54 protein-coding genes, 1 tRNA gene and 1 pseudogene (2 of these 56 cut by a window edge) are annotated in these 55,719 nt (G+C 71.8%); 15 read left to right on the plus strand and 41 right to left on the minus strand.

Features of this window, described 5'->3' with window-relative positions; genetic code table 11:
* The 4 genes from BLU20_RS00255 to BLU20_RS00270 all read right to left on the minus strand — a co-directional run.
* Positions 1-1,378, minus strand: partial view of a Na+/H+ antiporter subunit A gene (locus tag BLU20_RS00255; protein WP_083371129.1) — the 5' portion only. It extends 1,706 nt beyond the left edge of the window; only the first 1,378 of its 3,084 coding nucleotides appear in the window; its start codon is at positions 1,376-1,378; the stop codon falls past the left edge of the window.
* Positions 1,379-1,447: 69 nt separating this feature from the next.
* Positions 1,448-2,518: a hypothetical protein gene (locus BLU20_RS00260; RefSeq protein WP_083371130.1), complete on the minus strand. Its 1,071-nt coding sequence runs from the start codon at positions 2,516-2,518 to the stop codon at positions 1,448-1,450.
* A gap of 15 nt (positions 2,519-2,533) precedes the next feature.
* Positions 2,534-3,109, minus strand: coding sequence for a dCTP deaminase (gene dcd, locus BLU20_RS00265; protein ID WP_083371131.1), 576 nt, complete (start codon positions 3,107-3,109; stop codon positions 2,534-2,536).
* Between the two features lie 71 nt (positions 3,110-3,180).
* Positions 3,181-3,696: a TM2 domain-containing protein gene (locus BLU20_RS00270; RefSeq protein ID WP_083371132.1), complete on the minus strand. Its 516-nt coding sequence runs from the start codon at positions 3,694-3,696 to the stop codon at positions 3,181-3,183.
* A 129-nt stretch (positions 3,697-3,825) separates the two neighbouring features.
* Here BLU20_RS00270 and BLU20_RS00275 point away from each other — a divergent pair.
* Positions 3,826-3,896, plus strand: a tRNA-Gly gene (locus BLU20_RS00275).
* 87 nt (positions 3,897-3,983) lie between these two features.
* Here BLU20_RS00275 and BLU20_RS00280 read toward each other — a convergent pair.
* From BLU20_RS00280 to BLU20_RS00310, 7 genes are all read right to left on the minus strand, one after another.
* Positions 3,984-6,404, minus strand: a complete 2,421-nt coding sequence (locus BLU20_RS00280; RefSeq protein ID WP_083371133.1) for a hypothetical protein — start codon at positions 6,402-6,404, stop codon at positions 3,984-3,986.
* A gap of 686 nt (positions 6,405-7,090) precedes the next feature.
* Positions 7,091-8,065: a hypothetical protein gene (locus tag BLU20_RS00285; protein ID WP_083371134.1), complete on the minus strand. Its 975-nt coding sequence runs from the start codon at positions 8,063-8,065 to the stop codon at positions 7,091-7,093.
* A 79-nt stretch (positions 8,066-8,144) separates the two neighbouring features.
* On the minus strand, positions 8,145-8,669 hold the full coding sequence (locus BLU20_RS00290; protein ID WP_083371135.1) for a DinB family protein: 525 nt from the start codon (positions 8,667-8,669) through the stop codon (positions 8,145-8,147).
* Between the two features lie 17 nt (positions 8,670-8,686).
* On the minus strand, positions 8,687-9,142 hold the full coding sequence (locus BLU20_RS00295; protein WP_083371136.1) for a DUF779 domain-containing protein: 456 nt from the start codon (positions 9,140-9,142) through the stop codon (positions 8,687-8,689).
* 83 nt (positions 9,143-9,225) lie between these two features.
* On the minus strand, positions 9,226-10,749 hold the full coding sequence (gene adh / locus BLU20_RS00300; RefSeq protein WP_029251872.1) for an aldehyde dehydrogenase: 1,524 nt from the start codon (positions 10,747-10,749) through the stop codon (positions 9,226-9,228).
* A 132-nt stretch (positions 10,750-10,881) separates the two neighbouring features.
* Positions 10,882-12,630: an aldehyde dehydrogenase family protein gene (locus BLU20_RS00305; RefSeq protein ID WP_083371137.1), complete on the minus strand. Its 1,749-nt coding sequence runs from the start codon at positions 12,628-12,630 to the stop codon at positions 10,882-10,884.
* A 39-nt stretch (positions 12,631-12,669) separates the two neighbouring features.
* The gene (locus tag BLU20_RS00310; protein ID WP_083372848.1) at positions 12,670-13,935 is read right to left on the minus strand and encodes a GAF domain-containing protein; all 1,266 of its coding nucleotides are present in this window, start codon (positions 13,933-13,935) and stop codon (positions 12,670-12,672) included.
* 83 nt (positions 13,936-14,018) lie between these two features.
* Here BLU20_RS00310 and BLU20_RS00315 point away from each other — a divergent pair, with 83 nt between their 5' ends.
* Positions 14,019-14,639: a TetR/AcrR family transcriptional regulator gene (locus BLU20_RS00315; RefSeq protein WP_029251869.1), complete on the plus strand. Its 621-nt coding sequence runs from the start codon at positions 14,019-14,021 to the stop codon at positions 14,637-14,639.
* 52 nt (positions 14,640-14,691) lie between these two features.
* On the opposite strand, the gene BLU20_RS00320 is transcribed toward BLU20_RS00315, so the two are convergent.
* Together BLU20_RS00320 and BLU20_RS00325 are read right to left on the minus strand one after the other, a co-directional pair.
* Complete coding sequence (locus BLU20_RS00320) at positions 14,692-15,480, minus strand: MerR family transcriptional regulator (RefSeq protein WP_083371138.1); 789 nt, start codon at positions 15,478-15,480, stop codon at positions 14,692-14,694.
* Between the two features lie 253 nt (positions 15,481-15,733).
* Positions 15,734-16,441 (minus strand): HAD hydrolase-like protein, encoded by a 708-nt coding sequence (locus tag BLU20_RS00325; protein ID WP_172828961.1) that lies wholly within the window; start codon positions 16,439-16,441, stop codon positions 15,734-15,736.
* 107 nt (positions 16,442-16,548) lie between these two features.
* Here BLU20_RS00325 and BLU20_RS00330 point away from each other — a divergent pair, with 107 nt between their 5' ends.
* A complete protein-coding gene (locus BLU20_RS00330) occupies positions 16,549-17,202 on the plus strand; it encodes an HdeD family acid-resistance protein (protein ID WP_083371139.1) in 654 nt (217 codons plus the stop codon).
* A 37-nt stretch (positions 17,203-17,239) separates the two neighbouring features.
* Here BLU20_RS00330 and BLU20_RS00335 read toward each other — a convergent pair whose 3' ends face one another.
* The 5 genes and pseudogenes from BLU20_RS00335 to BLU20_RS14330 form a co-directional block, all read right to left on the minus strand.
* The gene (locus tag BLU20_RS00335; RefSeq protein WP_157270197.1) at positions 17,240-18,151 is read right to left on the minus strand and encodes a hypothetical protein; all 912 of its coding nucleotides are present in this window, start codon (positions 18,149-18,151) and stop codon (positions 17,240-17,242) included.
* Positions 18,152-18,376: 225 nt separating this feature from the next.
* Positions 18,377-19,192 (minus strand): sugar phosphate isomerase/epimerase family protein, encoded by an 816-nt coding sequence (locus BLU20_RS00340; protein ID WP_083371141.1) that lies wholly within the window; start codon positions 19,190-19,192, stop codon positions 18,377-18,379.
* A gap of 81 nt (positions 19,193-19,273) precedes the next feature.
* Positions 19,274-19,438 carry a hypothetical protein gene (locus tag BLU20_RS13585; protein WP_157270199.1) on the minus strand — a complete coding sequence of 55 codons (165 nt, stop codon included), beginning with the start codon at positions 19,436-19,438 and terminating at the stop codon, positions 19,274-19,276.
* A gap of 306 nt (positions 19,439-19,744) precedes the next feature.
* On the minus strand, positions 19,745-21,697 hold the full coding sequence (locus tag BLU20_RS00345) for a redoxin domain-containing protein (RefSeq protein WP_083371142.1): 1,953 nt from the start codon (positions 21,695-21,697) through the stop codon (positions 19,745-19,747).
* A 244-nt stretch (positions 21,698-21,941) separates the two neighbouring features.
* Positions 21,942-22,127 (minus strand): annotated as a pseudogene (locus tag BLU20_RS14330) (integrase core domain-containing protein); the annotation flags it as partial.
* 141 nt (positions 22,128-22,268) lie between these two features.
* On the opposite strand from BLU20_RS14330, the gene BLU20_RS00355 reads away from it, so the two are divergent.
* Positions 22,269-22,874 (plus strand): DUF7007 domain-containing protein, encoded by a 606-nt coding sequence (locus tag BLU20_RS00355; protein WP_157270201.1) that lies wholly within the window; start codon positions 22,269-22,271, stop codon positions 22,872-22,874.
* Between the two features lie 105 nt (positions 22,875-22,979).
* Here the strand turns inward: BLU20_RS00355 and BLU20_RS00360 are convergent, their stop codons facing one another.
* From BLU20_RS00360 to BLU20_RS00375, 4 genes are all read right to left on the minus strand, one after another.
* Positions 22,980-23,270, minus strand: coding sequence for a hypothetical protein (locus BLU20_RS00360; protein WP_083371144.1), 291 nt, complete (start codon positions 23,268-23,270; stop codon positions 22,980-22,982).
* Positions 23,267-23,998: a hypothetical protein gene (locus tag BLU20_RS00365; RefSeq protein ID WP_157270203.1), complete on the minus strand. Its 732-nt coding sequence runs from the start codon at positions 23,996-23,998 to the stop codon at positions 23,267-23,269. Before BLU20_RS00365 ends, BLU20_RS00360 begins: the two co-directional genes overlap by 4 nt.
* Before the next feature lie 451 nt (positions 23,999-24,449).
* Positions 24,450-24,686, minus strand: coding sequence for a hypothetical protein (locus BLU20_RS00370; RefSeq protein ID WP_083371146.1), 237 nt, complete (start codon positions 24,684-24,686; stop codon positions 24,450-24,452).
* A 47-nt stretch (positions 24,687-24,733) separates the two neighbouring features.
* Positions 24,734-25,930: an ATP-binding protein gene (locus BLU20_RS00375; RefSeq protein WP_029251853.1), complete on the minus strand. Its 1,197-nt coding sequence runs from the start codon at positions 25,928-25,930 to the stop codon at positions 24,734-24,736.
* 108 nt (positions 25,931-26,038) lie between these two features.
* On the opposite strand from BLU20_RS00375, the gene BLU20_RS14335 reads away from it, so the two are divergent.
* The gene (locus tag BLU20_RS14335) at positions 26,039-26,398 is read left to right on the plus strand and encodes an Abi family protein (RefSeq protein ID WP_407946475.1); all 360 of its coding nucleotides are present in this window, start codon (positions 26,039-26,041) and stop codon (positions 26,396-26,398) included.
* Between the two features lie 79 nt (positions 26,399-26,477).
* On the opposite strand, the gene BLU20_RS00385 is transcribed toward BLU20_RS14335, so the two are convergent.
* Both BLU20_RS00385 and BLU20_RS00390 read right to left on the minus strand, forming a co-directional pair.
* Positions 26,478-26,999: a GNAT family N-acetyltransferase gene (locus BLU20_RS00385; RefSeq protein ID WP_083371147.1), complete on the minus strand. Its 522-nt coding sequence runs from the start codon at positions 26,997-26,999 to the stop codon at positions 26,478-26,480.
* Positions 26,996-27,802, minus strand: coding sequence for a GNAT family N-acetyltransferase (locus BLU20_RS00390; RefSeq protein WP_083371148.1), 807 nt, complete (start codon positions 27,800-27,802; stop codon positions 26,996-26,998). The genes BLU20_RS00385 and BLU20_RS00390 overlap by 4 nt, the downstream gene beginning before the upstream one ends.
* Positions 27,803-27,921: 119 nt before the next feature.
* Here BLU20_RS00390 and BLU20_RS00395 point away from each other — a divergent pair, with 119 nt between their 5' ends.
* Positions 27,922-30,015 carry a catalase gene (locus tag BLU20_RS00395; protein WP_083371149.1) on the plus strand — a complete coding sequence of 698 codons (2,094 nt, stop codon included), beginning with the start codon at positions 27,922-27,924 and terminating at the stop codon, positions 30,013-30,015.
* 31 nt (positions 30,016-30,046) lie between these two features.
* Here BLU20_RS00395 and BLU20_RS14090 read toward each other — a convergent pair whose 3' ends face one another.
* Genes BLU20_RS14090 through BLU20_RS00415 form a run of 4 tightly spaced genes read right to left on the minus strand, consistent with a single transcriptional unit; the run spans position 30,047 to position 34,534 of the window.
* Positions 30,047-31,366 (minus strand): glycosyltransferase family A protein, encoded by a 1,320-nt coding sequence (locus BLU20_RS14090; RefSeq protein ID WP_083371150.1) that lies wholly within the window; start codon positions 31,364-31,366, stop codon positions 30,047-30,049.
* The gene (locus tag BLU20_RS00405; RefSeq protein ID WP_231959240.1) at positions 31,363-32,061 is read right to left on the minus strand and encodes a glycosyltransferase; all 699 of its coding nucleotides are present in this window, start codon (positions 32,059-32,061) and stop codon (positions 31,363-31,365) included. The genes BLU20_RS14090 and BLU20_RS00405 overlap by 4 nt, the downstream gene beginning before the upstream one ends.
* On the minus strand, positions 32,058-33,443 hold the full coding sequence (locus tag BLU20_RS00410; protein WP_083371151.1) for a PIG-L family deacetylase: 1,386 nt from the start codon (positions 33,441-33,443) through the stop codon (positions 32,058-32,060). Before BLU20_RS00410 ends, BLU20_RS00405 begins: the two co-directional genes overlap by 4 nt.
* Positions 33,437-34,534 carry an acyl-CoA dehydrogenase family protein gene (locus BLU20_RS00415; protein ID WP_231959241.1) on the minus strand — a complete coding sequence of 366 codons (1,098 nt, stop codon included), beginning with the start codon at positions 34,532-34,534 and terminating at the stop codon, positions 33,437-33,439. The genes BLU20_RS00410 and BLU20_RS00415 overlap by 7 nt, the downstream gene beginning before the upstream one ends.
* A gap of 176 nt (positions 34,535-34,710) precedes the next feature.
* Here BLU20_RS00415 and BLU20_RS00420 point away from each other — a divergent pair, with 176 nt between their 5' ends.
* Positions 34,711-35,922: a zinc-dependent alcohol dehydrogenase gene (locus BLU20_RS00420; RefSeq protein ID WP_083371153.1), complete on the plus strand. Its 1,212-nt coding sequence runs from the start codon at positions 34,711-34,713 to the stop codon at positions 35,920-35,922.
* Positions 35,923-35,965: 43 nt separating this feature from the next.
* On the opposite strand, the gene BLU20_RS00425 is transcribed toward BLU20_RS00420, so the two are convergent.
* Together BLU20_RS00425 and BLU20_RS00430 are read right to left on the minus strand one after the other, a co-directional pair.
* The gene (locus BLU20_RS00425; protein WP_231959242.1) at positions 35,966-36,220 is read right to left on the minus strand and encodes a hypothetical protein; all 255 of its coding nucleotides are present in this window, start codon (positions 36,218-36,220) and stop codon (positions 35,966-35,968) included.
* Positions 36,221-36,251: 31 nt separating this feature from the next.
* Positions 36,252-37,268, minus strand: a complete 1,017-nt coding sequence (locus tag BLU20_RS00430; protein ID WP_083371154.1) for a chymotrypsin family serine protease — start codon at positions 37,266-37,268, stop codon at positions 36,252-36,254.
* A gap of 188 nt (positions 37,269-37,456) precedes the next feature.
* On the opposite strand from BLU20_RS00430, the gene BLU20_RS00435 reads away from it, so the two are divergent.
* Genes BLU20_RS00435 through BLU20_RS00450 form a run of 4 tightly spaced genes read left to right on the plus strand, consistent with a single transcriptional unit; the run spans position 37,457 to position 40,458 of the window.
* The gene (locus tag BLU20_RS00435; RefSeq protein ID WP_029251843.1) at positions 37,457-38,299 is read left to right on the plus strand and encodes a DUF4397 domain-containing protein; all 843 of its coding nucleotides are present in this window, start codon (positions 37,457-37,459) and stop codon (positions 38,297-38,299) included.
* Between the two features lie 19 nt (positions 38,300-38,318).
* A complete protein-coding gene (locus BLU20_RS00440; protein WP_083371155.1) occupies positions 38,319-39,047 on the plus strand; it encodes a class F sortase in 729 nt (242 codons plus the stop codon).
* Positions 39,048-39,101: 54 nt separating this feature from the next.
* Complete coding sequence (locus BLU20_RS00445; RefSeq protein ID WP_029251841.1) at positions 39,102-39,689, plus strand: RNA polymerase sigma factor; 588 nt, start codon at positions 39,102-39,104, stop codon at positions 39,687-39,689.
* The gene (locus BLU20_RS00450; protein ID WP_083371156.1) at positions 39,673-40,458 is read left to right on the plus strand and encodes an anti-sigma factor; all 786 of its coding nucleotides are present in this window, start codon (positions 39,673-39,675) and stop codon (positions 40,456-40,458) included. Before BLU20_RS00445 ends, BLU20_RS00450 begins: the two co-directional genes overlap by 17 nt.
* A gap of 235 nt (positions 40,459-40,693) precedes the next feature.
* On the opposite strand, the gene BLU20_RS00455 is transcribed toward BLU20_RS00450, so the two are convergent.
* Genes BLU20_RS00455 through BLU20_RS00465 form a run of 3 tightly spaced genes read right to left on the minus strand, consistent with a single transcriptional unit; the run spans position 40,694 to position 43,957 of the window.
* Complete coding sequence (locus BLU20_RS00455; protein WP_083371157.1) at positions 40,694-42,526, minus strand: carbohydrate-binding domain-containing protein; 1,833 nt, start codon at positions 42,524-42,526, stop codon at positions 40,694-40,696.
* Positions 42,527-42,536: 10 nt separating this feature from the next.
* A complete protein-coding gene (locus BLU20_RS00460) occupies positions 42,537-43,331 on the minus strand; it encodes a polyphosphate polymerase domain-containing protein (RefSeq protein ID WP_083371158.1) in 795 nt (264 codons plus the stop codon).
* Positions 43,328-43,957, minus strand: a complete 630-nt coding sequence (locus tag BLU20_RS00465) for a DUF4956 domain-containing protein (protein ID WP_083371159.1) — start codon at positions 43,955-43,957, stop codon at positions 43,328-43,330. Before BLU20_RS00465 ends, BLU20_RS00460 begins: the two co-directional genes overlap by 4 nt.
* Positions 43,958-44,105: 148 nt before the next feature.
* Between BLU20_RS00465 and BLU20_RS00470 the strand changes: the two genes are divergently transcribed.
* Positions 44,106-44,561, plus strand: coding sequence for a hypothetical protein (locus BLU20_RS00470; RefSeq protein ID WP_083371160.1), 456 nt, complete (start codon positions 44,106-44,108; stop codon positions 44,559-44,561).
* A gap of 34 nt (positions 44,562-44,595) precedes the next feature.
* Here BLU20_RS00470 and BLU20_RS00475 read toward each other — a convergent pair whose 3' ends face one another.
* Positions 44,596-46,731, minus strand: a complete 2,136-nt coding sequence (locus tag BLU20_RS00475; RefSeq protein ID WP_083371161.1) for a cytochrome c oxidase assembly protein — start codon at positions 46,729-46,731, stop codon at positions 44,596-44,598.
* On the minus strand, positions 46,728-47,252 hold the full coding sequence (soxR, locus tag BLU20_RS00480) for a redox-sensitive transcriptional activator SoxR (RefSeq protein ID WP_083371162.1): 525 nt from the start codon (positions 47,250-47,252) through the stop codon (positions 46,728-46,730). Before soxR ends, BLU20_RS00475 begins: the two co-directional genes overlap by 4 nt.
* A 62-nt stretch (positions 47,253-47,314) precedes the next feature.
* On the opposite strand from soxR, the gene BLU20_RS00485 reads away from it, so the two are divergent.
* Entirely contained in the window at positions 47,315-48,733 is a 1,419-nt protein-coding gene (locus BLU20_RS00485) for an MFS transporter (RefSeq protein WP_083371163.1), read from the plus strand.
* Here the strand turns inward: BLU20_RS00485 and BLU20_RS00490 are convergent.
* Entirely contained in the window at positions 48,700-49,458 is a 759-nt protein-coding gene (locus BLU20_RS00490) for a sirohydrochlorin chelatase (protein WP_029251832.1), read from the minus strand. The genes BLU20_RS00485 and BLU20_RS00490 overlap by 34 nt on opposite strands.
* Before the next feature lie 10 nt (positions 49,459-49,468).
* Entirely contained in the window at positions 49,469-50,077 is a 609-nt protein-coding gene (locus BLU20_RS00495) for a TetR/AcrR family transcriptional regulator (protein ID WP_083371164.1), read from the minus strand.
* A 132-nt stretch (positions 50,078-50,209) separates the two neighbouring features.
* Here BLU20_RS00495 and BLU20_RS00500 point away from each other — a divergent pair, with 132 nt between their 5' ends.
* Complete coding sequence (locus BLU20_RS00500; protein WP_083371165.1) at positions 50,210-50,764, plus strand: carboxymuconolactone decarboxylase family protein; 555 nt, start codon at positions 50,210-50,212, stop codon at positions 50,762-50,764.
* Positions 50,765-50,810: 46 nt separating this feature from the next.
* Here the strand turns inward: BLU20_RS00500 and BLU20_RS00505 are convergent, their stop codons facing one another.
* From BLU20_RS00505 to hisC, 4 genes are all read right to left on the minus strand, one after another.
* Positions 50,811-52,220, minus strand: coding sequence for a dihydrolipoamide acetyltransferase family protein (locus BLU20_RS00505; protein WP_083371166.1), 1,410 nt, complete (start codon positions 52,218-52,220; stop codon positions 50,811-50,813).
* 24 nt (positions 52,221-52,244) lie between these two features.
* Positions 52,245-53,228 carry an alpha-ketoacid dehydrogenase subunit beta gene (locus tag BLU20_RS00510; RefSeq protein ID WP_029251828.1) on the minus strand — a complete coding sequence of 328 codons (984 nt, stop codon included), beginning with the start codon at positions 53,226-53,228 and terminating at the stop codon, positions 52,245-52,247.
* Entirely contained in the window at positions 53,225-54,367 is a 1,143-nt protein-coding gene (gene pdhA, locus BLU20_RS00515; protein WP_172828962.1) for a pyruvate dehydrogenase (acetyl-transferring) E1 component subunit alpha, read from the minus strand. The genes BLU20_RS00510 and pdhA overlap by 4 nt, the downstream gene beginning before the upstream one ends.
* A 179-nt stretch (positions 54,368-54,546) precedes the next feature.
* Positions 54,547-55,638: a histidinol-phosphate transaminase gene (gene hisC, locus BLU20_RS00520; protein WP_083371168.1), complete on the minus strand. Its 1,092-nt coding sequence runs from the start codon at positions 55,636-55,638 to the stop codon at positions 54,547-54,549.
* Between the two features lie 68 nt (positions 55,639-55,706).
* Here hisC and BLU20_RS00525 point away from each other — a divergent pair, with 68 nt between their 5' ends.
* On the plus strand, positions 55,707-55,719 hold the start of the coding sequence (locus BLU20_RS00525) for a phage holin family protein (RefSeq protein WP_083371169.1). The gene runs 377 nt beyond the window's last position; only the first 13 of its 390 coding nucleotides appear in the window; it begins with the start codon at positions 55,707-55,709; the stop codon falls past the right edge of the window.

Genomic DNA, 55,719 nt, shown 5'->3' on the forward strand with positions numbered 1-55,719 from the left:
CGCGCCGCGGGTCGCTCTCACGCAGTGCCGCGGCCCCGATGTGCTCGTTGGCCCGCGCCACGGCCCGGGCGGTCGCGCCCTTGGTTCCGAACGCGCCCCACACCCACCGCAGCCCGTAGGCGACGGTCAGCACGGACCCGACGACGATCGCGAACAGGGCGATCGCGTCGCGCCAGACGGGCCCCGTCCCGTGCACGAGGGACTCGAGCGCCGCCTCCTTTGCGACGAACCCCATCAGCGGTGGCAGCCCGATCATGGAGGCCGTGGCGAGGACTCCCGCGGCAGCCGTCAGCGGAAGGCGACGTCCGATCCCGGTCAGGCGTCGGATGTCGCGCGTCCCGGTGGCCGCGTCGACGATTCCCGTCAGGAGGAAGAGCGACGACTTGAAGAGTGCGTGCGCCCCCAGCAGCGCGAGGCCCGCCAGCGCCGCGCCGCGCGTCCCCAGCCCGAGCAGCAGGATGATCAGGCCGAGCTGGCTGACGGTGCCGAAGGCGAGGATGAGCTTGAGGTCGTGCTGCCGCAGCGCGCGGTACCCGCCGACGAGCACGGTCCCGCCGGCGACGGCGACGATCACGACCTGCCAGGCGAGCAGGTCCGAGAACCCGGGGGCGAACCGGGCGACGAGGTAGACGCCGGCCTTCACCATCGCGGCGGCGTGCAGATAGGCGCTCACGGGCGTCGGGGCCGCCATCGCCGCGGGGAGCCAGAAGTGGAACGGGATCAGGGCGGACTTGGTCGCGGCGCCGATCAGGAGGAGCACGACGGCGACGGTCACCGCGGCGCCGCCGGGCGGGTCCGCCACGACCTCGGAGATCCGCCACGACCCGGCGGAGACCCCGAGCGTCACGAGGCCGACGAGCATGGCGAGCCCGCCCGCCGTCGTGATCACGATGGCCTGCATGGCGGCGCGACGGCTCGCCTTGCGGTCGGCGTGGTGGCCGATCAGCAGGTACGAGAAGACGGTCGTGAGCTCCCAGAAGACGAAGAGCAGGAGCAGGTTGTCGGCGGTGACGAGGCCGACCATCGTTCCCGCGAACGCGGTGAGGATCGCGGCGAACCGCCCGAGACCGTGGGCCTCCCGCGAGAAGTACGCGGTGCAGTAGACGAGCACCGCCGCACCGACCCCGCCGACGACGAGCAGCATCAGCCACGAGAGTGTGTCGAGCCGGAACGTCAGGTCGAGGCCGAGGCTCGGGACCCAGGACAGCGTCTGCTCGGGCAGGTTCCCGTCGAGGACGTCACGGGTGTGCGCGAGGGCGTACCCGAACGCGGACGCCGGAGCGAGCGCGAGGACGAGGAACGCCCGCCTGCCCAGCCAGGACACCAGTGCGGGCGCGAGAAGCGCGGCGATCAGGTGCGCGGCGAGGAGTATGAGCACGTCCGGTCCGTCCTGTGGGCGGTTGGGCGATTGTCAGGAGCAGAATATCAAGACGCTCAGGCGCGGAGGTCAGAGGTCGGCGGGCTCCACAAGAAACCCCGCCTCGTCGGCGATCTCGCCTCCCACGACGCCGTGCAGCGTCCGGGCCAGGTCGGCGACGAGCTCGCCGGCCCGCTTGCGGGCGACGCGGTAGTCGATGGTCGGCACCTCGTCCTGCGCCGCGATCAGGTCGACGGGCTCCCACCGGATCCGGTAGGCGACCGCGCCGTCGACCGTCCACGGAAGTCCGCGGAGCAGCAGAGGGATCGCGTCCTCGCCGCCGATCTCGACGGCGACGATCCCGTCCACGCCGAGGTCGAGCATCAGCCCGTAGCCGTCGAGGGGCGGCGGGTTCTCGAGCGACTCGATGTCGCGCTTCTCCGCCTCCGCGTGCAGGCGACGCCGGAACTCGGGGTCCATCTTCTCGCCGGGGTAGAGCGGCTTGTCGGCGATCCCGTCCGGCGGGCCCGGCCACGGGTCGGCGTCCATCGCGAGCCGCACGCGCCGGTCGACGCGCTGCAGGACGGAGAGCGCGGCGTCGGGCTCGAGCCAGACGTCGGTGTACAGCGTCATGTCGACGGTCACCGACTGGTCGGGGGTCAGCACGACGGCGGCACGGCCGGTCTCGTCGGCGTCCATCACCACCGACCCGCCCAGGCGCCGCGCCGCGTCGACGAGCCAGCGCGTCGCGCGACCCTCCTCCTTCTCGGGCAGACCCTGGGGGAAGGCCCGACCGAGCCCGTCGCGGTCGGCACCGCCGGGGAACGGCGGCTCGCCCCGCTCACGCGGACAGACGACCTCGAAGACCTGCGTGGTCCCGGGCGGCAGGCCCGGGCCGGGCGCGTACGGTCCGGTCAGCGTCGTGTGCCGGGACGTGCGCAGCACGCCCGGCTCCCCGGCTCCGGCGGTCCGCGGTGCCGGGGTGAGGGGCTCCGCCCCCCGGGGCGCGACGTCCCACCGGGCTCCGGCGAACCGGGAGACGGCGAGCGTCTCGACCTCGTCCACCAGGACGTCGTCGGGCAGCGCGAGGACGTGGCGCGCCTGGTGACGGGCGATCGCCGTGCGCGGCAGGGCGGGGTACGTGTTCACGAGCGAGGACATCAGGGGCTCCCGGGATCAGACGGAGGACCGGTGGAAGTTCTGCCAGGACCGCGACGCCGTCGGACCCCTCTGACCCTGGTAGCGAGAACCATAGACGCTGGAGCCGTACGGGTGCTCCGACGGCGAGGACAGGCGGAAGAAGCACATCTGGCCGATCTTCATGCCGGGCCAGAGCGTGATCGGCAGCGTTGCGACGTTCGAGAGCTCGAGGGTCACGTGACCCGAGAATCCCGGGTCGATGAAGCCCGCCGTCGAGTGCGTCAGCAGGCCCAGCCGCCCGAGCGACGACTTCCCCTCTAGGCGTGCCGCGACGTCGTCGGGCAGCGTGACCGACTCGTACGTCGACCCCAGGACGAACTCCCCCGGGTGCAGGATGAACGGCTCGTCCGGGTCGACCTCGACGAGGCGGGTGAGCTCCGGCTGGTCCTCGCGCGGGTCGATGAAGGGGTACTTGTGGTTGTCGAACAACCGGAAGAACTTGTCGAGGCGGACGTCGATGCTCGACGGCTGCAGCATCGCCGGCTCGTAGGGGTCCAGCTGGACACGCCCGGCGTCGAGCTCGGCACGGATGTCGCGATCAGAGAGCAGCACGACGCCACGGTAGCCGACACCGTGGGTCGCACGACGGCGCTACCCACGGTGTCGGACGACGTGTCACCGGACTACGCGCGCAGCGGGCGACCCTGGGCGTCCCGGGAGAAGCTCCCCGTCTTGTCCGTCAGGTAGAGGATGCCCTCGACGATGCCCCAGATGGCGACCAGCGGCGACAGGAGCCCGAACGAGAGCACGGAGATCAGCAGCATCGTCAGGCCGATCCCGGTGTACCCCAGGTAGAAGCGGTGGATGCCGAGCGAGCCGATCAGGATGCCGAGCAGACCCGCCGCGATGCGGGACTTCGCGTTGGGGTCCTCGTACGGCTGGCCGGGGTACGGCTGCTGGCCGTACGGCTGCTGCCCCGGGTAGGGCTGCCCCGCGGGAGGCGGCTGCTGCCCCGGGTACGGCTGCTGACCGTAGGGCTGGCCGGCAGGAGCCGGAGGCTGCTGACCGTAGGCCTGACCCGGGTACGGCTGCTGCGGTGCCGTGGGCTGCTCCGAGGAGTACGGCGACGCCGCCGGACCCGCGTAGGGGTCGTACGGGACCTCGTCGGAGTTCTTGCCGTACGGCGTCTGGTCGCTCACGCTTGCTCCTCAATTCGTCGGCCGCGGTTTCGGTCTCACCGCCGGTGCCGCTATGATCTTCCCGTACGCTCGTCGTCGGCGTCACGGTCCAGCCCTCGGGCAGGAGTGCGATACCGCGGCTGACGTCATGCGGATGTAGTTCAATGGTAGAACTTCAGCTTCCCAAGCTGATAGCGCGGGTTCGATTCCCGTCATCCGCTCCGGCACGAAGGCCCCGACCAGCTCTGGTCGGGGCCTTCGTCGTTCTCGGAGCGGTCGCGGCCAGGGGCGCTGCCGACCCGGCCGGATCAGGCGTCGCGGCGACGGCGCACGAGGAGCACCCCGACGCCCACGAGCACGAGCGTGCTCAGCGCCAAGGCGCCCACGGTCGCGCCGGTGGAGGCCAGCGACGTCCCGGACGGGCCGCTCGGCACCTCACCGCCGCCACCGGCTGCCACGGTCGCGTCGGCGTCGACGGGGTCGGTCGTGGCGGCGGCCGTGGGGTCCGTCCACGGGACCGCGCCCGGGTCCACCGACGCGTCGATCGTGGGCTCGGTCGTCGGGTCCGTCGTCGGGTCCGTGGTCGGCTCGGTCGTCGGTTCAGTCGTCGGTTCAGTCGTCGGGTCGGTCGTCGGTTCCGTCGGCGGGTCGGTCGTCGGTTCCGTCGGCGGGTCGGTCGGGTCGACGACGTCCGCCGTCTGCTCCAGCACGCACGACGCCGACTCCCCCGGGGCGAGCGTGAGCGTCGACCCGGCGAGGCTGCCTCCGTCGCAGACCCACTCTCCGGCGGTGTACCCGTCGACGTCGCCGGCGCTCAGCGTGTACACGCCGTCAGTCACGGGCTCGTCGACCACCGCGTCGGCCGGGCCGCTGACGGAGGTCGGCCCGTCGGCGGAGACGGTCCAGTCGCCGGCCTCCGCGTCTCCGCCGGTGACGTCGACCCCGAGCGTGAGTGCTGCGGGCAGTGCGACGACGCTCGCGGAGCACTGCACGGCCTGGCCGAGGACCGTGGTGAGGGTCGAGCCGTCCAGGGTGCCGCCGTCGCACGTCCATGAGTCGAGCGCGTAGCCCGTCGGCGGCTCGGTGGTCAGCTCGTAGGTACCCGTGGGCAACCGCGCCGACGTCACATCGGCGGTTCCGGGTGCCCCGGAGATCGTGCCACCGTCGCCGGTGGCACCGACGACGACGTCCGACGGCGCCGCGGTGCCGCCTTCGACCGTCGCGTCCAGGGTGAGCGCCGGCTCCCCTGCGAGCGTGACGCGCAGGGTGGCCTCGGCCGTGGCGTCCATCGTCTCGGGCTGCGTCGGGTCGTAGTCGGGCGGGTTGCTGAGGTTCGAGGGACTGCACGCGCCCACGGTCTGGTCCAGCACCTCGAGGCCGAAGCCGCCGGAGGCGGCGGCCCAGGTCGCCACCGGGTCGGCCTCCTCCGTCGACGGGTTCCGTTCCGTCTTGAGGTCGGCCTGATAGTTCCAGTACTGGTTGGAGGCCCCGTCCGGGACCACCGGGTCGTAGTACGTCAGGGCCGTCGACTCGACGGACGGCTGCGTGCGCAGCACCCGGACCCCGGTACCGAGACGGTAATAGTTGCTCCAGAGCGCGCACTCGTCCCAGCCCGCGCCGCCGCGGTACTCGACGAAGTACGGCTCGCCGGTGAGGCCGTCGGTGACGCGCAGGGACCGCAGGCCGGTCGAGGTGCCGCTGCCCTGCAAGGTGACCTCCTGCTCGACGATCCCGTCCCCGTCCGGGTCGGCCGCGACGTCGAACGCGAGCTCCTGCTGCTCTCCGTCGTCCAGGATCCCGAGGCGGTACCGCTGGTTCGCGTTGGGGGTCGAGGGACGCGCACTGGTGCGGTACCCGTCGGTCGCGGTGCTGGACGAGATCGAGATCGACTCGCCCATGACGTCGTAATGGTCCTTGTACTCGTCGTCCACGCACGGCCCGTATCGCGTGTCGCCGGCGTCGGGCCCTTCGGTGATCTCGACCGGGTCGTCGAAGGACTCGACGGCGATGGTGTCGTCGCGGCACTCGTGCTTGTTCGCGTGGTCGAGCCCGAGGGTGTGCCCCATCTCGTGCGCGAGCGTGGAGTCGACGCTCCGGGGGTTCACGGCCACGTAGATCGTGCCACCGTTGACCGGGCCCGGCGTGTCCCGGTTGAAGGTCGCGAGGCCGACGTTGTTGCATCCCCGCGGACCGAGCACCACGAGGTAGTCGTTCGCCTCCCCGTACGAGAGCCGGTCCCCCGCGCCCGTCTCGTCGACGTGACCGAAGTGTTCGGCAGCCTCGTCCCAGAGCGGCCGGATCGGGGCGGTCGCGCCGGACGGCCCGCACTCGGTCGTGGTCGTCGTGACCCAGACGTCCGTCTCGTCGGGGAGCTCGAGGTCGCCCGTGGCGCCGTCGGTCATCTCCGACCAGTACGCGAGCATCTGTTCGACGTCGGCGAGCGCCTCCGCCGCACCGTAGGCGTCGAACGTGTCGTCCGTGGCGCCCGCGGGTGTCATCACGGCGATGTCCACGTGGCGCGGCCCGGCCGCACGCGGAGCGATCCGCGAGCGCGGCGAGGGCGGGGCGAGCTCGGTGTCGTCGCCGTACTCCACGACGGCAACGCCCGGATCGTCGGTCGTCACAGGGTCGACCGGGTCGACAGGGTCGGCTGCGGCCGTCGTCGGGAGCACGGCGAGCCCTGCCAGCAGGAGAAGTGCGGCGGACCCCGCAACCGTGCGCAGACGCATACCGCTCAGGTTCAGTCACGGAACGGGATTCGGCAACCGGGGCGCCGGCCTGCGGACCAAGCATCAGCAGGGCCCCGTGCAACTCGTGGTCCCGGGGCCCCGCTGCCGATCCCGTGCTCCGTCAGGCGCCTCGCGGGGAGGCTGCGGAGCACCGCGGTGACGTCGCGGCTCGGTGAGAGCGGGTTGTCGCGCGGCTCTGACGCCGTGTTCCCCGCATCCTGCACCTCTCGTGATCGCGCTTCCGGGTCCGGCAAGACCTGCGTCGTCACACGCAGTCCACAGTCCCCCGTGGGCGTCGGGCCGTTCTCCGGTCGTTCGACGACGCGGCCGTGGTGCAGCCCTGCGTCGTCGCTATCGTCGTTTTTAGTCCTGTCGTGTGGGCTGCGCAACACCTCAGGGACCCCAGAAGTCCACCTAACAGAAACCACAGGTTCATCCACAGCGGGAGCCGCACTCTCACGTCATCACCCACAGCCCTGTGGACAAAATCTGTGGACGGCGAGATCCGCGTCGCGCATCGGGCGCACGACGACGAAGCGCCTGTTTGTCCGTTTTGCCCATCATTCCGCGGGTTCTGGTGGCACCACGACCCGCCCGACGGGCAGTCGAGGGCTGTCCACACGGAATCGTGCCGATGGTGGACCTTCCACACAGCCCTGTGCACACAGGCTGTGGATAACTTGGTGTCAGAGCCACATTCGGCCGGACGGCACCTCGACGCCACGGACCCGCAGAGCCCGGGAGTCGACGACGAACCCGTCCTCGTCGACCACGACGCCCCCGACCCGCCGCTCCAGCGACTCGGTCAGCCGCGCGACGACCGAGCGCATCCGCGTCCGGGCGATCACGTGGGTCCCGGAGGGCGAGTCCACCCCGAGCTCGGCCTCGTCCACGGGCACCCACCGCACTCGGTAGGAGTACGGGCCGTACTCCCGCCACGGCACCGCGTCGAGAGCACGGGGAACCTCGGCGACCTTCGAGAGATCGAGCTGGATCGCGCCGTCGTACTGCGACTCACCCACCAGCTGTGCGGACGGCGTCCCCTCGGCCGAGGTCCACTCGCCGACCACCCGCGCGCCCGGCACCACCTTGCGCAGGAGCGGGAGCAGCTCGGCCGTACGCAGCGGGTGCGCGCTGAAGAGGGTGAGGTCGACCACCGACGAGGGGTCGGGGCGCAGCACCTGGCCCGCCGACGTGACGAGCGCACCGTGCAGCGCACGGGCCACCGCGACGCCCCACCGCAGCATGCCGAGCTCTCGGCCGACGGGAAGCCCCTCGGGGAATACCCGGCCGAGCCCGTCCGCGTCGGCCGTGGTCGCGGGAAGGCCACGCTCGACCGGGGTCCGCAGCGCGTACCCGACCAGGTCGACGCCCCGCAGACTGAGCGCGCTCGCCTGGGCGGCGGTCACCTCGAACGGTCCGACCGCCCGAGCGTCCCCCAGCGCCAGGATCCCGGGCTCGGGCTGGGTCTCGTCGCGAGGCACCCCACGGAACCGCGCTCCGACGAGCGCCGCACCGGTCTGGCGCGCCTTCGCCTCACGCACCCACCGGACGCCGCTGAACCACGCCGCGGCACGTGCCGGGACGTCGTCGGCGGCACGCGGCACCACCAGCACGTGGTCGTCGGTGTACTCCTGCGGGACCAGCCCCTGTGCGTTCATAGACGGAACGTAGGCCCGCCGCAATGCCGGAATGCTGCGGGCACGTATCCGCTACGTAACCGAACCTGCAGGAACCCGCTCAGTCCGCCCCGACGTCGTGGAGGTGATGGACGACGTCGTGCACGAAGTACTGGCCGAGCGTGTGGACGGTGAAGGCCGAGCCGTTGGACCGCAGGCCGGCACGCTCCCACTGGCCGGGCTCGACGGCGTCGAACGCCGCGGCGACCCGCACTCCCGCCCCGGTCAGCTCGGCCCCGACCTGCTGCGGGTCCTGGGCGTCGTACCGTCCGGCGACGGCCGTCGCGTCCTGATCCCAGTTCGGGAAGTGCGGGTTCTCCTCGCCCAGCATCAGCGCCAGCCGTTCCTCGAAGATCCCGAAGACGTCGCGGACGTGCGCGGCGTACTCCAGCACGGACCAGGTGGCCGGGTCCGGCCGCTCCGCGACGTCGTCGGACGCCAGCGCGGCGACGTACCGCGGCACGCTCGCACGCACGGCGGGACCGACAGCCTCCGGCGTGATCTCGCGGGCGTCCAGCCCGCAGTCCGGGCACGGGCGTTCGAGGACCCAGGTCCAGTCCTTGGTGTCAGGCACGATCTCGCTCATGCCGACAGCGTAGGGGGTCAGGGCGTCGCCGTGCGGTCAAGCTGCTCCCACTCCGCGTCCGTGAACAGCCGGGACCGGATGATGAAGCGCACACCCTCCGGCGCCTCCAGGCTGAAGCCCGCACCACGGCCGGGGACGACGTCGATCGTCAGGTGCGTGTGGCTCCAGTACTCGAACTGGTTGCGGCTCATCCACACGGGCACGACGAAGCGGTCGGGGTCCGCGCGACCGTCGGTCGCCTCCCCCGGCTCGACGACGAGGTCGCCGAGGTGGACGTCCGCGTCCCCCGTGAGGAAGTCGCCCAGCGGGTAGCACATCGGCGAGCTGCCGTCGCAGCATCCACCGGACTGGTGGAACATCAGGTCACCGTGCAGCGCGCGCAGCTGCCGGAGCATCGCGGCGGTGGAGTCGGTCAGGGTGACCCGCTCGGATGTCGTCCCGGCTGAGCCGGGTGCGGGTGCGACGTCGGACATGGTGCTCCTCTCGATCGATCCTGAGCAGTACGGTCGTCCCCGCCGCGCGGCCACCGGCGACCGCGCGGCGGGGACGGGACGGTCTAGAAGAAGCCGAGCTTGTTCGGCGAGTACGAGACCAGCAGGTTCTTGGTCTGCTGATAGTGGTCGAGCATCATCTTGTGGTTCTCGCGCCCGACGCCCGAGCCCTTGTACCCGCCGAACGCCGCCGCGGCGGGGTAGGCGTGGTAGCAGTTGGTCCACACACGGCCGGCCTGGATCTCGCGACCCGCCCGGTAGGCGGTGTTGGCCTCCCGGGACCAGACGCCGGCCCCGAGCCCGTAGAGGGTGTCGTTGGCGATCGACATCGCGTCGTCGAAGTCCGAGAACCGGGTCACCGCGACCACGGGCCCGAAGATCTCCTCCTGGAACACCCGCATCGAGTTCTTGCCCTCGAAGATCGTCGGCTGCACGTAGTACCCGCCCGCGAGGTCTCCGCCGAGGTCCGCGCGCGCACCGCCCGTGAGGACCTTGGCGCCCTCCTCCTTGCCGATGTCGAAGTACGACAGGATCTTCTCGAGCTGGTCGTTCGAGGCCTGCGCGCCGATCATCGTGTCCGTGTCGAGCGGGTTGCCCTGCACCACGGCCTCGGTGCGCTCGATCGCGTCGCCGAGGAACTTGTCGTAGATCGAGTCCTGGATCAGCGCACGCGACGGGCACGTGCAGACCTCTCCCTGGTTGAGCGCGAACATCGTGAAGCCCTCGAGCGTCTTGTCGTAGAACGCGTCGTCGGCCTGCGCGATGTCCTCGAAGAAGATGTTCGGCGACTTGCCGCCGAGCTCGAGCGTCACCGGGATGATGTTCTGGCTCGCGTACTGCATGATCAGCCGGCCGGTGGTGGTCTCGCCCGTGAACGCGATCTTCGAGATCCGCTTGTTGGACGCGAGCGGCTTGCCCGCCTCGACACCGAAGCCGTTGACGATGTTGAGCACGCCCGGGGGCAGCAGGTCACCGATGATGTCGATCAGGAACAGGATCGACGCCGGCGTCTGCTCGGCCGGCTTGAGCACCACGCAGTTGCCCGCCGCGAGCGCCGGCGCCAGCTTCCACGTCGCCATGAGGATCGGGAAGTTCCAGGGGATGATCTGCCCGACGACGCCGAGCGGCTCCTGGAAGTGGTAGGCGACGGTGTCCCCGTCGATCTCGGAGATCGACCCCTCCTGCGCGCGGATCGCCCCGGCGAAGTAGCGGAAGTGGTCGATCGCGAGCGGGATGTCGGCGGCGAGCGTCTCGCGGACGGGCTTGCCGTTCTCCCACGACTCCGCGACCGCGATCATCTCGAGGTTCTCTTCCATGCGGTCGGCGATCTTGTTGAGGATGATCGCGCGTTCGGTCGCGGAGGTCTTGCCCCACGCCCCCTTGGCGGCGTGCGCGGCGTCGAGCGCCTTCTCGATGTCGGCGGCGGTGCCGCGGGCGATCTCGGTGAAGGTCTGCCCGGTCACGGGGCTCGGGTTGTCGAAGTAGCGGCCGGAGTCGGGGGCGACGTACTCACCGCCGATCCAGTGGTCGTAGCGGCTCTTGTACTCGACGATGCTGCCGGTGGTACCCGGCGCGGCGTAGACGGTCATGCGGCCTGCCTCCTTGCAGTCGTGTCACCGCGACGTCCGACGACGGCGCGGGGCGGGGTGCGTCGTTGCACCCGCCTACGGCGAGGCTAGGAGGTGAAGGGTTGCAACTGCGTTGCAGCCGGGTGACGCCGTCTACGCCCGGAACGCCGAGAGGAAGATCGCCGGGAACTTCGCCCAGGACGGGTTCCCGGCGAAGTCCGCGAGCAGTCGACCCGTCGTCCGGGCGCTGCGCGCCGTGACGAACCACGGCGGCTTCGGGAAGAGTGCGAGCTCGCCGTTCATTACCGAGCGGGGGAAGGGACGGAACGGCCCCGTGACCACGGTCCGCTCGGCGCGGTCGATCAGAAGCGCGTTGTGCACGACGCCGATCCCGGACTGCACGTCCTGGAGCGTGTGGCCGGGGAACGCCCCCCAGGTGGCCCGCGCCGTCAGGAACCCCAGACCGGTCCAGGCGTTGATCCCGATCGTTCCGTATCGCAGGCGCGCGACCGACTCGTCGAAGGCCGGTCCCATCGCCCGACGCTGCTTCGGCTCCACGATGATGTTGGCCCCGAGCGTGCCGAGCAGGTCCCGGTTGGCGCGGGTCACGGCCTCGTCCAGGAACCGCTGTCCCGTCCCCGGGACGGAGAGCACGCCGAGGATCGGGGCGAAGTACTCGGTGGTCTCGATCACCGACGCGTCCGGGCTGTCCGCGTCGACCTCCACCAGCACGCGCGTCGCGTCCGCGAACCGCTCGAGGTCCGGGTAGGTCTCGGCGGCGGCGGCGAACCGCTCCTCGCTCCTCGGGTACCAGGCGGGCCGCCGCGGGGCACGCTCGAGCGCCGCCCGCAGCTCGTGCAGGAACGCCTCGCGCTGATCCCAGTCCTCGCTGAGCAGCACCACCTGGCCCGCGATGCAGTTGTGCCCGCTGTTGTGCAGCCGCTGGGTGGCGACGTGCTCCGCCTGGTACCGCAGGTCCTCCTCGCTCCACTCCCCCGGCACCACGATGATCGGCGAGACGCCGCCGAGCTCGCTCGTGATCGGCACCGACAGCAGCGGTTCGTTCGCCTCCTTGCGCCGCTCGCGCTCGTCGCCCGTCCCCCACACGATGGCGTCGTGCGTGGCCGCGCTGCCGGTGATGTGCACGTGCTCGATGCCCGGGTGCTGCACCAGGTACGACCCCTCGGCCGCGCCACCCTGCACGATGCGGAGCATCCCGGCGCGGATCAACGGTTCCAGTGCGGCCTCGAACACCGGCTGCATCCCTCCCATGATCGGGTTGAGCTTGAGCACCACGGACCGGTTGAACGCCACGATCTCGTACAGCACGTCCAACGGCGGGATCGCCGTGATGTTCCCGGCGCCGAGCACGACGCCCACGCCGCCGCCCTGGCCCGGCGTCCTCTGCCCCAGGCCCGCCTCCGCGATCGCCTCCTCGGCGCTCACCCCCGGCTGCAGCCACACCTCGGCGCTGAAGCCGGGCAGCAGAAGCGCCTCCTTGGCACCGTGCGGCATCACGGGCACGGTCACGCGGTTGCCCGGCGCACGGCCGAACCTCGCCCCGGAAAGCGGGGAGCGCCCCGCCACGATCCCGGCCATCGACTCCGCCGTCGCGGCGAAGCCCGAGAGGGTGGCGTACGGGCCCGACGTCCACTCCTCGCCGACCAGCGGCGACAGGAGGTCGAGCTGCTTGATCTCGCTCGCCGTCGTCGCCCACTCCTCGGCATGGTCACGCACCACGCGATGCGTGTCCTCGATCAGCCGGGTCCGCTCGCTCAGTGGCATCCGGGCCCAGGCCTCCGCCCCCGCCGCGGCGTCGGCGACCGCCCTGTCGAGGCGGTCGCGGGCGGCCTCCTCGAGGCCGGACGTGCTGGTGGACGACTTGCTGTCTGCAGCGTTCATGGTTCTCCCGTGGTCTCGGTGGAACGGCGAAGGGGTGGGTCAGTTGAGCGAGCCGAGCTCGCGGTCCAGCAGCGCGAGGCGGGCCCGCGCACGGACGCCGAGGGGCGACGTCGCGCTCGTGAGGTCGACGGTGCGCTGCCAGCCGGCGTAGTCGTCGCCTCCCTCGCTGGTGGCGAGCCACCGCAGCACGACGTCCGGGTCCGAGCAGGCGTGCACGGCGGCCCGCAGCTCCGCGGCCAGCTCGTCCCGGATGGCGACGACACCCGGGGCGACCGAGCGCGGCAGGACGGGACCCGGGTACGCGGCCAGCGCCGCGGCGACGTCCCCGGACGCGAGAGCAGCACGCACGTCCGCGACGTCGGTGTGCAGCGGCGCGGCGGCCCGGTAGGGACGTGACCCGGCCAGCAGTGGCCCGACGACGCGGCGGAGCCGGGAGACCTCGGCCCGCACCGCCACCTCGGAGAGACTTCCCGGATGCAGGAGGACGGCCAGCTCGTCGGCGCCCAGGCCGGCCGGGCGCTCGGCGAGGAGCAGCAGGATCTCGGTGTGCCGGGGGCCGAGCCGGGTGGTCCCGTGGCGGGTGCGCAGCCGGCCGCCGTCGCCGAGCACATCCAGGCGGGCGCGCGACGGGTAGGCGTCGACGCCGGACGGATCGGTGGCGAGCTCGCGCTCCACCGCCTCGGCCGTCGCCCGGACCAGGGACATCACGACGCTCGACCCGGCCGGTTCGCCGCCCGTCACGTCCAGGATGCCCACCACACGCCCGTCGGGGCTGTGGATCGGGGCGGCAGCACAGTTGAACGCCTGGACGGGCCGTGTGAAGTGCTCCGCGCCGAGCACCTGGACGGGCCTGCGGGTGGCGAGCGCGGTCCCGGGCGCGTTGGTGCCGACGTACTCCTCGCGCCAGATCGCCCCCTCGACGAACCCCACGTCAGCGACGGCGTCGCGCACCCCGCGGTGACCGTCGACCCACAACAGCTGTCCGCCGTCGTCCATCAGCGCCACCACCATGCCGTCGCTGCGCGCCGCCTCGACGAGCATGCTCCGCACCACCGGCAGCGCCCGGGACAGCGGGTGCGGGCCGACGCTGTCGCGCGTGTCAGATCCCGGGACGAGCCCGGCCGCCGGAGACTCAGGGTTCACCCCGCTGCGCAGGCTCCGCTTCCACGACGCGACGACCCCGGGTCGGAGCCTGCCGGGGACGCGCCCGCCGCTGAGAAACGCCTCGTACGCCGCACGAATGCCCGCCGGGTCGAGTGGCTCGCCCGCGCTCCGCTGCGTCGAATCCCCAGTGATGAGTGTCATCTTCGTCACATCATAGGCCGACTGTGAGTTTCATCGCGCGGATCAATGCCGCGTATCTGACGTGCCGCTCCTATGCTGTCAGTATGCCGAAGATCATCGGAGGGTCCCTCCAGGAGCACCGGGAGCAGACCCGCAACAAGCTTTTCGCGGCACTCTCCACCCTGATGGCCGACCGCGGGTTCGACGCCGTCTCGCTCGCCGACATCGCCTCGGCGGCCAACGTCGGCCGCACGGCCGTCTACAACCACTTCGCCGACAAGGAAGCGCTCCTCATCGGTTTCATCACCCACGAGACCGAGCAGTACGTCGCCACGCTCGAGCGTGCGCTGTCCGAGGTCACCGACCCGGTCGAGCAGCTCCGCACCTACGTGCGCCAGCAGGCCAACCTCAGCACCGTCTTCCACGTCGCCCCCGGGCCGGACCTGCGCACGGTGCTGTCCAAGAGCACCCGCATGCAGCTCCGCGAGCACGCGATCGTCGTCGAGACCATCCTGCGCCGGATCCTGCGCGCCGGGATCATCACGCGGCAGTTCCCCGACCAGAACGTCGACGTCACCGTGCGCCTGATCAACGCGTGCCTCTCCGGCAGCCACCTGCCGAGCGACCCCGCCGAGCGTGCCCGGGCGATCGACGCGACCGAGGCGTTCGTCCTGCGGGCCGTCGGCGTGCCGCCCCGCGTCGCCCGGTTCGGCGTCACGCGGTAGGCGACGACCCCGGGGCGTGCGCGTCACGGCGAACACCCCGGGGCCCACGGACTCAGACCCGGCGCTGCGCCCAGACGGCCAACGCGTCCCGCACGAACGTCGCGCCCTCGACCCCGCCGTAGTTCTTCGCGAACCGCGGGTCCGCGACGTACATCTCCCCCAGGCCCGTGACGTACTCCGGCACCGGCTCTCCTCCGGCGCCCGGCGTGCCCGGCACCGAGCCCAGCCACGCGACGTGCCGCTCCGCGACCGCCTGGGCCTCCCCGCTCGACGGGTCGAAGCCGCCCTCGGCCAGGGAGATCCAGTCCGCCATCAGCCGACGCGACTCGTCCTTGAAGGCGGCGCGCTCGTCGTCCGACTTCGCCGTCCACCAGTCGCTCGAGCGCGCGTAGGCCTCCCTGCCCCAGCGCTCCTCGACCTCGTCCTTGTGCTGCGTGTGGTCGAACCCGTCCAGCATGTCCTCCGCCACGAGCTCACCACCTCCTTCCCTCTCCTCGATCGTGTGCGCGACCGACGCGATCTGCCGCGCCAACCGGTCCTGCTCCGCCCGCAGCCAGCCCAGGTGCGCACGCAGTGCGCGCACCTCGTCGGCCTCACCCGCGAGCGCCTCCGCCAGGGCCGGAAGGCCGAGCCCGAGGTCACGGAGAAGGAGAATCCGCTGCAACCGGACGAGCGCATGGGCGTCGTAGTACCGGTGGCCGTTGCTCGCGACGCGCGACGGCGGCAGCAGCCCCACGTCGTCGTAGTGCCGCAGAGTGCGGCTCGTCGTACCCGCCAGGCGCGCGACCTCCTGGATCGACCAGTCGGCGTGTGCGCCCGACGGCGGCTGTGGCGTGATCATCTCGGTCCCCTCTCCGTGTGCTCACCACGGTAGAAGTTGACGCTGCGTCAACGTCAAGTGTGCTGATCGAGCTCAACCACCGCAGAACGAGCTCGACCACCGCAGATCGAGCCTGTCGAGATCGTGGTTTCGACAGGCTCAACCACCGCAGAACGAGCTCAACCACCGCAGATCGAGCCTGTCGAGATCGTGGTTTCGACAGGCTCAACCACCACCCATCGAGCCCAACCACCGCAGATCGAGCCTGTCGAGATCACGACTCGACAGGCTCGACGAGCAGGAGGTCCATGAGCTCGGCCGGGCTCTGCACGACGGCGACCGCACCTGCCTCCTCGACCTCGCCCGGGTCCGCGTACCCCCACGCGACGGCGACGGTCGGGATGCCGTGGGTCTTGGCCCCGTTCACGTCGTGCTCCCGGTCGCCGACCATGACGATCTCCGTGACGTCGGGGGCGAGGCCACGCTCGGCGAGCGAGGCGAGCGCGTGCGCGATCACGTCGGCCTTGGCGCTGCGGGGCCCGCCGTCGTCGTCGGCCCCGAACACCCCGTCCACGCCGCCGACGAAGTGGCGTGCGAGGCCGAAGTGCTCCGCGATCTCCCGGGCGAAGCGCTGTGGCTTGGACGTCGCGACGGCCATCGGGATCCCCGCCGCGCCCAGCCGGTCGAGCGCCTCGTCGATCCCGTCGAACACGGAGTTCCCGCCGAGCATCCCGTGCTCGCGGAAGTGGCGGCGGTAGGCCGTGATCACCTCGTCCGCGCGGTCGTCGGGCACACCCTGCTCGGCGAGGCTCACCAGCAGGGGCGGACCGACCATCGCACGCAGCCCGGCGTCGTCGGGTGACGGGAGGCCGACCTCCTCGAACGCCGCGCGCATCGAGCCGGTGATGCCCGGGGCGGAGTCGGTCAGGGTGCCGTCGAGGTCGAGGAGGACGAGGGCCGGACGCGGGTCTGGGAGGTTCACCCGATCGATTATCCATCCGGGCCCGGGCGTCCCGACCGATCCCGCGCGCACACGGGGCGCGCTCGCGCTAGGTTGCGACCGTCGGCATCCTGCGGAAAGGCACCACCATGAGCACCGAATCCCTCAGCGCGCACAGCTTCGACGTCGCGCGACGCGTCTGGGCCACGGCCCTCGTGCGCGGCGTGCTGTTCCTCGTCGTGGGTCTCGTCATGTACTTCTGGCCGTCCGTGGGCAACTCGCTCGTCCAGTGGCTCCTGGTCGCGCTCTTCGCCCTGCAGGCCGTGATCCTGTTCATCGAGGCCGCACGGATGCGCCCCTCCGACACCGACGGGTCGAACTGGCGGTACGTGCTCGGTGGCGTCGCCGCCGCCGTCGCCATCGCGACGGCGATCTGGCCCGAGTCGACGTTCACGATCGTCCTGCGCCTCGTGGCGATCTGGGCGCTCGTCGCCGGTGTGATCGGGGTCGTCTCCGCCGTCCGCGGCGCCCGGGCCGGGCGCCCGCAGTGGGACATGGAGCTGACGGTCGGCCTGATGTGGACGCTGTTCGGCATCATGGTGCTGGTCAAGCCGCTCGACGACATCCAGACCGTCACGCTGGCGCTCTCCGTGTTCCTGTCGTTCTCCGGCCTGCTGCTGACCGTCTCCGGCTTCGCGCTCGCGCGGCAGAGCAAGTCTGCGCCGGCTGCCGCGACGGCCGGCGGGCACGAGCCGGTCGGCGACGGCTCGACGCTTGAGCAGGCGCCGGAGCACGACGCCTGAGATCGCTCATGCGCGGGGCCGACGCGGGGCCCGGAGATCAGCCCAGGTCTGATCCAGCGAGAACCTCCTGAGCACGGTCCAGTGCCTCGTCGATCGCCGCTCGATGCGCCGTCAGCTCGTCCTCGTAGCGTTCGACGACCGGTAACTGTGCTCTCGACACCTCGACGACGGCTCGGTGAACAAAGTCCACCTCGTCCTTGCAGTGGACCACCCGCAGGGCGAGCTCGATCTGCTCGGCGGAGATCTGGCTCGGGTCCGCGCCCTCGACCGAGAGACCGTCCGGCTCCAGTCCCTCGTCTCGCAGACAACGATGCAGGTCGTCCGCCAGGTCCTCGTAGGGCGCCGACCGCTCCACCGCGTGCGACGCGTCGGCGATGGGCACCGTCCATGCCTCGCCTCGATAGAACTGGGCCGAGTCCACCGCCTGGAACTCGGCGGAGTCCCGACATTCTGCGAGAACGTTCTCAGCGTCCGGGGACGGGTCGATCAGACCCCAGTCTCGGGCCTGACCTGTCGCACCGGTGTCCGCCACGTCCAAGGGGCTCTCCGTCATCACTCCGTTCGCCCGAAGGTCCGCGTCCGACATCGGCGCGACGAATCCGAACCTTTCCACCAGCGACGACGTCCAGACCCCGTACAGGGTCGACGCCTCGTACTCGGGCACGTACCGCGATTCCCAGGCGAGAAACTCAACACCTCGCGCGCGGGCGCACGTCTCGAGGACGACGGAGCCCGCCGAGCCGAGCACTGCCTCTTCCTGGGCCGTGACGCCGAACCGGTCCACCGGGAAGGTGATCGAACCGGTCTCACGATCAAGCGTGTACGACCCTCGGACGTCCTCGACCGGAGCGAGTTTCGGATCTTCGGCGGCCGCCGAACAGCCGCCGCAGGCGGCCGACACGACGACCAGCCAGGCCATCGGACTGATCCAGCGCGAGCGATCTGGCATCGGCATTTCTCACCCATCAAAGAATGCGTCGTTCGTCAGGTTCGTGTCGACGCTGACAACGGGGTGTCTGCGCGCGCCGCCCGGAGCGGACTGACGACCGAAGATCCTGCCGCGCCGCGTCCGTCACGCTAGTCGCGTCGGACGACGTCGACATCCCCCGGGCGGGGGAAGTGTCGGGGACCGCCGTGTGTGTCCCACGGGCGGGCCGACGCCGGCATGGAGTGACTAGGCGCCGCGCTCCGCGACACCGGCGGCCAGGTGCTCGCGGGTGAACGCCAGCGACTCGGCGACGTCGGCGATGCGCGCCTCGTCCGTCTTGCACTTGCGCGTCGCGATCTCGATCACGACGTCACCCGTCCAGCTCTCGCGCGCCAGGCGTCGCAGCACGTCAGCACAGGGCTGGGTGCCACGCCCGGGCACGAGGTGCTCGTCCATCACCGCGCCCGTCCCGTCCGCCATGTGCACGTGCCGCAGGCGGTCACCGAACTCGTCGACCAGGTCCATGGCGTTCTGGTGCGCGACGGCGCTGTGCGAGAGGTCCAGGGTGACGGCGTCGTACCCGTGCTCGGAGGGGTCCCACCCCGGCAGGTACGCAACGAGCTCGCGCTTGCCGCCACGCCAGGGGTACATGTTCTCGACGGCGAGCGTCACGTCGGTCAGCTGGTTGAGCTCGGCCACCTGCTCCTCGAACCCCCGCGCGTACTTGCGCTGCCACCGGAACGGCGGGTGCACCACGACGACGCCGGCGCCGAGCTCGACGGCCATGTCGACGGTCCGGGTCAGCTTGGGTGCCGGGGACCCGCCCCAGACCCGTTGGCTGACGAGCAGCGTCGGCGCGTGGATCGAGCGGATCGGCATGTCGTGCTTCTCGGAGAGGCGTTCGAGCTTGAGCGCGTCCTGCGTCGTCTCGTCGCCCCAGACCATCACCTCGACCCCGTCGTACCCGAGGTCTGCTGCGACCTCGAAGGCCCGGGTGGTGCGCCACGGGTACACCGATGTCGTCGACAGCGTCACATGCGGTCGGTCGGTGTCTTGGTCCATACCAATCACCCTAGTCGGGTCGGCGACCACTCACCGCCGTGTCGGGCTCGTGACCCATGGAAGTGCCGTGAAGGTTGGCGGTCAGTCCGCACGGACGGCGATGGCGGCGCTGATCCTGCCCGCGCGCACCGCGGGGTAGGTGGCCGACACGACTCCGATCGCACCGCCCAGGGCGGGCCCGACGGCGGCCCCGGCGCCGGTGCCGGTCCGGACTAGCCTGGTGGAGTCCGCGTCCGAGCCAAGCATTGACAGCGCACGCTGGTACGGGATGACGACGATCGCCGCCCCGCGACTACCCCACTGCCGGTGAGGAACCCGGCGACGGCGTATCGCTGCCCGTAGATCCGCACCTGGAGGCCCGTCGGGTCCACCGTGACCGGCACACCGAACTGATCGGCGGCCGTACTCCCCGGAACGCGGCGGGCTCGTCGCCCTTGAGCAACCATGCCGACTCGTCGCGTACGGCAACGACCTCAACAAGGTCCTGACGGATGCCGAACAGGTCGTCGAAGGGTACAAGGCAGCGCGACAGAGCCTGCTGTGTCCGCCGAACTACCCCCGCAGCGGCAGACTGACCTCAGCGTCCCCGCCGTCGACGACCCGCACCGGCACACCCCAGTCCTGCTGGGCCAGGTGGCAGGCAGGGAACTCGACGGCGGGGTCGTCGTCGCAGGAGGCCGCCTGGGCGGTCACGTGCAGCACGCCCTCGCCGACGGCGGGGTCCAGCCGCAGGTCGCGCGACAGGTCGGCGTCGTCGCCGCCGCCGTCGAGCAGCAGCTCGGCCGGGCTCGCGGAGACCCGCAGCCGGGTGGACGGCCCGAACCTGTCGTCGAGCTTCTGCCTCGGCGCAGGGACGAACGGCACGTCGATCCGAACGCTCGCGGCCACCTCGGTGACCGGGCGCTGGGTGCGGTGCGCCCCCGCGTCCAGCACCTCGCCGGCCGTCGCGGCGGGCAGCGGGATCCGGGTCAGCCGGTGGGCCGCAGACTCGACGACGAGCAGTTCGACACGCGCGTCGTCCGTGAGCACCGCCGTGTCCGGCGTCCCGGCGGCCCACACCTCGCCGTCGACCAGCACGACGACGTCGCTCGGCTCGGCCAGGTCGGTGGCGAGGGTCGTGACCTCGCCCGGGCCGACGTCGGACGGCGCAAACCGGCGCAGCGCGCCGTTGTAGGTGTCGGCGACGACGACCGACCCGTCCGGCAGGACCGTCAGCCCCAGGGGGTGCTGCAGGAGTGCCTGGTCGGCGGCGCCGTCACGGTGGCCAAAGTCGAACAGCCCCTGCCCGACGGCGGTGCTCACCGTCCCCTCCGGGGTTCCCTCGACGGCCTCGACCCGCCGTAGTGCGGAGGTCTCGGCATCCGCGACCCAGAGCGCCGCGTCGGTACCGACGGCGAGCCCGGACGGCTGGGCGAACCAGGCGTCGGCGAGGCGCCCGTCGAGCAGGCCCTCGTTCATGGTCCCGCCGACGTGGGCGAGGCGGTCGCGCCCGAACGCCCACAGGGTGTGGTTGCCGGCATCGGCCACGAGGAACGCCCCCATCGCCGGGAACCACTCGACGTCCCACGGTGAGGAGAGGCGGATCGACCGCGCTCCGTAGGCGTCGTCGAGGTCCACTACCTCGCTGCGGCCGGTGACGTTGTCGCTCGCACCGACCATGAACTGCTCGCCGGTCCCGGCCACGGTGGTGACCGTGCCGGTCGTGAGGTTCACCCCACGCAGCGCGTGGTTCACGGTGTCGGCCACGACCACGTCGTAACCCGTGCGGGCACGCAGGTCGGCCGGGACCAGGCAGAGCCCGTTCGGCTCGCTGAACCGGGCGACGTCGGACGCCCCGTCGACGAGGCCGCGCTCGCCGGAACCGATCCGCCGGACCAGCGTCTCGCCGTCGGGCGCCATCTCCGCGAGGCTGTGGTGCCCGGCGTCGGCCACCAGCAGATTGCCGTTGGGGAGACCGAGCACCTTGGCAGGGAACCGCAGCGTGCCCGACGTCGGAACGGGGGCGACGTACGGGCCGTCGCCCCGGTGGAGAGTCCCTTTCTCTTCGTGCTCCGCGACCAGCTCGGCGACCAGCGCCTCGAGCGCGCTCGCGTGCCCCTCGCCCGCCATCTGCCAGACGATGTACCCCTCGGGGTCGACGACGACGAGGGTCGGCCAGGCCTTCGCGGCGTAGGCCGACCAGGTGGTGAGCTCGGGGTCGTCGAGCACCGGGTGGTGGACCTCGTACCGCTCGACCGCGGCCGCGAGCGCCTCCGGGTCTGCCTCGTGAACGAACTTCGGGGAGTGCACGCCGATGATGACGAGCTCGTCCGCGAATCGCGCCTCGAGGTCCCGCAGCTCGTCGAGGACGTGCAGGCAGTTGATGCAGCAGAACGTCCAGAAGTCGAGGACGACGATCTTTCCGCGCAGGTCCGCGAGCGTGACGTCCTGACCACCGGTGTTCAACCAGCCGCGGCCGACGAGTTCAGAGGCACGGACACGAGGGAGTCGAGATGCGGTAGCCACCTAGACATTCTGCGGCATCGCGTGGAGGAAATCGACGCACGAGACCCCGCGACGCTGCAACGTCCGGGGCATGGCCGGGAGGTACCCCGCCATGCACGTTCCCAAGTTTCACCACCACAACGGTCGAGTGGCCGACGACTGCGACCACGCCCTGTTCGGGATCAACGACGACCTGCGCTTCTTGTGCCTCGTCTTCAACGCCACGGCGCCGATCCCCGAGTGCGAGATGCCCCGCGTCGGCAGCCTAGGTGTGATGTCCAGGGAGGTTGTTGAGCCTGCTGCTGGGTGTGCCGCCGGTTGCGGAGTGGGTTCGGTGGTGATTGTAGAAGTGGAGCCAGTGGGGTAGGGCGTTGTCGCGTTGGTCGTTGGAGTCTTAGAAGCGGGCGTAGGCCCAGGTGTCGGCCAGGGTGCGGTGAAGGCGTCCGATCTTGCGGGCGATGGGTGCCCGCAACCTGGTGATCGAGCTCGACGGCGCCCACGCGACCGCGGCGGCGCAGGGTCGGCGCAACGCCCCCGAGCTGAAGGCCGCCCTGAATGAGGCGCGGGACGAGTCCAAGTTGCTGGGTGCGGCGTGGCTCGCCCTGGCGGCCAAGGATGGAACACGACGAGCGTTCAGCCGCGTAAGCCTGCCGGCACGGCGACCGGGGGCCGGTTCGACACCGGTGCCGGTGGTGCGACTTTCACGCACCTGGGGCCCACGACCGTGCAGGCGCGCGAGGTCCGCAAGGCGGTGGAGGCCGCCGACCATGCCCGGGCCGTGGAGGTTGCGGCCGCGCGGCCGCGTCGTCCTCCTGCCCTCCCGGGGCCGTTCGACGGTGCGTGGGGGAACGCGGAGTCGATGCCCGGTTCTCGTACCCCGTCGGGTCCGGCGACCAGGGTCGCGAAGCTGGCGCCGGGGATCGAGCGTGTCCATGCCGGCCAGGCGGAGTTCGTGCACCTGTCGGTGGAGCGGAACTCTCAGGTGGGTGCGGCCCATCGCAGCACGGACGGCTGGTATCCGGCCGGGCCGGGGTTGGGTGCGGTGAAGGTCGCGTTCCCGTTCGAGTTCGCTGCTGATCGGTGGGCCTCGAGCATGGCGGGGGTGCCTGGTGGTCGTGACGTGTTCGCGACGTCGGATGCCGAGGTGGCGGCGATGCGCAGTGAGGGTGTCGAGCAGATGGGCGGGGCCCGCGACTGAGCGCCCGGGTGCGGGTTCGGCCCGTTCGATGAGGAGCGCGCGGGGGAATGACGAGGGCGGCGGGGCTGGCCGTTGCCAACCCCGCCGCCCGTGATCGTGCTGGCCCTACCGTGACGAGCTGACCGACTGCGAGCTCTCACTCGAACTGCGTGCGATCAATGCCCACACGGTCCCGAACAGCGAACCGCCTGCGTATCCTGCGAACGCCCAGGCTGCTGCCCACCCGTCGCTGCCCCAGAACATCGCCACCAAGAGCGCGATGCCCAGCACGGACTGCGTCACGATGACCAGCGCGTTGCCGCGTTCGCCACGACCGTACGGCCCAACGGGTGCCACCCGAGTCAGCGTGAACCCGGTCAGGGCGAGCGCTGCGGCGACTGCGATCGTGGCTATCACCGGCAGTACCCTCCAGCTTCCTTACCCGAGTAGGGCTGAGGGACGAAGTTCGCGACATGCGCGTAGGTCACGAGCTTCCCGCACTTGCCCGAGGCGAAGTAGACACCGAACGTGCCCGCATAGACCTGGAGCAGTCGACCAACGACCTGGGTGGGGATCGTCGGGAACCACGCCGTGACGGTCCCGGTGAACGCTGTACCGGCCGCGAAGAGCTTGGTTTCCTTGCGGTTGAAGTAGAGCGTGGTGTTCCACCACGTCCTGGTGCCCTTCGGGTCGGCCGTGATCGGGTAGGCGGACCCTTCGTCGTGGACGACGTGCTGGACGAGCGAGTTCCCCTCGGCGGTGTACCAGGTCTCGACGTCGCTGCCGTTGGCGTCCTTGGCCCAGGGGGCGTCGAACTGTCCGACGCTCATCCGTGCACCTTCGGCGACCCCGGCGACAAGCTCGACCGAGCCGTCCTCGAGCACGATCGGGAAGACGTCCGATGCGAAGTCGTAGGTGTACGTCTGGGGTGCGTCGGGTCCTTCGAGGACGGTCTGGAGTCGCACCCCGCCGTCGTCGAGTGCTTGGACGGCTGCGTGCGCGTCGGCACCGTTGTCCTCGTAGACGATCGACCCGTCGTCGGCGACAGTTCCCGTGTCGACTGTGACTTCGTCGGGCAGCGAGACTTCGATGCCTCGGGCACCTTCTTGGCCGAAGACGACCGGGTCGCTGGGGTCGAGCGACACCAAGACCTCGTTGGCGGCTTCGTCGCCTACGGTGGTGAACGACACTGCTTCACCGAAGGACGATGTTGGTGCGACGACGGTGTCGTTGCCGGGTGCTGCCTCGTCGATCACCTGAGCGATCTGGTCGGCGGTGTGGTCGCTCCCGGGTGCTGCGACTGAGGCAGCTGGCAGTGGCGCGCTCAACGTGGCGGTCCACGCCACGATTCCTTTTCGGGTCACTGATGTTGTCCCCTGCATCTGTGTGTGGTTGGCACTCGCCAACCGAGAGCAGAGTAATAAGATGGTTCGTTACCGTAAGGTTGACACGCCGTTCTTCGGACGAGTTCTTCGGAAGGCACCGGCGCCTGTTCGGCTGGCGGCCTGACGTCAGGCCGCGGCGCGTATTGGGCGTCCGGCCGCGACCTCTTCCACGAGGTCGACGTACTGCGCGAGCGTCCGCGCCCGCGGGCGGTCACGAGGTGAACGCCGTGCCCGGCAGCGGGTCACCGGCGCTGTGCAGCACCCCGGCCTCGGAGCATTCGATGGCGTGCTCCCACATGGTGGCCTGGTCGCCCAGCCCCCACTCGCCCGAGAAGTCGTACCGGGTCGGGTCGGGCATGGATTCCAGGGGCAGGCCGCGGTCGGTGTGCAGCCACGTGCGCAGCGTCGCGAGCCAGGGGTAGATCACTTCGTCGACGTCGAGGCCCACGCGTAGTCGTCTCGTCGACCCGATGCTGCCAGAGGCCCCGACACGGCTCAGAGCAGGTCATGATGCACCCGCGAGATGTAGGCGCCCATGTGCGGGACCGTGAAGGCCAGCTCAGCGCGAGCGGGCGCGTAGATCAGACCCTTGGCGATCAGCGCTTTGCGGCGGACGCTGAGGTCGCTGGGGCGGCTCTTGCCGAGCCGTTCGACGACGTCGGTGATCGTGGAGCGCCCGTCGCCGTCCTGGGCCATCGCGGCCATCATCGTCTGCTCGGCGCGGGTGGCCCGCTCCCAGCGGGCACGGAAGAAGCCACGGTCCAGAGCATCGGTACCGTGGCTGGCGGCGAGGTCTGCGTCGTCTGAGGTGATCGTGTCCCCCGACGCCAGCTCCCAGGCGTGGTGCCCGAACTCCTGGATGAAGTAGGGGTAGCGGCCCGACGCGGTCACGAGCGAGTCCACCGCACCGGGTGCGAACTCGACGTCGCGGTCCTGGACCGGGTCGGTGAACGCCAACCGTGCGTCGCTGTCCTTGAGGCGGTCGATCTCGCGGTAGTCGAACTGGCGCTCGGCGTATGAGCGCGCCTCAGAGAGGGTCGCCGGCACGTTCGGCAGGCCCGCACCGAAGACGTAGAAGTGCCGACCGTCCTGGGATGCGGCGTGCTGGGCGCTGAGCAAGGACGCGAGGGTCGTGGGGTCCAGGTCCTGGATCTCGTCGACGAACACGACGAACCCGACGTGCTCCTCGGCCAGGGCGGTCGTGGCGTCTTCGACGAGCTCGAGCAGGTCGATGTCGAGATCGTTGCTGTCAGCCCGGCCCCTCGACGGCTTGAGGTCCACCCCGAAGCTCACGCCGGCGACCCCGGCCGTCAGCGAGAAGGCGGTGATCGTCTCCAGCATCCGGGTGAACGCCGAGCCGACCTTGTCGCGGCGTGAGCGCAGTTTGCGGGCGCTGACGATCAGGTCGCGGGCCAGTGCCCGCCGTGCCATCTGGGCCGCGTTCTCGTCGCGCTGGGCTTCGAGGGAGACGGTCAGCCACCCTGCGGCGACGAAGCTGTCCCGGATCTCCTTGAGCAGCACGGTCTTGCCCACCCCGCGCAGGCCCCACAGCATCTGCGACCGGGCTGGCTTGTTGTTCGCTGCTGCGCGGCGGATGAGTGCCGTGGCAGCGGCGATCTCGCTGTCGCGACCGACCAGGGCGGCAGGCCGAGCACCGGAGCCGGGGGTGAAGGGGTTCAGCGCGGAGTCCATGAATAAGAACCTATCAGCCCGTGTAAGGAATCTCTTATCGGCGCTGATCGTTCCTTATCGTGCCACCGGCGGGGGTGCTCGGCGCATGCTCGAGGGCGGGCCCTGACCATCGGCCAGCTCAAGCACATGTACGTGAACCTGCTCCGGCCAGTCGACAAGACCGCCGTCGCGAAGAACCTCAACCTGACCGCCCCGGTCCTCAAGTCCTGGATGGCCACTTACGTGCGAGTCCGGAACATCTGCGCACATCACGGTCGGCTGTGGAACGTCGGACTTGGGGTCTATCCAAGAATCCCAAGCTCTTCCACCATTCCCTGGTTGGACCGATCGCGACAGCTCTGCCGCACGAGTCACGAAAACGGCTCTACCCAGCTCTCGTCTCCTTGCAGCCCGTGCTCACCACCGGCTCGCCACGAAGCAGTTGGGGTGAGCGGCTCCGAGAACTCGTGGATACCCGCCCACCAATGAACCTTCGAGGAATGGGGTTCCCCGATAGGTGGTCGGATGACCCGATCCGGGCGAGACGCAGCTGGTAGCCCTGCTCCGACTACCGGCCCGGCGCGAGCACCTGGAACATCGCGTGGTCCTGCCAGCGTCCGGCGATGTGCAGGTACTCGGGCGCGACGCCGTACTGACGAAACCCGTTGGCCTTCAGCACACGTTGTGAGCGCTCGTTGTGCAGCAGCGTCTCGGCCTGGACGCGGTGGAGGCCGAGCTCGCCGAAAGCGCGGGCGAGCAGCTCCCCCACCGCAGCCGTTGCGAGGCCGCGGCCGCCGCTCTCGTGCCGCACCCAGTACCCGATCCCGCCCGAGAGGAAGGGCCCACGGACGATCCCGGCGAGAGTGATCCGCCCCGCGATCGAGCCGTCGTCGTCGACGATGGCGAGCGGGAGGGATTCGCCCCGCGGATGCGACTGGAGGAGAGGAAGGAGGGCCGCGACCTGCCCGGCCGGGGTGTAGAACGACTCGTCCCGGATCGGGTCCCACGGCGCCAGGTGCTCACGGTTGGCGGCGAGGACGTCGGCGAGCTCGGCCGCGTCGTCGACGGTGAGCAGGCGGGTGACGCTCACGTCGAGGCTCCTGGGGTGGTGGGATCGAGGGTGAACGGTCGCGTGACGGTGATTGTCTGGAACCCGAGCCGTTCGAGGATCGGCCGGCTCGTCGGCGCCGCGTCGACCTGAAGGTAGCGGAACCCGGCCCCAGCGGCGATCCCCGCCCGGTGTGCGACGAGGGCGCGGAAGACGCCGCGACTCCGCCACTGCGGCACGGTTCCGCCACCCCAGAGGCTCGCGAACTCGGTCCCGTGGTGCAGCTCGACGCGTCCCGCCGCGACGGGACGCCCGTCGGCGCGCGCGACCACACCGACGACCGTCGGGGGCACCTGATCGAGCGCGCGCCCGACGACCTGCCCGATCGCGGTGTGGTCCCCGCCGAACGCGAGGTCGTGGACGGCGACCAGGTCCTCGACCTCCGCGGGCGTCCGCACGTCTTGGAGCTCGACGCCGTCCGGGGCGCGGTCGTCTAGGTCAAGGTCCGCGATCTCGGCGACCATCACCGCCTCGTCCGGCTCCCGCGTCAGGCCGGCCGCGACGAGACGCACGGCCAGATCGACGGGAACGTCGCCGTCGTGGTGCTTCCACTCCCACGCCCGGCCGTTCTGCCCGAACCGCGCGACCTGCGCCGCGATCACCTCGTCCACCTGGGCGCCGGACATCCCGGCCAGACCCGACCAGGTCACCGCGTTCCACCCGGGCCCGTCGCAGACCACGCGCACGACCGCACCGTCGCTCTCGACGGAGGCGGCGGGGTCGTCGGGTCGCGGGGCGCGGCGGATCTGCGCGTCGTACGCCGCGAGCGCCAGGTCGGTGTCCATCACGCCAGTCGACCAGAGCGGGGGCGCGGTGTCACGGGCATTGCGATGCGCTGGCGAGTTCTGCCCAGCCGTCTCATCGTGAGGATCACCCGTCGGAACCCCTGAGAGCAGGAGGCATCATGACCGAGAACACCCCCCTCGACGCACGGTTCAGCCCGACCGGCGCCCCGCAGGAGCCCGGGGACGCGGCGACGCAGCAGGGCCGCAGGCTCACCACCGCACAAGGGCTTCGGGTGGACGAGACCGAGCACTCCCTGAAGGCAGGGCCTCGGGGCCCGTCGTTGCTCGAGGACCACCACCTGCGTGAGAAGATCACGCACTTCGACCACGAGAGGATCCCCGAGCGGGTCGTCCACGCGCGCGGAGCGGGTGCGTACGGGACCTTCCGCTCGTACGGGACGGCCGCGTCGGTGACCGCGGCCCGGTTCCTCGCCGAGGAGGGCAAGGAGACGCGGGTGTTCACCCGGTTCTCCACCGTGCTCGGCTCCCGTGGGTCGGCGGACACCGCCCGCGACGTCCGTGGGTTCGCGACCAAGTTCTACACCGACGAGGGCACGTTCGACCTCGTCGGCAACAACATGCCCGTGTTCTTCATCCAGGACGCGATCAAGTTCCCCGACCTCATCCATGCTGGCAAGCCCGAGCCGGACCGGGAGATCCCTCAGGCGCAGAGCGCGCACGACACCTTCTGGGACTTCGTCTCGCTGCACACCGAGGCCACGCACATGCTGATGTGGGCGATGTCTGACCGCGGTATCCCCCGCAGCTACCGCACGATGGAGGGGTTCGGCGTCCACACGTTCCGGCTCGAGGCCGCGGACGGCTCGACGTCGCTGGTGAAGTTCCACTGGAAGCCCGTGCTCGGGGTCCACTCCCTCGTGTGGGAGGAGGCCCAGCTGACCGGCGGCGCCGACCCGGACTTCCACCGGCGCGACCTTGCCGACGCGATCGCGGCCGGGGCGTACCCGGAGTGGGAGCTGGGGCTGCAGGTGATGCCCGACACCCCGGACGAGACGTTCGAGGGCATCGACCTGCTCGACCCGACCAAGATCGTTCCCGAGGAGCTCTGCCCGGTGCAGCCCGTCGGCCGCCTGACGTTGCACGCCGAGCCGACGAACTACTTCGCCGAGACCGAGCAGGTCGCGTTCCACGTGGCCAACCTCGTGCCCGGCATCCAGGTCACGAACGACCCGCTGATGCAGGGCCGTCTCTTCTCCTACCTCGACACGCAGATCACCCGGCTCGGGGGGCCCAACTTCGCACAGATCCCGGTCAACCGGCCGCACGCACCGGTCGACGACATGCAGCGCGACGGGATGCACCAGACCGCCGTCCACGAGGGCAGGGCGCCGTACCAGCCGAACAGCCTGGGCGGCGGCTGCCCGATCGCGTCGGGCGCAGCCGGGTACGTGCACGTCCCGACGCCGGTCGAGGGCCGCAAGGTGCGCGAGGCGCCGGCGTCGTTCGCCGACCACTACTCGCAGGCCACCCTGTTCTGGGCGTCCATGACACCGGTCGAGCAGGCGCACCTGGTCGGCGGCTTCACGTTCGAGCTCGGCAAGGTCGGCGAGGCCGCGGTCCGGGAACGGATGGTCGCCAACCTCGTCCGGGTGGACCGGGCGCTGGCCGAACGGGTGGCGGCGGGTCTGGGCATCGACATCACGGACATTCCTGAGGTCACCGAGGAAGGGTCGGGATCGAGCGCCGACGTCGCGACCTCACCGGCGCTGTCCCAGGTGCCGCAGGAGCCCGGCAGGATCGACGCGCGCGTGATCGGGGTCCTCGCCGACGACGGCGCGGACCTCGCCGGGATCGACACGCTGCGGCAGGCGCTCGCGGACCAGGGGGCGACGGCGGTGGTCGTCGCCCCGCACGGTGGGGAGATCAGCACGGGTGACGGGAGCACCGCGGTCGACAAGGCGTTGGTGACCACCCGCTCCGTCGAGTACGACGCCGTGGTCGTCGCCGGCGGGACGGCTGGGAGCGCCGTCGCGACCGACCCGGCGACGACGGTGCTCCTCGCGGAGGCCTTCCGGCACGGCAAGGCGATCGCCGCCTGGGGCGACGGTGCCGAGGTGCTGCGGTCGGCCGTCGACGCGGACGCGCCGGGGGTGATCGCCGGCAGCGGGGCCGGCGACGTCACGCACGACCTGGTCACCGCTCTGGGCATGCACCGCTCCTGGGAGCGCCTCGCCACGATCGCCGGGGTCTGACCCGGCAGGACCACGACGACGGGGCGCCCGGCTACGACGGCTGGGCGCCCCCGTCGCGCATCCACCGGTCGCGCCACCGAATCCAGGGTGGCGTGACCGCCCAGTTCACGCGCAGGGTGCGCCACGCCCTGTTCATCCGACGGCGCCGCTGGCTGCGGCCGCGCAACGACCGCACCGACACGCCAACGCGCCACGACGGGACGAGCGCGACCCGGCGCGAGGGGCCGAGCCGGAACGCCAGGTCGAGGTCGTCGTGCACCTCCGGGTCCCGGCGGACGACGTCGTGCCGGACGGCGGACCACGCCTCGCGCCGAAAGGCCATGCACGAGCCCCACAGGGCGGTGTGCCCGAGCGCGAGATGCCCGAGCACGTAGTACGTGCCGAGGTAGCCGAATGCGACGGCCGTCCGGGTGCCGCGCGGGGCGTCGTGAAACACCCCTGACCCCGTGACCGCCTCCAGGCCCGGGTCGGCGGCGAGGCGCCGGGCTGCCGTCGACACCCAGTCACGCCCGGGCCGTGAGTCGGCGTCGAGCCGGGCGATGACGTCCCCGCGGGCCGCGTCGTACCCGGCCGCCGCGGCAGCCGGGATCCCGACGGTCGTCTCGCACACGACCTCGGCACCCCACCGGCGTGCGACGTCGGCCGTGCCGTCGGACGAGGCGTTGTCGACGACGATCACCTCCACGGGCGCGAGGTCCTGCTGCGCCAGCAGGGCGAGGCACCGGTCGAGGGCCTCGGCGTCGTCACGGGCCGGGACGACCACCGAGATCGTCGGCAGCGCGGCGTCGGCCGTCGGCTCCGCACGCGCGCCGGGCGCGCGCACCGCCAGGACGACACCCGCGACCATCGACCCGAGCACCCCGACGGCCAGGTCGCCGAGCGTGTCGGTGTAGCCGACGCCGATCTCGTCGTCGAGGAGCAGGTGCCCGGCGCCCTCCCCCAGCTCCCAGAGGACCGCGGCCAGGGCACCGAGCGCCGTCGTCACGACGAGCGCGCCCACCCGGCTTCGCGGCCCGTCGGCCCGAGCGAGCAGGCGGTACGCCATCGCCGCGACCAGCCCGGTGCACACCAGGTGCACCGCCAGGTCCAGCCACGGGACCGCCCGGTACCACTCGAGCTGCGCCGCCCAGCCCGCGAACAGCAGGGACGTGCACCACGCGACGTCGAACGCCGTCCCCGCGCCGACGGCTCGCGGGACCATCACCGCACCGAGGACGAGCGCGAACAGTGCGACCGCGATCCCGTCCCACCGCACCGCCGCGACCACGACGCTGATCAGCGCGAGGAGGCGCACCGCGTCGCCGAGAACCAGGTGCTGCCACCATCCGCCGGCGGTGGTCGTCGACCTCATGAGGTCACGCTCCCCAGGTCCTCACGCAGGTACCGCGCATACCCGCCCGGCGTCCTCCCGACGAGACGGGCCGACGTCAGCACCGGTGCGTCGGCGGTCGCCACCACGCGCGCACCCGCCGCCCGAGCGGCGGCCACCAGGTCCACGTCCTCGTGCTCCACCATCGGCGCGTACCCACCGGCCGACCGGTAGACGTCGGCGCGGATCCCCAGGTTGGCGCCGTGGACGTGTCCCGTCGCCAGCCCCGGGACGAAGCGCCCGAGCCAGGCCCGGGCACGCTCGGGAGACAGGTCGTCCAACGGCGGACGCACGGGCCCGACGACGACGTCCGCGCCGCCGTCGGCCAGCGCCAGGTGGTGCGCCACCCACTCCCGGGGCACCACCGAGTCCGCGTCCGTCGACGCGATCCAGATCTCGTCGGACGCCGTCCCCACGAACCCGGCCAGCGCACGCTCCACGCCGACGGCACGAGCGAGGCCGACGGTGCGGGCCGCGAGGTCGACCCGGACGACACCCGGCGGGAGGAGGCGGGCGCTCGCGTCCGTGCACGCGTCGAGTGCGACGACGACGCTCGTCCGCAGACCGGTCCTCGCCTCCCGCGCGTGCTGCAGGGAGGCCTCGACGGCGGTCAGACAGTCCGCGAGCGTCGCCTCCTCGTCGTGCACCGGCACGACGACGGCCACCGCCGAGATCACAGCAGACCCTCCTGACGAGCGACCGAGTCCCCCGGCGGCGGCACGAGCACATCGAGCACGAAGTCCTCCTCCTCGTGACGCGCGATCGTCACCAGCCCCGAGAGGGTGAGCAGGGCGGCGTGCACCTCGTCGCCCGTCGTCGGGTACTCCGGGACCGGGTGCCGCCAGTGACAGGCCACCAGGACGCCGTCGTCCGTCAGACTGTCCACCGCCCGCCAGATGCCGAGCTCCAGGTCCCGAGCTCCCCAGTAGTAGCCGACCTCGGAGAGCACCACGAGGTCGAACCGCCCCGTCGGCCACTCGTGCGGGGTGCGGAACGTGCCGAGCTCGACGGCCGGGCCGAGCCGCCGTCGCGCCACCTCGAGGGGCGCCCGGGCGATGTCGATCCCGAGCACGCGGTCGCTGCGCCCGGCGAGCTCCGCGGTCAGCACACCGGTCGAGCAGCCGACCTCCAGCGTGCTCGCGAACCGCCTACGGGGCAGTGCGGCGAGCGTCAGTGCACGCTTGCGCTCCTCGTACCACCGCGTCTCGAAGCCCCACGGATCCGCACGGCCGGAGTAGAAGTCGTCGAAGAACTCCGCCGGAAGGCTCGGCGCACCGTCCCTGGCCGTGGTGCGGGTCCCGCCGTCGACGAAGATCTCGACGTCTCGCTCGAAGTGGGCGAGCATTCGCGCGTGCAGGACGGGCTCGTCCCCGGGCCGGTCCGACAACGGCTCGACCTGGGAGCGGTGGGACCGCAGCGCCCGCTGCTTGGCCGCCGTCTCCTGCGCCGTCAGGTGCAGGGCGACGACCCGGTCCCACGGCAACGGGTCGTCCTCACGCGGGTCGGCCCAGTGCCACGCCCAGACGGGGTACTCGAGCAGCCGCAGACGTGGGTCGTCGTCGACCAGGGCGGCCGCGACCTCCCCGAGGATCCGGTGGTCGCGGTGCCCGTCGCCGCGCCACGGGGCGCAGACGACCGTCGGACCGCGCGTCGCGGCGAGGATCGACCCGACGGAGGAGAGCAGCTCGTCCCGCTGCTCCCGCAGCTGCCCGTCCCCGAGACCGAGGAGGTGGACGGCGGCCGACGGCGCGGCGTGCGCGGTGGCCTCGACCAGCTCGAGCCGTCGCGCCGCGGCCAGCTCGGCTCGTGTGCGCACGGACGAGTCCGGGTGCGACCCCTCCCCCGCCGTCGCGACGACGACGCTCGTCCGGATGCCCTGCGCCTCGGCCCGGGCGAGCAGACCCGCCGCGCCGAGGGTCTCGTCGTCCGGGTGCGCCGCGAGCACGACCAGGTGCCGGATCTCGGGGCCGGGTTCCCACGAGGCGCCCCGCTCCCGGACGCCGGCCGCCTCCCAGACCGACTCGCCGGTCCCCGGGTCCCGGTGGTCGAAGCTCACCACGGCGCGGGTCCTGCGGCGAGGAGGTGTCGGCCGTGGCTCGCGTCGTCGCGCTCCGCGTGGTGCTGACGCAGATAGAGACGGAGGTCTGCGCACCGCCGCGCGTACCGTTCGACCGTGGTCATCGGCCCGGGACCCAGGGCCCTCTCGGTCCGGTCGAGGACGTTCTGCGCGGCCCGGGCGACGACCGCTCGCGCACGGCGCGCGGTCACGGCCGCCTCCGCCGTGGCCGACGCGTCGACCGACACCGCTGCATCCGCGAGCACGACCCGCGCCGCGTGGAGCTCCGCGTCGACGACGCCGACGTGGGCCAGGGCGATCTGGTCCGGTTCTCGGGCAGACAGCACCTGAGCCATCGACCGGGCGATGCCCACGGCGCCGCCCCACCAGCAGGCGGCGACCCCGATGCCGCCCCAGGCGAACCCGGGGCGTTCCAGATACCAGCCCGCCGCCCCGACGGGAGCTGCCGGGACGGCATCCATGTGCACCGGGGCGCTCACCACCTGGCTGAGCCCGCGCGGGACCCACGGCCCCGGCTCGGCCCGGACGCGTGCGTCTCGCAGGTCGACGGCGAACAGTCGTCTCCCGTCGTCGGTCCAGGCGGTGACGAGCGCGTGCGAGAGGTCGGCCGCGAGCGAGCACCACGGCTTGAGGCCCGTGAGGGTCCACGCGCCGGCGTCGTCCGTCGCGGCCGAGAGCCGTGCCCCGGGCCCCTCCGCCGCGAACACGCCCCACGTGCTGTCCGCGTCGGCGTCGACCGCCGACAGGTCGACCGCGATCCCCGCCTCCGACGCCTGGGCGAGGACTGCGAGCGCGTCCAGGTGGGGCTCGACCATCCGCGCGACTCCGACGTCGTCGGCGGACAGGCTCGCCAGCGTGCTCCACAGCTCGGCGGTGCGGCCTGCGCCCGGCAGCGGCGCCTCACGGCCCAGCTCCCGCGCCAGCCGGAGCGCCGCCGCGGGCTCGGCGTCGGCGACCGCCTCCGACCACCGCGGGGAGACTGGCCGGACCCTGACGTCACCCGCGACCTTCACCCACCGCGGGCCTGACGCAGCATCCGGCTCGCGCGGCGATTCCTGCCTCGTCGCACTCATCGCGTCCTCGTTCCTTGTTCCTCGGTGCAGGGGCGACCGCCCAGAGAGCGCTGAGTGTGACACCGGACGACGGCACTCGCACGGGACGGGCTGCCTGCGGTGATCGGCTGGCGAGTGGGCGGCGTCGTGCGCACTCTCGGTGCATCGACCGGGAACACCCACCCCACGGAGGAACCATGCACGCACTGACCTGGCAGGGCCACGAAGACGTTCGGGTCGAGGAGGTCCCGGACCCTACGCTGGTGGCGCCCACCGACGCGATCGTCCGCGTCACCTCGACCGCCGTCTGCGGGTCGGACCTGCACCTGTACAGCGTGCTCGGTGCGTTCATCGACCCCGGTGACGTCCTCGGTCACGAGCCGATGGGCATCGTCGAGGAGGTCGGGTCCGAGGTGACGGGGCTGCGTCCCGGCGACCGCGTCGTCGTCCCGTTCAACATCTCCTGCGGGACGTGCTGGATGTGCACCCGCGGCCTTCAGAGCCAGTGCGAGACCACGCAGACCCGGTCCCAGGGCACGGGGGCCGCGCTGCTCGGGTACACCAAGCTCTACGGGCAGGTCGCCGGCGGCCAGGCGGAGTACCTGCGCGTCCCGCAGGCGCAGTACGGCCCCGTGGTCGTCCCGGACGACGACGAACCGGACGAGCGCTATCTCTATCTCTCGGACGTCGTCCCGACGGCGTGGCAGGCGGTGGAGTACGCCGGCATCCCCACAGACGGCAGCGTGCTCGTCCTCGGTCTGGGACCGATCGGCCAGATGGCCGCCCGGATCGCCCGCCACCGCGGTGCGTCACGTGTGATCGCCGCAGACCGGGTGCCGGAACGTCTCGAGATGGCTCGTCGCCACGGGATCGAGACGCTCGACCTGCGCGACGTCGACGACGTGGCCGGTGCCGTCAGGGACCTGACGTCGGGCCGCGGCCCGGACGCCGTCATCGACGCCGTCGGGATGGAGGCGCACGGCGCACCCGTCGCCGGAGCTATACAGCGCGGCGCCGCACTGCTCCCCGACGTCCTGGCTCGCCCCGCGATCGAGAAGACGGGCATCGACCGGCTCGCTGCTCTGCGCACGGCGATCAGCTCGGTGCGGCGCGGCGGGACCGTCTCCGTGTCGGGTGTCTACGGCGGTGCGGTCGACCCGCTGCCGATGATGGAGATGTTCGACAAGCAGCTCAGCGTGCGGATGGGCCAGGCCAACGTCCGGCGGTGGATCGACGACGTGCTTCCCCTCGTCTCGGACCCGGCGGACCCGCTCGGAGTTCTCGATCTGCGGACGCATCGCATGTCTCTGCACGACGCTCCGCGGGCCTACGAGATGTTCCAGAAGAAGCAGGACGGCTGCGTCAAGGTCGTCCTCGATCCTTCGCTCGCTCCCGGGGACGGGGACTGATCGGGTCGGCGAACGAGCGTCCTCGTGCGAGGTCCGCCGACGGCTACTGGGCCTCGATCGTCCCCGTCAGCACGACCCGCACGTGGACGCCGTGCACCTCGTCGGGCACCCTCGCGGCGGCGGACTCGTCGGTCACGAGCACGCGGACGACGTAGGCGGTCGGTGGCGACTCCGCTGAGTCCGGCGCGATCCCGATCCCGCCGACGCCGTCGCAGCCGTCGAGCTCGCGGCGCAGCGCGGCCTTGGCCTCGCGTGCCTCGTCGAGCCCTGCCATCGGTGCCTCCGGCCTCGGGTTCACCGCGCCTCGCCGCTCGGCGGTCGCCTCGGGGTCACAGGGAGACGTCGAGCGCCTGGAGCACGGTGTCGATCGGGTTGACGTAGGTCAGCCCGGTCCCATTCTCTCCCCCGGTCTCGGACCCGGCAAAGAGCAGGCCGAGCGCGACGCCGTCCGACCGGTACACCAGCGATCCCGAGTCTCCTCCGCGGGAGAACGGCCCGGCACCCGTGGACTCGACCTCGATCTGGTCGTCGAACCGGAGGGCGCCGAGCCCCGGACCGTAGCCGACGACGACGTCGTCCAGCTCGATCGCGGTGACGCGTCCGGCCGCGACGCCGGTGGTCCGGCCGCTCTTGCCCACGGTCTCGCCGCCGAGGGCGACCGCGGTCGAGGTGATCGTCCCGACCGGGTACGTCGCGTCGACGTCGGCCTGGTCCAGACGTGCGATCGCGGCGTCGACGGTGGCGGTCGTCCCGGGCGCCAGGGGCGCGAAGTCGGCGAGCTCCCCCACGCGGTCCTCCGGTGCACCGCCGCCGTCGGCCGGGCCGGGCTGCACGACGACGTCCCCGACCTGCGCGGTGGGGTCGCCGACGAGCACGTGATAGTTGGACAGCGCGTAGACGGCTGGGTCGTCGACGCGCCGGACGAATGCTCCGAGCGTTCCGGCGGTCACGCGGACGTGAGCGATCGAGACGCCGGGGCGCAGCGGGCGGACGCGACCCGTCTCCCCGGCGGCCTGGGCCGTCACCACCGGCGGGCGCGGGCCGGTGCGCAGCGCCGTCACGCGCCCGGTCCGCCGCACGTCGGTCCCCGGACCGATCTCGGCGGCCAGGCGCCGGGCGATGCTGCGGACCTGCGGATACCCGAGCGGGTAGCGGACGGCGATGGCGTAGCGGCCGTCCCCGCGCGGCGCCAGCCCCAGCGCCAGGGACGGGACGGACCCGGGCCCGGGTGCGTCGTCGGACGGCGAGCCGCCGGACCGTGCCGTCACGGGAGCGGCGCGATCGACGAGATCACGGGCGTGGTCGACGAGCTGGAGCTTGGTGCGACGGGCTTCTTCATGGTCCATGCCGCCAGTGTGACGGGCGCCACCGACGCTCGCCGCCGGTCGCCCACAGGTGTGGATCAGCAGTCCCGGGAAAATTAGTTGAACCCGAGTGCATCCGATCGCCCCCCTCCGTCTGAACATCCCTGTGCAAGCACGTCACATGCAGTTCTCGTCCCTTCACGGACGAGGCCGGACACCTGGAGGACTTCATGCGCACGAACCGCACGGTCGCCGCCATCGGCACCGCCACACTCGCCCTCGGAGCCAGCACCGCGCTCGCTCTGCCCGCCAACGCCGCCGACGGGGACGCGATGCTCTCCGTCCTGCACGGCGTCCCCGACCTCACGGTCGACGTCTACGTCAACGGAGACCTCACCCTCGACGACTTCGAGCCCGGCGACCTCGCCGGACCGCTCGAGCTCGCCCCCGGCACCTACACCGTGGCGATCACGGCCTCGGACGCCGAGGACGACAGCGACCCGGCCATCGGGCCCGTCGACCTGCCGCTCGAGGCCGACATGAACTACACGGCCGTCGCACACCTCGACGCGGAGGGAACCCCGACGGCGTCGCTGTTCACCAACGACACCTCGGACATCGCCGCCGGCGAGGGCCGACTGACGGTCCGCCACGTCGCCGCAGCGCCCGCCGTCGACGTCCTCGCGGGCGACAGCCCCGTGATCGAGGGTCTCGAGAACCCCGACGAGCAGGTCCTGGACCTGCCGGCCGGCACCGTCTCCGCGTCGGTCGCCGCGGCCGGGACCACGGACCCGGTCATCGGCCCGGCAGACGTCGACGTCGCCGAGGGCGTCAACACGATCGCGTACGCCTGGGGCTCGCTCGACGACGACAACCTCGCGCTCGCCACGCAGACCGTCGAGGGCATGGACTCCGCGCCCTCGGGCGTCGACGCCGGCGAGACCGGTGCAGCGGCCGAGCAGGGCACGTTCGGCCCCGCAGCCGTCGGGATCCTCGGAGGATTCGTCCTCCTGCTGATCGGCGCCTCGTCCGTCATGCTGGTCCGCGCGGCCCGCGAGCACAACAACAGCTGAGAGAGGCATCCGGCTTCACATGCGTCACTCGACACCCGCGAAGGGCTCGGCCCGGCGTGCGACTCACCTCGCCGCCGTGGCCGGGCTCCTCGCCCTCCTCGCCCTTCTCGGGGTCATCGCCCTCGGGGAGGCGTACGCCGAAGGCCCGGGCTCCGGTGCGGGACCGGAGCCCGGGCCGACGGCTCGAGCGGAACCCGCGCCGTCGGACGGGACGACTCCTCCGCCGTCCGACGACGCGGCCGCGACCACCACGTCAGTCCCGGACGTCCCCGTCCGGGCAGCCACCCCCGAACCCGACGCCCCCGACCCGACGCGACTCGTCGTCGAAGGCCTCGACATCGACGTCCCCGTCGAGCCCGAGGGCGTCGACCCCGACGGCACGATGAGCCTGCCGGAGTCGGGCACCGTCGCCGGCTGGTACCAATACGGTGCAGCTCCGGGCGACGACACCGGCACCGTCGTCCTCGCCTCGCACGTCGACACCTACGACGACGGGCTGGGTGAGTTCGCCCGCCTCACCGACGCCGCCCCCGGCGACAGCGTCACCCTGACCGACACGGAGGGGAACACCTACAACTACACAGTGGAGACCGTGGAACAGACCGCGAAGGTGGACGTCCCCCTCGACGACCTCTTCGACCGCACCGGAGATCGTCGACTCGTGATGGTCACCTGCGGCGGACGGTGGGACGCGGACGTCGGGCACTACGAGGACAACGTCATCGTGACCGCCGTCCCGCAGAGCTAGCCCGATTACGGTACTTTTCCTATCAGCAAGGACAGCCGACCCGGAGGATCGCCCGTGACCGCAGCCGACGACGGTGCAGCCGTCGCGACCGCGGACGCCGATGCCCGCATCGCACGGGCCTTCGCCAGCGGTTCCGAGACCGGCCTCGCCGACGCCTACCGGCGCTGGTCAGCACTCGTCCACACCGTCGCGCTCCGGTCGCTCGGCGACCGGACCGACGCGGAGGACGTCACGCAGCAGGTCTTCGTCGCCGCATGGCGGTCGCGCGACCGGTACGACGTCGACCGCGCCAAGCTCTCGACCTGGCTGCTCGGCATCGCACGGCACAAGATCGCCGACGTCCATGCCGCCCGGAGCAGGGTGATCAAGCAGGAGCACGCCGCCGAGGCCACCGCTCCGAACCCTGTGGGAGAGAGCGACCCGGTCGGCGGCCCCGCCGTGGACCGGATCCTGGTGGCGGACGAGCTGGAGAACCTCGGCGACCCGGGGCGGACGATTCTCCGACTCGCGTTCTACCGCGACCTCACGCACACACAGATCGCCGAGGAGCTGTCGTTGCCCCTCGGCACCGTCAAGAGCCACGTCAGGCGTAGCCTCGCTCGCCTGCGCACACGATTGGAGGTGGATGGTGCAGCACGTTGACCCGGAGACCCTCGCGCTCCTGGCGCTGGGCGAGAACGACGCCGCGGCGCCCGACGAGCACGACCACCTCCGCTCGTGCCACGAGTGTCAGGCAGAGCTCGCCGCCCTCGGCGACGCAGCCGCCGTCGGCCGCAGCCTGACCGACGAGGACCGCCTCGTCGCGCCGCCCGCAAGCGTCTGGGAGGGCGTGCGTGCCGAGCTGGGACTCGGCGAAGAAGACGACGCTGGGGCTGAGGCCGAGGCTGGAACAGAAGCCGGGGTCGAGGACGAGGACTCCGAGAAGCCCGCCGCGACCGTCACCGACCTCGGCGAGCGCCGACGACGCCGATACTCCGCGGGATGGATCGCCGCAGCGGCCAGCGTCGCGCTCGTCGTCGGGGTCGGCGGCGGCGTGCTCTGGGAGCGGCGCGATCTCGAGAAGCCCGCCGGGACGACGACGGTCGCCAGCGCCACCCTCGACGCGCTGCCCGACTGGGACGGCGCCACCGGGGCCGCACAGCTCGAGGAGTCCGAGGACGGCCGCCGGCAGGTGGTCGTCAGCATGGACGCGCCGGCGAGCGACGACGGCTACCACGAGGTCTGGCTCATCGCCGACGACCTCAGCGGGCTCGTCAGCCTCGGCGTGCTCGAGGGCGACGAGGGGACGTTCGACATCCCCGAGGGACTGGACGTGGGCGACTACCCGCTCGTCGACGTCTCCGAGGAGCACTTCGACGGCGACCCCTCGCACTCGGGCGACTCAATCGTCCGCGGCGGTCTGCAGATCTGACGACAACGCCGGTCGAGCCTGACGAGACCAGCGCACGACGACGCCGGTCGAGCTTGTCGAGACCACGACACGACAACGCCGGTCGAGCTTGTCGAGACCACGAGGGGTCTCGACAAGCTCGACCGGCGTTTCAGCGCGACCGGCGGACTGGTCTCGACAAGCTCGACCGGCGGACTGGCTCGACCGGCGGACTGGTCTCGACAAGCTCGACCAGCGAGTGGGCTCGAGCGGCAGGTCAGACCTGCGGCATCTCGCCGCCCGGCGCACCGCCACCGGGCATCTCGCCGGGGCCACCCGCGCCGCCGGTCGCCTCGCCCTCCTCGTAGTCGCCGGCGGTCGCGGTCGCGACCTCGGTGCCGTCGACCACCAGGGTCACCTCGTCGCCCTCTGTGAGGTCGTCGCCCGACCAGACGACGGACTGGAAGTCCCGCGTCGCGTCGAAGGTGGCGAGCACCGTCCCGTCCGAGGCGACGAGCTCCGCCGTGGACCCGGAGGCCTGCGCCGCGTCCAGGAGGAAGAAGACGGAGACCTGCTCGGAGTCGAGGTCGGGCGCGCTCGCCATGCCGGAGCTGCCGTAGGCGAGCAGGTCACCGCCGGAGATCGTGAACGTGCCGTTGGCGTCCATGGGGGCCTCGCCGTCCGTCGTCGGTCCGGCGACGACGATCTCGCCGCCCTGGATGTCGATCGACCCGTTCGAGTCGAGCCCGTCGCCCTCGGCGTCCACGAGGATCGTGCCCCCGGTGACGATGAAGCTGAAGTCACCGACCTCCTCGGTGCCGTACCCTCCGCCGCTGCCGTCGGCACGGGCCTGCTGCTCGACGGCGTCGTCGGCCGTGAGGGCCGCGTTGATCGCGTCGTCGGTCGACGTCAGGTCGATGTCCCCGTCGGCGATCAGGATGTCCGAGCCCTCGAGCCCCTCGTAGGAGGCCGTCACGGTGACGTTGCCGCCCTCGAGGTTGAGGTTCCCGTCGGCGTGGACACCGTCGTCGCCGGAGGCGACGGTCACGTCTCCACCCGGCACGGCCACGAGGCCGTCCGAGTGCAGCGCGTCGTCGGCGGCGTCGACGGTCACGGTCCCGGACCCGATGACCAGGGCGATCCCGGCCTTCACGCCCTTGGCGGAGGCGTCGTCGGCCACGGTCTCCTCGTGCCCGCCTCCGGCGACGACGGTGACCGTCGCCCCGTCGACGAGGGCGTCCTGCGCGGCGTCGATCCCGTCGGCGCCCGCGGTCACGTCCACGGTGCCGCCCGCGAGGTACACGTAGCCACGGTCGGCGTCGTCCTCGTTGTCGGCCTTGAGCCCGTCGCCGCCCGCGGTGACCGTGAGCGTGCCGTCGAGGACGACCAGCTGGTCCTTGCCGCGCACGCCGTCGTCGACCGCCGTCACGGTGATATCGCCGGAGTCGATGACGAGGCCGTCCTTGCTCGTGATGCCGTCGTTCGCGTTGCCCTCGACCGTCAGCGCACCGGTGCCGGTGATCCCGAGGTCCGCCGTCGAGTAGATCGCGGCGTTCGGCGCGTCCTCGCCGGTGTCGGCGTAGCTCTCCGCGTCGGCCACGTGGTTATCGGACCCGTCCGCGAGCTCGATCACGACGTCGTCGGCCTCCTCGACCGAGATCGCCGAGCCCGTCGACGAGGTGATGTCGGCGTCGTCCAGGATCAGACGGACCTGGGCGTCCTCGGGCGCCGCCACGACGATCTGTCCGTCGTCGAGCGTGCCGGAGATCCGATAGGCGCCCTCCTGCGTGATGGTGACGGTCGAGCCGTCGACCTCGACGCCCTCGGCGTCCGAGGACGCGGTGCCGCCGTCGAGAGTGATGTCGACGACCTCCGCGTCGGCCGCGGCGTCGGTGTCACCGACGTCCTCGTTGTCGGCCATGATCTCCTCGACGGTGGCGTCACCGTCGTACGAGGCGCTGTCGTCGGAGTCCGAGGAGACCTCGTCCCCCGAGGCGGTCGACCCCGTCGAGACGTCGTCGGTCGCCGACTCGTCGGTCGCTGCGCAGCCGGTCAGGACCAGGCCGAGCGTCGCCGTCGAGGCGATCAGGAAGAGGGGTGTGCGTCGCATGGTGTCTCCTTCAGTCGTTCCACGTCAGGTCAAGCTGGTGATCGAGTGCGCGACGCCACCGCGTCGCAGGCAGCTCGGGATGGAGGGCCGCGAGGCCTGCTCCGAACTTCGAGATCCGTGCCGGCCGGATGCCGCGCGCCCAGAGCACACGGTCGAGGGTTCCGGCCTGGGACCCGCTCTTGGTCTCGACGACCGCCACGTCGCCCACCGCGAGGTGAGCTCCGCCGTCGTACCACTCGAGGTGGGTGTCGATGGTGGCGCGGGACGCCGTCTGGGGGAGGAGGAGCGTCATGCGCCGGTACTCCGTGCGCAGGGTCGGCTCGAGGGTTCGCGGGTCGACGGGCAGCGCCCGTGTCATCCGCAGCACCTCGCCGACGAACTCGACACCGGTCCCGAGACTGTCGGGTGCGTGGTCGTGGTCCGTGCGGTGCTTGACCGTGGTCCCCCGCGACCCGCGGGTCTTGACCTCCAGCCGGCACAGCCCCGAGTCGAGGTAGGTCCGCGTGCGGACCTTGAAGCGACGACGGCGGCGGTGCGCCGCCGAGCGGAAACTCGCCAGGTCCGGGGTGTCGAAGTACTGCGAGGCGTACCCGAAGTCGCGCTGTCCGTCGATCTCCAGCACCCGGACACCGGGCTCTGCGGAGAGGAGTCCCCGCAGGATCCCGTCCAGGGCCGGCGTCGGCACGAGGTACTTGCGGTCCACCCGCGTCTGCAGCGCGGCGTGAAGGTCCAGCTCCTCGAGTCCGATCGGGTTCAGCCGGTCCGCCGTCATGGTCGACCTCTGCTCCACCGTCGGCGCGCTCATCGTGCGTTCACCCGTGCGGCCGACCGGCTCTCGGTCCCCGTCTCCGTGCGGCCTGAGGTGCGGCCGGCGGTGCGGCCGCCGCCGACCTCGTACCGGACGTTGACGGTGGTGGTGTCGTTCACCAGGTCGAGGCGCTGGACGGTGATCGAGCGGACGCGACCGCCGAGCAGGTTCTCGAGGTAGGCCGTCTGACCGGCCTCGTCGGGGATCGCCCGGTCGATGACGACGTTCTCGTTGCGGTACCGACCCAGCAGGGCCGGGCTGTCCGCGAACGCCATCGCCACGACGATCAGGGCCATGAGCGAGACGCTCAGGACCAGACCCGTGCCGGAGGCGCCCAGGCCACCGAGGAGTCCGAGCGCGAGCGCCGCGAAGTAGTAGGCAACCTCGTGCTGCGCGATCTCGGAGGAGCGCAGGCGGATGATCGACAGGACGCCGAAGAGGCCCAGACCGAGACCCGCGCCGACGGTGCTGGATGCCAGCGCGCCGGCCACCGCCAGGACGCCGACGTTCAGGCCGACGTAGGCCGTGACCAGGTCACGGCGACGGTGCCGCGGGAAGTAGAGGCCGAACGTCAGGATGGCGATTGCCACGATGTCGGCCGTGAAAAGAATGATCTGGTCCATCTTTGCCCTCCGGGGATCAGGTGATGTCTCCATTACGAACCCCGGTGCTATGAGACTGCTGTGAGACGCCTGGGCGCGGTGTACGAGTTCGTCCCGCCGGCCCGGTCGCCCCTGGGCCGCACCCGATACGGGGGCGCATACTGGACAGATGGCACACGGTCGTTCACTCGGAACCTGCGGCGCGCTCCTCGCCGCCCTCGTCCTGGCGGGCTGCGGGTCGACGCCCGCGGTGAGCCTGCAGTCGGAGTTTCTCGACGCCGTGGACACCGCCGGGGAGGGCAGCGGCACCCTGGACCTCGTCCCGGTGCTGCACGACGACTGGCAGCGCGTCGTCGTCGCGTGCCCGGGCACCGACGAGGAGGCGATCGCCGCCGCGCTCGAGGTGGAGTCGGTCGACGGTGACCTGCCGGACCTCGGTGACGAGGACACCGGGTGGCTGCTGCTCGTCAACGGGAGCACCGTGACGGACGTGGTCGACGTGCCGCGGGACGAGGCCGACCTGTGCGCGGGCGACGGCGGGCCGGACGTGCTGACGCCGGGCAGCCCGACCATGACGGTCACGCCCGGGGAGACCGACGGCGCCTGGGTCGTCTCGGCCGACTGACCGACGGCGGCAGCGCGCCCGACCGCGGGGCGGATCAGGACATGCGGTCGTCGCGGTCCTTCAGCTGGGCGAGCATGGCGTTGTACTCGTCCATCTCGATGTCGCCCTCGCGCGCCACCTTGCGGTCGCGTCGTGCGGCCTCGCGCTCGTCGGACCGGTGCCACGAGACCGCGACGGCGACGGCGAGCGCGAGCGTCGGGATCTCACCGATCCCCCACGCGATCCCGCCGCCGCGCTGCTGGTCCTCGATGGCGCTCAGTCCCCACGGACGCCCCATGAGGCCGAACCAGTCGGCCGCGAGGAGGGACTCGCTCATCATCAGGGTGACGCCGAAGAAGGCGTGGAACGCCATGGTGGCGATCAGGAGCAGCAACCGCTGGGGGTACGCGAGCCGCTGGGGGCCGGGGTCGATGCCGATCAGGGCGTTGACGAACAGGTACCCGGCGAGGGTGAAGTGCACGACCATCAGGAGGTGGCCGATGTAGTTCTCCATCGCGAACCCGAACAGCGGCGTGAAGTAGAAGACGATCATCGAGCCGCCGAAGTTCACGGCGGCGACGAGCGGGTTGGCCATGAAGTGCCCGAACCGGGAGTTCACGAGGCCGAGCACCCACTCCCGCGGGCCCTTCGTGCCGTCGTCCCGGCCGGGGACCGCCCGCAGCAGGAGCGTGACGGGCGCGGCCAGCACCAGGAAGATCGGCACGATCATCGCCAGCGTCATGTGCTGGATCATGTGCGAGCTGAACATGATGTGGCCGTACTGGGCGGCACCGCCGTTGGTGCTCCAGAGGAACACCAGCATGCCGAGGCACCACGAGACGGTGCGGGTCGCCGGCCAGCTGTCGCCGCGGCGTCGGAGGCGCCACACCCACCGCAGGTAGACGCTCAGGCCGGCGCCGACGACGAACAACCAGATCAGGTCCGGCTCGAACCCGAAGACCCACTGCCCGAGCGTCGGCTCGGGCGGCAGCTCGTGGCCCGTCAGGAGCCACGCGGGCGACGGGTCCTCGACGACGTCCTCCGGCACGGGGGGCGCGGAGGAGCCGAGCGCGACGGCGACGCCGGAGACCGCCCCCATGATGAGCAGCTCGACGGACGCCATCCGCCAGAAGAGCCGCGTGACGGCACGCTCGGCCTCCCGGGACGGGCGGGCGGCGCCGCCCTCGGCCACGCCCTTGCCCGTGGCACGACGGCGGCGCGGTGCCACCTCGGCCAGGGCCCGCAGCTTGCGGACGACGACCTCGCGATGGGCGTAGCCGATGGCGCCCAGCGCGACGGCGAGGAGCACCTTGACGATGAGAAGCTGCCCGTACGGGGTCGCCAGGTCACCGAGGCTCTGCACGCGGATCAGCGCGGCGACGACCCCCGACACCACGACGGCGGTGTAGCACCAGAGCGCGATCGAGGAGTAGCGGTCGACCGCCGTCGCGAAGTCCGACCGGCCGACCGAACCACGGATCCGTCCGGCGACGAGGCCCGCGAGCCCCCCGATCCAGATCGCGGCACCGACGAGGTGCAGGAAGAACGCGGAGATGGCGATCTCGTGGTTCGCGGCGCCGGCGGCGTGGCCGGTGCTCGACTGGACCGCGAGCGCCACGAGGGCGACGAGCCCGACGACGAGGGCGCCGTTCGCGGTGCGCACGGCGAGCGCCAGCGCGGACGTGAGGGCCGCGACCGCGATGATCGTCAGGTAGACCCGGCCGAGCGCGATGTCGGTGAGGAAGAGCCCGAACTCGGGCCCGAACTCGTCGGAGCCGATCTGGGTGCCGGAGACCGCGGCGTAGCGCAGCACGGTCTGGACGACGGCGAGCACCGCCCAGACGCCGGCTGCGGCCCCGGCGAGGTTGAGTCCGCGCCGCAGGGGCGCTCCGGGGCGCAGGACGAACGCGCCGAGGGTGAGGGACCCGATGGCGACGGACGCGGACAGCTCGGTGAGGACGACGCTCACGGGCAGCAGGTACCGGGTGACGGTGCCCGGGTCGACGATCACGGCGTCGTACGCACTGGTCCAGATCCCCGCGAGCAGGGTGGCGGCGACGGCGACGACGACGGCGGCCGGTCCGGCGGCGACCAGCCACCACGGGGTGCCGGGGGTGATCAGCGGGTCCGCGGTGCGCGGGCCGGTGGGCGCGGCGCCGCGCGGTTCGCTGCGGGTGGCGGTCGGGGTCACCGCACCAGCGTAGGCGGCACCGGGGCCTCGGTGGCACCGTCGGGTCGCCCCGGAGTGAGGGACGTGTCACGTCCGGCGGCGTCGATCGCGTCGACGACGGCGCGCGGGCCCGGCCCTTCGGCCGCCCGTGCGTCGTCGGGGTTGACGAGCGCGCAGCGGCTCACGGAGAGGCAGCCGCAGCCGATGCAGCCGTCGAGGTCGTCGCGGAGCTCGTGCAGGACGGCGATCCGCGCGTCGAGCTCGGCGCGCCACGCGGCCGAGAGCCGCCGCCAGTCGGCGGTCGAGGGTGTGCGGTCGACGGGCAGTGTCCCGAGGGCCTCGCGGATCCGGGCGAGCGGGAGGCCGACGCGCTGCGACATGCGGATGAACGCGACCCGGCGGAGCTGGTCGCGCGCGTACCGGCGCTGGTTGCCCGGGGTGCGCGCGGCCCGGATCAGGCCCTCCCGCTCGTAGAAGTGCAGGGCGGAGACGGTCACGCCGCTGCGGGCGGACATCTCCGAGACGCTCAGCCCTTCGCTCATTCTTTCCGCTCCTCCCGACGACGGTTGACCTCAACCACACTTGAGGTTACAGACTTCTCGGCATGCCCTCCCTGACCTCCCGCGGCCGCGCGACGACGCTCGTCGGCCTCGTCACGATCGTCGCCCTGGGCGCGTTCGAGACGCTCGCCGTGGCCACGGCGATGCCCGCCGTCGCCGCCGACCTGGACGGGCTGCGCTTCTACGGCCTGACCTTCGCCGCGACGATCGCGGCGAGCGTCGTCAGCATGGTCGCCGCCGGTCCGCTGACCGACCGCAGGGGGCCGGCCGTGGTGCTCCTCGGCGGTGTCGGTCTCTTCGCCGCCGGGCTCCTCGTCGCCGGCTCCGCACCGACCATCGGCGCCTTCCTCGCCGGGCGCGTGCTGCAGGGGCTGGGCAGCGGGGCCTACATCGTGGCCGTCTACGTGGTCGTCGCCCGGACCTACGACCACGCCGAACGACCCCGGGTCTTCGCCTGGTTCTCCGCGGCCTGGGTGGTCCCTGCGCTCGTCGGGCCGGCCGTCGCGGGCCTGATCGTGGAGCACGCCGGATGGCGGTGGGTTTACTGGGGCGTCGCGGTCGTCCTCGTCCCGGCCGTCCTCATGGTCGCGCCGTCCCTGCGCCGGGACGGCGGCCCCACGGGCACGCCCGGCCCGGTGGACCCGGAGGACCGGCGCCGCGTGGTGCTCGCGGTCGTGGCGGCCTGCGGGGTCGGGGCGCTGCACCTCGCCGCGGGGTCGAGCGGCGCCGGCGCCGTGGTGCTCGGCGCCGTCGGTGCGGCCGCCGTGCTCCTGACGGTCGCCGCGATCCTGCCCGCCGGGACGTTCCGCGCCGCACGCGGGATCCCGACCGCCGTCGGGATCAACGCGCTGACCAGTACCGCGTTCCTGACCGCCGAGTCCGTCCTGCCCCTGCTCCTGGTCACCCACCACGGCCTCAGCGCCGCCACGGCCGGGCTCGCCCTGACGTTCGCCGCCGTCGGCTGGTCGTCGGCCTCCTGGTTCCGCGGGCGCAACCCGTTCGACGTGGAGGCGGTCGGGTTCCTGCGCGCGGGTTCCCTGGCCCTCGTGATCGGGATCGGCGGGGCGGCGACCCTGACGATCCCGGCCGTGCCGTCGGCCGTCGGGATGGCCGCCTGGGCCGTCACGGGCATCGGCATGGGGCTGACGAGTCCGACCCTCTCGGTGCTCGTGCTCGATCTCGCGGAGCCGGGGAGGCAGGGGGCGGCCGCGTCCGCGCTCCAGACCGGCAGCGCGGTCGTCGCAGCGCCGGCGCTCGCCGTCGTCGGCGCCGCCGTGTGGATGCTCCGCGACGCCGGGACCTGGGGGTTCGTCGTCGTCTTCGCCCTCGCGTCCGCCTGTGCGGCGGCGGCGTTCGTGCTGGCGCCGCGGGCCGCGGCCGGGCCGGGACCGGACCTCGACGGCGGGCCGGGAGACGGACCGCCCGGAGACTACGCGCCGAGCGCAGCCACGCCGTCGGCGTAGCGGTCCAGCACGATGTCGGTCAGCAGCGGGTCCGGGGCGAGGGCGTCCGTGACCACGTCCGCCCCGGCGTCGGCGAGCTTGTCCAGGAACACCCCGGGAGCGAGCAGGTAGGCGGCGATCACGACGCGTGTCGCCCCGGCCTCACGAGCGGCGGCGACCGCCTCCGGGACCGTCGGCGTCGCCTTGGACCCGTACCCGATCGTCACGGGCACCTCGAGCCGTGCGCGCAGACCCTCCGCCACCTCCTCGACCGCCTCGACCGCGCGCGCGTCGGACGACCCGGCCGCACCCAGCACCACGGCGTCGCCGGGCAGCAGTCCGACCGACGCCAGGCGCGCCCGAAGGATCTCGACGAGCCGGGGGTCGGGGCCCAGCGCGCCCGTGCGCACCGCGTCCGCCGTCGCCGCGTCGTGATCCGCGACGGCCTCGGTGACGTCGACGTAGACGTGGAAGCCCGCGGAGAGCAGCAGCGGGACGACGACGGCGTCCTGCGGCTCCGCCGTCGGGTCCCCCACCGCGCCGGGTGCGCCGGGTTCGACGACCCCGGCGAGGACGTCGGGCAGCTGCGGGTGCTGGACGTCGACATACGTCTCGCGCACGTCCAGGTCCGGGCGGCGGGCGCGCACGTCGTCGAGCAGGGCGGTGACGGCCGCCTGCCCGTCCGGACTGTCCGTGCCGTGGGAGCAGCCGACGAGGACGGCGGGGTTGCGCGGGCTGGTCGTCATGCCCACGAACCTACCGCGAACGCCAGTCGTCGACGGCGACGTGCATCGCGTGGAGGTAACGGTGGATCTCGGCGGGCTCGGCCCCGGCGCGCATCACCACGTGCAGACCGAGCAGGTACGTGGTGAGCAGGTCCGTGCGGGCCGTTACGACGTCCTCCTCGGCCTCGGGGCAGCCCTGGCGGACCAGGGCCTGGATCTGCTCGCGCATCTGCTCGCGGTAGTCGACCGAGAAGTCGTATCCCGGCAGCCTCCCGCGCAGCTCGTTGGAGGCCATCACCATCAGGCAGCCGTCGCGACCCTGCTCGGAGACGGCGTCGACCTCGAACAGGTCGAGGAAGCGATGGACCCCCTCGATCCCGGGGCCCGCCTCGGCGACGAGCGTCCCGAACATCGCCATCCGCTCGGCGAGGTACCGCCGCAGCACCTTGGCGAAGAGCTCTTCCTTGCTCCCGAACGTGCGGTAGAGGCTGGGCTTGTGGACTCCGCTCGCCTCGACGATGTCGGAGATCGAGGTCTGCGAGTAGCCCTGGCGCCAGAAGAGCGCGGTCAGCGACGCGAGGACGGTCTCCTCGTCGAAGAGTCTCGGGCGCCCGATCGGAGCCTTCGCTGACGTGCTCATCCCCCGATCCTACGCGGAACAGCGCTGTTTGTAACTCAGCGGTAGCAAACTCCGTCCGAGTTTAGTAACGTTCGGTATAGAACGAACGCACGACGGGTCCGCCCCGCGGGCCCGACACCGAGAGGAGCACCGATGACCGACTTCACGATGCACGACGAGTCCACCGCCCCCGAGGAGTCCAAGCCCCTGCTCGCCAGGTCCAAGAGGCAGATGGGGATGATCCCCGGCCTGCACGCGACGATGGCGGAAGCCCCCGGCCTCCTCGAGGCCTACCAGGACGCTCACCGGCTCTTCCTCGACACCAGCTTCGACAAGGACGAGCTCACCGTCGTTTGGCAGACCGTCAACGTCGAGCACTCGTGCCACTACTGCGTCCCAGCACACACCGGCATCGCCAAGTCGATGAAGGTCGACGACGCGATCACCGACGCCCTGCGTGACGGCACGCCGCTGCCCACCGATCACCTCGAGGCACTGCGCACCTTCACGCTCGCGATGGTGCGCGAGCGCGGTGAGGTCGACGACGCCACCGTCCAGACCTTCCTGGACGCCGGCTACACCCGCCGCCAGGTGCTCGAGGTCGTCCTCGGCATCGCGCAGAAGGTGATGTCGAACTACACCAACCACCTCGCGCAGACGCCGATCGACCCCGCGTCGGAGAAGTACGCCTGGAGCGGCACGCTCTGACCCGCGCGTCGCAGCACGACCCGACCGGAGGACCCGGTGCGGACGCTCAGCTCCAGACGAGCGCCTGCGCCGGGTCCTCCAGCACGCGCGCGACGTCGGCCAGCACCCGGGAGCCCAGCTCCCCGTCGACGAGCCGGTGGTCCATGCTCAGTGCGAGCTGGGTGACCCAGCGCTTCTTGATCTTCCCCTTGTGCACCCACGGCTGCTCGCGGATCGCGCCGAACGCGAGGATCGCCGCCTCGCCCGGGTTGAGGATCGGCGTCCCCGTGTCGATGCCGAAGACCCCGACGTTCGTGATCGTGATGGTCCCGTCCTGCATCGCCGCGGGCGTCGTCCTGCCGGACCGCGCCGTCGCGGTGAGCTCCCCGAGCCCGGTCGCGAGCTCCTTGAGATCCATCGCGTGCGCGTCCTTGATGTTCGGCACCACGAGACCGCGCGGCGTCGCCGCCGCGATCCCCAGGTTCACGTAGTGCTTGTAGACGATCTCCTGCGCGCCCTCGTCCCAGCTCGCGTTCACCTCGGGGTGCCGGTCGACCGAGATCAGCAGCGCCTTGGCGGCAAGCAGCAGCGGGGTGATCCGCACGTCCGCGAACTCACGGTCCTCACGCAGTCGCCGCACCAGCTTCATCGTCTTGGTGACGTCGACGGTGGCGAACACGGTCACGTGCGGCGCAGTGAACGCGCTGTGCACCATCGCCTCCGCCGTCCGCTTGCGCACCGACCGCACCGGCACGCGCGTCTGCCGCCCGTCCTGGGTGACGCCCGCGGCGTCAGCCCACGGCTCGTCGTCGTAGGCCGCGAGGTGCTGCGCCTCGGTGCGCTCGTGATGCGCCACCAGGTCCTCGCGGGTGACGATCCCGCCCGGACCGGTCGGGTGCACCGTGGTCAGGTCGATCCCGAGATCCTTGGCGAGCTTGCGCACCGGCGGCTTCGCGAGGGTGCGCGGGTGCGAGGACGAGGCCGTCGCGCTCGCGGGCTCGGCCGACGGCGCGGGCTCGGCCTTCTGCTGGACGGTCTGGGCCGCGGAGCCCGCGCCACGCCGGGTGCGACGACCTGAGACGGCTGCCGTGCCGTACCCGACGAGCACGGCGCCACTCCCGGACGACTCCTGCCCACCCGACGCCGCGACGTCGGCCGACGGTGCTGAAGAGGCCCCCGACACCGGCTCTGCAGCCGCAGGGGCGGACGGTTCTGCCGGGGCCTCGCCGTCCGGGTCGGTGTCGATCACGATGATCGGGGCGCCGACGTCGACGGTGGTGCCCTCGGCGACCAGCACCTCGTGCACACGCCCCGTCCAGGGTGTCGGCAGGTCGACCAGCGACTTGGCGGTCTCGATCTCGAGGATGATGTCGTTGACCGTGACGTCGTCGCCCACGGCGACGTGCCACTGCACGATCTCGGCCTCGGTCAGGCCCTCGCCGGCGTCGGGCAGGAGGAAGGTCTCGTAGGTGGGCACGGGCTGCTCCTGGTCGTCGCCGCGTCAGAACGCGAGGGTTCGCTCGACAGCATCCAGGATGCGGTCGACGCTCGGAAGGTGGTCGTGCTCGATCTTCGCGACCGGATAGGGCGTGTGGAAGCCCGCCACGCGGAGAACGGGCGCCTCGAGGTGGTAGAAGCACTGCTCGCTCACCTGGGCGGCGACCTCGGCCCCCGCGCCGAAGTACGACGACGCCTCGTGCACGACGACGCACCGACCGGTCCGGCGGACGCTCTCGACCACCGTCCGGACGTCGAGCGGCGAGACCGTCCGCAGGTCCACGACCTCCAGGTTGCGCCCCTCCGCCGCGGCGGCCTCGGCCGCCTTGAGCGTGACGTGCGTGGCCGGTCCGTACGTCACGAGCGTGGCGTCGGTGCCCGACCGGGCGACCCGCGCGGAGTCCAGCATGGCGGCGTCCGTCAGCGACAGGTCGACCTCGCCCTTGTCCCAGTACCGCGCCTTCGGCTCGAAGAACAGCACCGGGTCGGGCGACGCGATGGCCTCCCGCATCATCGTGTACGCGTCCTGCGGCGTGGACGGCGAGACGACGCGCAGCCCGGCGGTGTGGGCGAACAACGCCTCGGGGCTCTCCGAGTGGTGCTCGATCGCTCCGATGCCGCCACCGAACGGGATCCGGATGACGACGGGCATGGTGATGCGCCCGGCGGACCGGTTGTGGATCTTCGCCAGCTGCGTCGTGATCTGGTCGTACGCCGGGAAGACGAACCCGTCGAACTGGATCTCGCAGACCGGGCGGTACCCGCGCATCGCGAGCCCGATCGCCGTGCCGACGATCCCCGACTCCGCGAGCGGCGAGTCCACCACGCGCGTCTCGCCGAAGTCCTTCTGCAGGCCGTCGGTCACGCGGAACACCCCGCCGAGCGCACCGATGTCCTCACCCATCAGCATCACCTGCGGGTCGGTCTCCAACGAGGCCCGCAGCGCCTCGTTGACCGCCTTGCCGAGCGTCATCCTCGTCGTGCTCATCGGGCTGCCTCCTCGAACGACGCCTCGTACTGCGCGTGCCACTCCCGCTCGGCCGTCACGACCGCGTTCTCGCTGGCGTACGCGTGGTCGAACATCGACTCCGGCGCCGGGGCCTCCATCGCCCGCACGTCCGCCCGCAGGGTCTCGCCGAGCTCGTCGCCGGCAGCGGTGACGGCCGCGGCGAACGCGTCGTCCCAGCCGCCCTCACGCTCCAGCAGCAGCCTGACACGGTCGATCGGGTCCCGCTCGCGCCAGTAGCCCTCCTGCGCCCGGGAGCGGTACCGGGTGGGGTCGTCCGACGTCGTGTGCGCACCCATCCGGTACGTGTAGGCCTCGACGAAGGTCGGCCCCCCTCCGGACCGGGCACGCTCGAGCGCCTCCGACATCACCGCGTGGCTGGCGAGGGCGTCGTTGCCGTCCACCCGCACGCTCGGGATCCCGAAGCCGAGACCGCGCTGGTAGAGCGGCACGCGGGTCTGGCGGGCGGTGGGCTCCGAGATCGCCCACTGGTTGTTCTGGCAGAGGAACACGACCGGCGCGTTGTTCACTGCCGCAAAGACGAGCGCCTCGTTGATGTCTCCTTGCGACGTCGCGCCGTCCCCGAAGCACGCGACGACCGCCGTGTCGCGGGTGCTGTCGCCGGTCCCGACGAGCCCGTCGCGCTGCACGCCCATCGCGTAGCCGGTGGCATGCAGGGCGTGCGAGCCGATCACCAGCGTGTACAGGTGGAAGTTGTGCTCCTGTACGTCCCATCCGCCGTGATCGATACCGCGAAACTGCCGCAGGAGGTTCGACATCCGCACGCCGCGGACGTGCGCGATGCCGTGCTCGCGGTACGAGGGGAAGACGTAGTCCTGCGTCGCGAGCGCGTGCGCGGCGCCGATCTGCACACCCTCCTGGCCGAGCGACTGAGGGTAGAGCCCGAGCTCGCCCTGGCGCTGGAGCGAGGTTGCCTCCACGTCGAACCGCCGGACCAGCGACATGTCCTTGTACATGTCGCGCAACGCATCGGTGTCGAGGTGCGCCACGCGTGCCGCGTACTCCGGGTGCGTGTCGGTGCGAGCCCCGTCCCGCGTCACGAGACGGACGAGGTCGTCCTCCTCGGCCGCGTCGGGCTCGAATGCCGAATGCTGGTCCACGTCGGTCTCCCTCGTGCTCCTGCGCGTGCGACGGCCCCTCGGTCGGCGCACCTACGGTTCCGTAGGCTACGCCAGCGTAGGCTACGGGTTCGCGAGCGTGACAGGTCTGTCGGTGCCCAACATCACCCGGAGGTCGTTGGAGGTTTCCTCCAAGTGTGCCGCGGGTCGCACCGATCCGCTCACCCGAGCGGCAGACCCTCCCGCCAGCGTGCTGCGACGGCCACGAGCAGGTCGTTCGCCACGGGCTCGCCGACGCTCACGCGGATGCCCTCGCCCGCGAACGGGCGCACGAGCACACCCGCGGAGGTCGCCTCCGCGGCGTACTCGACCGTGCGCTCGCCGAACTCGAACCAGACGAAGTTGCCCTGGGCGTCCGGCAGCTCCCAGCCCTGGTCCCGCAGCGCCTCGACCATCCGCGTGCGCTCGGAGACGACCGCCTCGACACGCTCGAGCAGCTCGTCCTGGGCGTTGAGCGAGGCCACCGCGGCGTGCTGCGCCAGGTGGTTCACGCCGAACGGCGTCGACGCCGAGCGGATCGCCCGCGCCAGCCGCGGACGCGCGACGGCGTAGCCGACCCGCAGCCCCGCGAGCCCGTACGCCTTGGAGAACGTCCGGACGAGGACCACGTTCGCGTGCGCCGCGTAGGCCGCCGGACCGTCGGCGACCTCGGGGTCGCGGACGAACTCCACGTACGCCTCGTCGAGCACGACGAGGACGTCGGACGGGACCTGGGCCATGAACGCGTCGAACTCGGCCTGACGGACCACCGGGCCGGTCGGGTTGTTGGGGCTGCACACCAGGACGGCGCGTGTGCGCGGGGTGATCGCCGCAGCCATCGCCGGCAGGTCGAGCCGTCCGGTGGCCGTCACCGGCACCTGGACGGAGACGCCGCCCACGACGGGCACCACGATCGGGTACGCCTCGAACGACCGCCACGGCATCACCACCTCGTCCCCCTCGGAGACGACGGCGGCCAGCACGTGCTGCAGGACCGCGACGGACCCGTTGCCGACGACGACGTTCTCCGCCGTGACCCCGCCGCCGACGTGCTCGGCGACCGCGTCCAGCAGGTCCAGCGCGAACATGTCCGGGTACCGGTTGACGTCCGCCGCCGCGTCGCTGATCGCCATCAGCACGGACGGCAGCGGCGGGTACGGGTTCTCGTTGGAGGTCAGCTTGAACGCCGCCGCCCCCGCGGGGACACGCGCCCCGGGGACGTAGGCGGGCAGGGCGTCGATGGCAGGGCGCACGGGCACACGGGGTGAACTCACCCGATCAGGATGCCACGCACGGGCCGGATCCCGACCACGCGCACAGACCGCTCTGGTTTGATGGGCGCATGAACTTCATCG

It is taken from the genome of Paraoerskovia marina, from assembly GCF_900105445.1.
GTDB lineage: Bacteria > Actinomycetota > Actinomycetes > Actinomycetales > Cellulomonadaceae > Paraoerskovia > Paraoerskovia marina.

What these genes read in the sequence shown, in the direction of transcription:
- BLU20_RS00450 (WP_083371156.1), top strand. Translation starts at nt 39,673, where the DNA reads ATGGTGCAGCACGTTGACCCGGAGACCCTCGCGCTCCTGGCGCTGGGC.
- BLU20_RS00470 (WP_083371160.1), top strand. Translation starts at nt 44,106, where the DNA reads ATGGCACACGGTCGTTCACTCGGAACCTGCGGCGCGCTCCTCGCCGCC.
- BLU20_RS00375 (WP_029251853.1), bottom strand. Translation starts at nt 25,930, where the DNA reads ATGGACTCCGCGCTGAACCCCTTCACCCCCGGCTCCGGTGCTCGGCCT.
- BLU20_RS00305 (WP_083371137.1), bottom strand. Translation starts at nt 12,630, where the DNA reads ATGAACGCTGCAGACAGCAAGTCGTCCACCAGCACGTCCGGCCTCGAG.
- BLU20_RS00330 (WP_083371139.1), top strand. Translation starts at nt 16,549, where the DNA reads ATGAGCACCGAATCCCTCAGCGCGCACAGCTTCGACGTCGCGCGACGC.
- BLU20_RS00440 (WP_083371155.1), top strand. Translation starts at nt 38,319, where the DNA reads ATGCGTCACTCGACACCCGCGAAGGGCTCGGCCCGGCGTGCGACTCAC.
- BLU20_RS00320 (WP_083371138.1), bottom strand. Translation starts at nt 15,480, where the DNA reads ATGATCACGCCACAGCCGCCGTCGGGCGCACACGCCGACTGGTCGATC.
- BLU20_RS00310 (WP_083372848.1), bottom strand. Translation starts at nt 13,935, where the DNA reads ATGACACTCATCACTGGGGATTCGACGCAGCGGAGCGCGGGCGAGCCA.
- BLU20_RS00260 (WP_083371130.1), bottom strand. Translation starts at nt 2,518, where the DNA reads ATGTCCTCGCTCGTGAACACGTACCCCGCCCTGCCGCGCACGGCGATC.
- BLU20_RS00415 (WP_231959241.1), bottom strand. Translation starts at nt 34,534, where the DNA reads ATGAGTGCGACGAGGCAGGAATCGCCGCGCGAGCCGGATGCTGCGTCA.
- BLU20_RS00315 (WP_029251869.1), top strand. Translation starts at nt 14,019, where the DNA reads ATGCCGAAGATCATCGGAGGGTCCCTCCAGGAGCACCGGGAGCAGACC.
- BLU20_RS00465 (WP_083371159.1), bottom strand. Translation starts at nt 43,957, where the DNA reads ATGGACCAGATCATTCTTTTCACGGCCGACATCGTGGCAATCGCCATC.
- BLU20_RS14090 (WP_083371150.1), bottom strand. Translation starts at nt 31,366, where the DNA reads ATGAGGTCGACGACCACCGCCGGCGGATGGTGGCAGCACCTGGTTCTC.
- BLU20_RS00395 (WP_083371149.1), top strand. Translation starts at nt 27,922, where the DNA reads ATGACCGAGAACACCCCCCTCGACGCACGGTTCAGCCCGACCGGCGCC.
- BLU20_RS00290 (WP_083371135.1), bottom strand. Translation starts at nt 8,669, where the DNA reads ATGAGCGAGATCGTGCCTGACACCAAGGACTGGACCTGGGTCCTCGAA.
- BLU20_RS00490 (WP_029251832.1), bottom strand. Translation starts at nt 49,458, where the DNA reads ATGACGACCAGCCCGCGCAACCCCGCCGTCCTCGTCGGCTGCTCCCAC.
- adh (WP_029251872.1), bottom strand. Translation starts at nt 10,749, where the DNA reads ATGACCGTCTACGCCGCGCCGGGTACCACCGGCAGCATCGTCGAGTAC.
- BLU20_RS00390 (WP_083371148.1), bottom strand. Translation starts at nt 27,802, where the DNA reads ATGGACACCGACCTGGCGCTCGCGGCGTACGACGCGCAGATCCGCCGC.
- BLU20_RS13585 (WP_157270199.1), bottom strand. Translation starts at nt 19,438, where the DNA reads ATGCTTGGCTCGGACGCGGACTCCACCAGGCTAGTCCGGACCGGCACC.
- BLU20_RS00460 (WP_083371158.1), bottom strand. Translation starts at nt 43,331, where the DNA reads ATGAGCGCGCCGACGGTGGAGCAGAGGTCGACCATGACGGCGGACCGG.
- BLU20_RS00485 (WP_083371163.1), top strand. Translation starts at nt 47,315, where the DNA reads ATGCCCTCCCTGACCTCCCGCGGCCGCGCGACGACGCTCGTCGGCCTC.
- BLU20_RS00455 (WP_083371157.1), bottom strand. Translation starts at nt 42,526, where the DNA reads ATGCGACGCACACCCCTCTTCCTGATCGCCTCGACGGCGACGCTCGGC.
- BLU20_RS00295 (WP_083371136.1), bottom strand. Translation starts at nt 9,142, where the DNA reads ATGTCCGACGTCGCACCCGCACCCGGCTCAGCCGGGACGACATCCGAG.
- BLU20_RS00340 (WP_083371141.1), bottom strand. Translation starts at nt 19,192, where the DNA reads ATGGACCAAGACACCGACCGACCGCATGTGACGCTGTCGACGACATCG.
- soxR (WP_083371162.1), bottom strand. Translation starts at nt 47,252, where the DNA reads ATGAGCGAAGGGCTGAGCGTCTCGGAGATGTCCGCCCGCAGCGGCGTG.
- BLU20_RS00285 (WP_083371134.1), bottom strand. Translation starts at nt 8,065, where the DNA reads ATGAACGCACAGGGGCTGGTCCCGCAGGAGTACACCGACGACCACGTG.
- BLU20_RS00280 (WP_083371133.1), bottom strand. Translation starts at nt 6,404, where the DNA reads ATGCGTCTGCGCACGGTTGCGGGGTCCGCCGCACTTCTCCTGCTGGCA.
- BLU20_RS00495 (WP_083371164.1), bottom strand. Translation starts at nt 50,077, where the DNA reads ATGAGCACGTCAGCGAAGGCTCCGATCGGGCGCCCGAGACTCTTCGAC.
- BLU20_RS00420 (WP_083371153.1), top strand. Translation starts at nt 34,711, where the DNA reads ATGCACGCACTGACCTGGCAGGGCCACGAAGACGTTCGGGTCGAGGAG.
- BLU20_RS00500 (WP_083371165.1), top strand. Translation starts at nt 50,210, where the DNA reads ATGACCGACTTCACGATGCACGACGAGTCCACCGCCCCCGAGGAGTCC.
- BLU20_RS00335 (WP_157270197.1), bottom strand. Translation starts at nt 18,151, where the DNA reads ATGCCAGATCGCTCGCGCTGGATCAGTCCGATGGCCTGGCTGGTCGTC.
- BLU20_RS00430 (WP_083371154.1), bottom strand. Translation starts at nt 37,268, where the DNA reads ATGGACCATGAAGAAGCCCGTCGCACCAAGCTCCAGCTCGTCGACCAC.
- BLU20_RS00435 (WP_029251843.1), top strand. Translation starts at nt 37,457, where the DNA reads ATGCGCACGAACCGCACGGTCGCCGCCATCGGCACCGCCACACTCGCC.
- BLU20_RS00510 (WP_029251828.1), bottom strand. Translation starts at nt 53,228, where the DNA reads ATGAGCACGACGAGGATGACGCTCGGCAAGGCGGTCAACGAGGCGCTG.